The sequence below is a fragment of the Wolbachia pipientis genome, from assembly GCF_001752665.1.
GTDB lineage: Bacteria > Pseudomonadota > Alphaproteobacteria > Rickettsiales > Anaplasmataceae > Wolbachia > Wolbachia pipientis_A.
In genome coordinates, this window is sequence record NZ_MJMG01000001.1 from 1 (window position 1) to 57,671 (window position 57,671).

At 31.9% G+C, this 57,671-nt stretch carries 55 protein-coding genes, 4 tRNA genes, 1 other RNA gene and 4 pseudogenes (1 of these 64 running past the window's edge); 24 read left to right on the top strand and 40 right to left on the bottom strand.

Features of this window, described 5'->3' with window-relative positions; translation table 11 throughout:
• Positions 1-145: 145 nt before the first annotated feature.
• The 6 genes from BIY23_RS00005 to BIY23_RS00030 form a co-directional block, all read right to left on the bottom strand.
• Positions 146-217 (bottom strand) — tRNA-Gly (locus BIY23_RS00005).
• 6 nt (positions 218-223) lie between these two features.
• A tRNA-Tyr gene (locus BIY23_RS00010) sits at positions 224-307 on the bottom strand.
• A gap of 172 nt (positions 308-479) precedes the next feature.
• Positions 480-552 (bottom strand) — tRNA-Thr (locus BIY23_RS00015).
• Positions 553-666: 114 nt separating this feature from the next.
• Complete coding sequence (locus tag BIY23_RS00020; RefSeq protein ID WP_070064538.1) at positions 667-1,596, bottom strand: aspartate carbamoyltransferase catalytic subunit; 930 nt, start codon at positions 1,594-1,596, stop codon at positions 667-669.
• Positions 1,597-1,601: 5 nt separating this feature from the next.
• Positions 1,602-1,931: a DNA-directed RNA polymerase subunit omega gene (gene rpoZ, locus BIY23_RS00025; RefSeq protein ID WP_070064539.1), complete on the bottom strand. Its 330-nt coding sequence runs from the start codon at positions 1,929-1,931 to the stop codon at positions 1,602-1,604.
• A gap of 38 nt (positions 1,932-1,969) precedes the next feature.
• The gene (locus tag BIY23_RS00030) at positions 1,970-2,236 is read right to left on the bottom strand and encodes a helix-turn-helix domain-containing protein (RefSeq protein ID WP_070064540.1); all 267 of its coding nucleotides are present in this window, start codon (positions 2,234-2,236) and stop codon (positions 1,970-1,972) included.
• 294 nt (positions 2,237-2,530) lie between these two features.
• Between BIY23_RS00030 and purE the strand changes: the two genes are divergently transcribed.
• A complete protein-coding gene (gene purE, locus BIY23_RS00035) occupies positions 2,531-3,013 on the top strand; it encodes a 5-(carboxyamino)imidazole ribonucleotide mutase (protein WP_070064541.1) in 483 nt (160 codons plus the stop codon).
• Here purE and BIY23_RS00040 read toward each other — a convergent pair.
• Entirely contained in the window at positions 3,010-4,464 is a 1,455-nt protein-coding gene (locus BIY23_RS00040) for a hypothetical protein (RefSeq protein ID WP_070064542.1), read from the bottom strand. The two genes, purE and BIY23_RS00040, sit on opposite strands and share 4 nt — an antisense overlap.
• 76 nt (positions 4,465-4,540) lie before the next feature.
• Positions 4,541-5,590, bottom strand: coding sequence for a 5-(carboxyamino)imidazole ribonucleotide synthase (locus BIY23_RS00045; RefSeq protein ID WP_070064543.1), 1,050 nt, complete (start codon positions 5,588-5,590; stop codon positions 4,541-4,543).
• Between the two features lie 57 nt (positions 5,591-5,647).
• On the opposite strand from BIY23_RS00045, the gene apaG reads away from it, so the two are divergent.
• A complete protein-coding gene (gene apaG / locus BIY23_RS00050) occupies positions 5,648-6,052 on the top strand; it encodes a Co2+/Mg2+ efflux protein ApaG (RefSeq protein WP_070064544.1) in 405 nt (134 codons plus the stop codon).
• Here the strand turns inward: apaG and gltX are convergent.
• The 4 genes from gltX to BIY23_RS00065 form a co-directional block, all read right to left on the bottom strand.
• The gene (gene gltX, locus BIY23_RS00055) at positions 6,039-7,394 is read right to left on the bottom strand and encodes a glutamate--tRNA ligase (protein ID WP_070064545.1); all 1,356 of its coding nucleotides are present in this window, start codon (positions 7,392-7,394) and stop codon (positions 6,039-6,041) included. The genes apaG and gltX overlap by 14 nt on opposite strands.
• Before the next feature lie 77 nt (positions 7,395-7,471).
• The gene (locus BIY23_RS05345; protein ID WP_261722474.1) at positions 7,472-7,603 is read right to left on the bottom strand and encodes a hypothetical protein; all 132 of its coding nucleotides are present in this window, start codon (positions 7,601-7,603) and stop codon (positions 7,472-7,474) included.
• A 355-nt stretch (positions 7,604-7,958) separates the two neighbouring features.
• Positions 7,959-8,225 (bottom strand): RpnC/YadD family protein, encoded by a 267-nt coding sequence (locus tag BIY23_RS00060; protein WP_070064546.1) that lies wholly within the window; start codon positions 8,223-8,225, stop codon positions 7,959-7,961.
• 29 nt (positions 8,226-8,254) lie between these two features.
• Positions 8,255-8,977: a hypothetical protein gene (locus tag BIY23_RS00065; RefSeq protein WP_070064547.1), complete on the bottom strand. Its 723-nt coding sequence runs from the start codon at positions 8,975-8,977 to the stop codon at positions 8,255-8,257.
• A gap of 183 nt (positions 8,978-9,160) precedes the next feature.
• Here BIY23_RS00065 and BIY23_RS00070 point away from each other — a divergent pair, with 183 nt between their 5' ends.
• A complete protein-coding gene (locus BIY23_RS00070; protein WP_070064548.1) occupies positions 9,161-10,258 on the top strand; it encodes an ankyrin repeat domain-containing protein in 1,098 nt (365 codons plus the stop codon).
• An 88-nt stretch (positions 10,259-10,346) separates the two neighbouring features.
• Here BIY23_RS00070 and dnaK read toward each other — a convergent pair whose 3' ends face one another.
• Positions 10,347-12,269, bottom strand: coding sequence for a molecular chaperone DnaK (gene dnaK, locus BIY23_RS00075; RefSeq protein ID WP_070064549.1), 1,923 nt, complete (start codon positions 12,267-12,269; stop codon positions 10,347-10,349).
• A gap of 54 nt (positions 12,270-12,323) precedes the next feature.
• Positions 12,324-14,144, bottom strand: a complete 1,821-nt coding sequence (locus BIY23_RS00080; RefSeq protein WP_070064550.1) for an Rne/Rng family ribonuclease — start codon at positions 14,142-14,144, stop codon at positions 12,324-12,326.
• Positions 14,145-14,274: 130 nt separating this feature from the next.
• Here BIY23_RS00080 and rpmG point away from each other — a divergent pair, with 130 nt between their 5' ends.
• Positions 14,275-14,475 carry a 50S ribosomal protein L33 gene (gene rpmG, locus BIY23_RS00085; RefSeq protein ID WP_070064828.1) on the top strand — a complete coding sequence of 67 codons (201 nt, stop codon included), beginning with the start codon at positions 14,275-14,277 and terminating at the stop codon, positions 14,473-14,475.
• 234 nt (positions 14,476-14,709) lie between these two features.
• Here rpmG and BIY23_RS00090 read toward each other — a convergent pair whose 3' ends face one another.
• The 7 genes from BIY23_RS00090 to BIY23_RS00120 form a co-directional block, all read right to left on the bottom strand.
• Positions 14,710-17,880: an ankyrin repeat domain-containing protein gene (locus BIY23_RS00090; RefSeq protein ID WP_070064551.1), complete on the bottom strand. Its 3,171-nt coding sequence runs from the start codon at positions 17,878-17,880 to the stop codon at positions 14,710-14,712.
• A gap of 174 nt (positions 17,881-18,054) precedes the next feature.
• The gene (locus tag BIY23_RS00095; protein ID WP_070064552.1) at positions 18,055-18,771 is read right to left on the bottom strand and encodes a lysophospholipid acyltransferase family protein; all 717 of its coding nucleotides are present in this window, start codon (positions 18,769-18,771) and stop codon (positions 18,055-18,057) included.
• 2 nt (positions 18,772-18,773) lie between these two features.
• Positions 18,774-19,751 carry a tyrosine-type recombinase/integrase gene (locus BIY23_RS00100; RefSeq protein ID WP_070064553.1) on the bottom strand — a complete coding sequence of 326 codons (978 nt, stop codon included), beginning with the start codon at positions 19,749-19,751 and terminating at the stop codon, positions 18,774-18,776.
• Complete coding sequence (locus BIY23_RS00105; RefSeq protein WP_081326493.1) at positions 19,729-19,911, bottom strand: hypothetical protein; 183 nt, start codon at positions 19,909-19,911, stop codon at positions 19,729-19,731. The genes BIY23_RS00100 and BIY23_RS00105 overlap by 23 nt, the downstream gene beginning before the upstream one ends.
• Before the next feature lie 111 nt (positions 19,912-20,022).
• A complete protein-coding gene (gene ftsH, locus BIY23_RS00110) occupies positions 20,023-21,855 on the bottom strand; it encodes an ATP-dependent zinc metalloprotease FtsH (protein WP_070064555.1) in 1,833 nt (610 codons plus the stop codon).
• Positions 21,839-23,164 (bottom strand): tRNA lysidine(34) synthetase TilS, encoded by a 1,326-nt coding sequence (tilS, locus tag BIY23_RS00115; RefSeq protein ID WP_390903692.1) that lies wholly within the window; start codon positions 23,162-23,164, stop codon positions 21,839-21,841. The genes ftsH and tilS overlap by 17 nt, the downstream gene beginning before the upstream one ends.
• Before the next feature lie 103 nt (positions 23,165-23,267).
• Complete coding sequence (locus tag BIY23_RS00120) at positions 23,268-23,834, bottom strand: OmpA family protein (RefSeq protein ID WP_261722475.1); 567 nt, start codon at positions 23,832-23,834, stop codon at positions 23,268-23,270.
• A 185-nt stretch (positions 23,835-24,019) separates the two neighbouring features.
• Here BIY23_RS00120 and BIY23_RS00125 point away from each other — a divergent pair, with 185 nt between their 5' ends.
• The 4 genes from BIY23_RS00125 to BIY23_RS00140 all read left to right on the top strand — a co-directional run bounded on the left by BIY23_RS00125 (position 24,020) and on the right by BIY23_RS00140 (position 28,109).
• Complete coding sequence (locus BIY23_RS00125; RefSeq protein WP_070064557.1) at positions 24,020-25,396, top strand: gluzincin family metallopeptidase; 1,377 nt, start codon at positions 24,020-24,022, stop codon at positions 25,394-25,396.
• Positions 25,393-26,466: a rod shape-determining protein gene (locus tag BIY23_RS00130; protein WP_070064558.1), complete on the top strand. Its 1,074-nt coding sequence runs from the start codon at positions 25,393-25,395 to the stop codon at positions 26,464-26,466. Before BIY23_RS00125 ends, BIY23_RS00130 begins: the two co-directional genes overlap by 4 nt.
• A gap of 16 nt (positions 26,467-26,482) precedes the next feature.
• A complete protein-coding gene (locus BIY23_RS00135) occupies positions 26,483-27,493 on the top strand; it encodes an NAD(P)/FAD-dependent oxidoreductase (protein ID WP_070064830.1) in 1,011 nt (336 codons plus the stop codon).
• A 244-nt stretch (positions 27,494-27,737) separates the two neighbouring features.
• Positions 27,738-28,109, top strand: a complete 372-nt coding sequence (locus BIY23_RS00140; protein ID WP_070064559.1) for a hypothetical protein — start codon at positions 27,738-27,740, stop codon at positions 28,107-28,109.
• Here BIY23_RS00140 and BIY23_RS00145 read toward each other — a convergent pair.
• Positions 28,089-28,610 (bottom strand): Na+/H+ antiporter subunit E, encoded by a 522-nt coding sequence (locus tag BIY23_RS00145; protein ID WP_070064560.1) that lies wholly within the window; start codon positions 28,608-28,610, stop codon positions 28,089-28,091. The two genes, BIY23_RS00140 and BIY23_RS00145, sit on opposite strands and share 21 nt — an antisense overlap.
• A gap of 45 nt (positions 28,611-28,655) precedes the next feature.
• Between BIY23_RS00145 and smpB the strand changes: the two genes are divergently transcribed.
• From smpB to ygfZ, 4 genes are all read left to right on the top strand, one after another.
• Entirely contained in the window at positions 28,656-29,105 is a 450-nt protein-coding gene (gene smpB / locus BIY23_RS00150) for an SsrA-binding protein SmpB (RefSeq protein WP_070064561.1), read from the top strand.
• Between the two features lie 9 nt (positions 29,106-29,114).
• Positions 29,115-29,906 carry a prolipoprotein diacylglyceryl transferase gene (gene lgt / locus BIY23_RS00155; RefSeq protein ID WP_070064562.1) on the top strand — a complete coding sequence of 264 codons (792 nt, stop codon included), beginning with the start codon at positions 29,115-29,117 and terminating at the stop codon, positions 29,904-29,906.
• Between the two features lie 151 nt (positions 29,907-30,057).
• Positions 30,058-30,786, top strand: a complete 729-nt coding sequence (lepB, locus tag BIY23_RS00160) for a signal peptidase I (protein WP_070064831.1) — start codon at positions 30,058-30,060, stop codon at positions 30,784-30,786.
• Positions 30,783-31,601, top strand: a complete 819-nt coding sequence (gene ygfZ / locus BIY23_RS00165; protein ID WP_070064563.1) for a CAF17-like 4Fe-4S cluster assembly/insertion protein YgfZ — start codon at positions 30,783-30,785, stop codon at positions 31,599-31,601. The genes lepB and ygfZ overlap by 4 nt, the downstream gene beginning before the upstream one ends.
• A gap of 7 nt (positions 31,602-31,608) precedes the next feature.
• Here ygfZ and ileS read toward each other — a convergent pair whose 3' ends face one another.
• The 3 genes and pseudogenes from ileS to BIY23_RS05355 form a co-directional block, all read right to left on the bottom strand.
• The gene (ileS, locus tag BIY23_RS00170; protein ID WP_070064564.1) at positions 31,609-34,788 is read right to left on the bottom strand and encodes an isoleucine--tRNA ligase; all 3,180 of its coding nucleotides are present in this window, start codon (positions 34,786-34,788) and stop codon (positions 31,609-31,611) included.
• Between the two features lie 340 nt (positions 34,789-35,128).
• A pseudogene (locus BIY23_RS05350) lies at positions 35,129-35,670 on the bottom strand (transposase family protein); the annotation flags it as partial.
• A gap of 41 nt (positions 35,671-35,711) precedes the next feature.
• A pseudogene (locus BIY23_RS05355) lies at positions 35,712-36,084 on the bottom strand (transposase family protein); the annotation flags it as partial.
• Positions 36,085-36,408: 324 nt separating this feature from the next.
• Here BIY23_RS05355 and carA point away from each other — a divergent pair.
• The 5 genes and pseudogenes from carA (at position 36,409) to BIY23_RS04800 (ending at position 41,414) form a co-directional block, all read left to right on the top strand.
• Positions 36,409-37,445: pseudogene (gene carA, locus BIY23_RS00180) on the top strand (glutamine-hydrolyzing carbamoyl-phosphate synthase small subunit).
• Positions 37,446-37,467: 22 nt separating this feature from the next.
• On the top strand, positions 37,468-38,454 hold the full coding sequence (gene asd / locus BIY23_RS00185; RefSeq protein ID WP_070064566.1) for an aspartate-semialdehyde dehydrogenase: 987 nt from the start codon (positions 37,468-37,470) through the stop codon (positions 38,452-38,454).
• 4 nt (positions 38,455-38,458) lie between these two features.
• Positions 38,459-39,751: an aspartate kinase gene (locus BIY23_RS00190; RefSeq protein ID WP_070064567.1), complete on the top strand. Its 1,293-nt coding sequence runs from the start codon at positions 38,459-38,461 to the stop codon at positions 39,749-39,751.
• On the top strand, positions 39,751-40,629 hold the full coding sequence (gene dapA, locus BIY23_RS00195) for a 4-hydroxy-tetrahydrodipicolinate synthase (protein WP_081326495.1): 879 nt from the start codon (positions 39,751-39,753) through the stop codon (positions 40,627-40,629). Before BIY23_RS00190 ends, dapA begins: the two co-directional genes overlap by 1 nt.
• A gap of 128 nt (positions 40,630-40,757) precedes the next feature.
• Positions 40,758-41,414 (top strand): annotated as a pseudogene (locus tag BIY23_RS04800) (transposase).
• 248 nt (positions 41,415-41,662) lie between these two features.
• Here BIY23_RS04800 and BIY23_RS00205 read toward each other — a convergent pair.
• The 4 genes from BIY23_RS00205 to BIY23_RS05160 form a co-directional block, all read right to left on the bottom strand.
• Positions 41,663-42,901 (bottom strand): citrate synthase, encoded by a 1,239-nt coding sequence (locus BIY23_RS00205; RefSeq protein ID WP_070064569.1) that lies wholly within the window; start codon positions 42,899-42,901, stop codon positions 41,663-41,665.
• A gap of 23 nt (positions 42,902-42,924) precedes the next feature.
• Positions 42,925-43,197, bottom strand: coding sequence for a 30S ribosomal protein S20 (gene rpsT / locus BIY23_RS00210; RefSeq protein ID WP_070064570.1), 273 nt, complete (start codon positions 43,195-43,197; stop codon positions 42,925-42,927).
• A 295-nt stretch (positions 43,198-43,492) separates the two neighbouring features.
• Positions 43,493-43,966 carry a hypothetical protein gene (locus tag BIY23_RS00215; RefSeq protein WP_148115190.1) on the bottom strand — a complete coding sequence of 158 codons (474 nt, stop codon included), beginning with the start codon at positions 43,964-43,966 and terminating at the stop codon, positions 43,493-43,495.
• Positions 43,967-43,982: 16 nt separating this feature from the next.
• Positions 43,983-44,144: a hypothetical protein gene (locus tag BIY23_RS05160; RefSeq protein ID WP_186820118.1), complete on the bottom strand. Its 162-nt coding sequence runs from the start codon at positions 44,142-44,144 to the stop codon at positions 43,983-43,985.
• 257 nt (positions 44,145-44,401) lie between these two features.
• Between BIY23_RS05160 and argS the strand changes: the two genes are divergently transcribed.
• Entirely contained in the window at positions 44,402-46,102 is a 1,701-nt protein-coding gene (gene argS, locus BIY23_RS00220; RefSeq protein WP_070064833.1) for an arginine--tRNA ligase, read from the top strand.
• A 15-nt stretch (positions 46,103-46,117) separates the two neighbouring features.
• Here the strand turns inward: argS and mdh are convergent, their stop codons facing one another.
• From mdh to BIY23_RS00250, 6 genes are read right to left on the bottom strand one after another with little or no spacing between them, the layout of a single operon-like run.
• Entirely contained in the window at positions 46,118-47,059 is a 942-nt protein-coding gene (gene mdh / locus BIY23_RS00225; protein ID WP_070064572.1) for a malate dehydrogenase, read from the bottom strand.
• Between the two features lie 11 nt (positions 47,060-47,070).
• Entirely contained in the window at positions 47,071-47,616 is a 546-nt protein-coding gene (locus BIY23_RS00230) for an NADH-quinone oxidoreductase subunit C (RefSeq protein WP_070064573.1), read from the bottom strand.
• On the bottom strand, positions 47,588-48,115 hold the full coding sequence (locus BIY23_RS00235; protein ID WP_070064574.1) for a NuoB/complex I 20 kDa subunit family protein: 528 nt from the start codon (positions 48,113-48,115) through the stop codon (positions 47,588-47,590). Before BIY23_RS00235 ends, BIY23_RS00230 begins: the two co-directional genes overlap by 29 nt.
• A complete protein-coding gene (ndhC, locus tag BIY23_RS00240) occupies positions 48,103-48,459 on the bottom strand; it encodes an NADH-quinone oxidoreductase subunit A (RefSeq protein ID WP_070064575.1) in 357 nt (118 codons plus the stop codon). Before ndhC ends, BIY23_RS00235 begins: the two co-directional genes overlap by 13 nt.
• Positions 48,452-48,820: an HIT domain-containing protein gene (locus tag BIY23_RS00245; RefSeq protein WP_070064576.1), complete on the bottom strand. Its 369-nt coding sequence runs from the start codon at positions 48,818-48,820 to the stop codon at positions 48,452-48,454. The genes ndhC and BIY23_RS00245 overlap by 8 nt, the downstream gene beginning before the upstream one ends.
• A 5-nt stretch (positions 48,821-48,825) precedes the next feature.
• The gene (locus BIY23_RS00250; protein WP_070064577.1) at positions 48,826-49,614 is read right to left on the bottom strand and encodes a hypothetical protein; all 789 of its coding nucleotides are present in this window, start codon (positions 49,612-49,614) and stop codon (positions 48,826-48,828) included.
• A 186-nt stretch (positions 49,615-49,800) separates the two neighbouring features.
• On the opposite strand from BIY23_RS00250, the gene BIY23_RS00255 reads away from it, so the two are divergent.
• Positions 49,801-49,872 (top strand) — tRNA-Asn (locus BIY23_RS00255).
• A gap of 15 nt (positions 49,873-49,887) precedes the next feature.
• Entirely contained in the window at positions 49,888-51,387 is a 1,500-nt protein-coding gene (gpmI, locus tag BIY23_RS00260) for a 2,3-bisphosphoglycerate-independent phosphoglycerate mutase (protein WP_070064578.1), read from the top strand.
• Here the strand turns inward: gpmI and BIY23_RS00265 are convergent.
• Genes BIY23_RS00265 through BIY23_RS00280 form a run of 4 tightly spaced genes read right to left on the bottom strand, consistent with a single transcriptional unit; the run spans position 51,367 to position 55,452 of the window.
• Positions 51,367-52,356 carry a COX15/CtaA family protein gene (locus BIY23_RS00265; protein WP_070064579.1) on the bottom strand — a complete coding sequence of 330 codons (990 nt, stop codon included), beginning with the start codon at positions 52,354-52,356 and terminating at the stop codon, positions 51,367-51,369. The two genes, gpmI and BIY23_RS00265, sit on opposite strands and share 21 nt — an antisense overlap.
• A gap of 18 nt (positions 52,357-52,374) precedes the next feature.
• Positions 52,375-53,571, bottom strand: a complete 1,197-nt coding sequence (locus tag BIY23_RS00270; protein WP_070064580.1) for a P-loop NTPase fold protein — start codon at positions 53,569-53,571, stop codon at positions 52,375-52,377.
• Positions 53,572-53,587: 16 nt separating this feature from the next.
• Positions 53,588-54,895, bottom strand: a complete 1,308-nt coding sequence (locus BIY23_RS00275) for a bifunctional folylpolyglutamate synthase/dihydrofolate synthase (protein WP_070064581.1) — start codon at positions 54,893-54,895, stop codon at positions 53,588-53,590.
• Positions 54,892-55,452 (bottom strand): MlaC/ttg2D family ABC transporter substrate-binding protein, encoded by a 561-nt coding sequence (locus BIY23_RS00280; RefSeq protein ID WP_070064582.1) that lies wholly within the window; start codon positions 55,450-55,452, stop codon positions 54,892-54,894. Before BIY23_RS00280 ends, BIY23_RS00275 begins: the two co-directional genes overlap by 4 nt.
• A 100-nt stretch (positions 55,453-55,552) precedes the next feature.
• Here BIY23_RS00280 and ssrS point away from each other — a divergent pair.
• The 3 genes from ssrS (at position 55,553) to BIY23_RS00295 (ending at position 56,970) form a co-directional block, all read left to right on the top strand.
• Positions 55,553-55,714: non-coding RNA, 6S RNA (gene ssrS / locus BIY23_RS00285), on the top strand.
• Positions 55,715-55,733: 19 nt separating this feature from the next.
• On the top strand, positions 55,734-56,195 hold the full coding sequence (locus BIY23_RS00290; RefSeq protein ID WP_070064583.1) for a type II toxin-antitoxin system RatA family toxin: 462 nt from the start codon (positions 55,734-55,736) through the stop codon (positions 56,193-56,195).
• A 52-nt stretch (positions 56,196-56,247) separates the two neighbouring features.
• Positions 56,248-56,970: a thioredoxin domain-containing protein gene (locus BIY23_RS00295; protein ID WP_070064834.1), complete on the top strand. Its 723-nt coding sequence runs from the start codon at positions 56,248-56,250 to the stop codon at positions 56,968-56,970.
• Between the two features lie 65 nt (positions 56,971-57,035).
• On the opposite strand, the gene BIY23_RS00300 is transcribed toward BIY23_RS00295, so the two are convergent.
• The gene (locus tag BIY23_RS00300) at positions 57,036-57,293 is read right to left on the bottom strand and encodes a DUF2671 domain-containing protein (RefSeq protein ID WP_070064584.1); all 258 of its coding nucleotides are present in this window, start codon (positions 57,291-57,293) and stop codon (positions 57,036-57,038) included.
• Positions 57,294-57,436: 143 nt separating this feature from the next.
• Here BIY23_RS00300 and BIY23_RS00305 point away from each other — a divergent pair, with 143 nt between their 5' ends.
• Positions 57,437-57,671 carry the start of an O-methyltransferase gene (locus tag BIY23_RS00305; protein WP_070064585.1) on the top strand. 410 nt of this gene lie beyond the right edge of the window, so 235 of the gene's 645 nt are visible here — the first part of the coding sequence; its start codon is at positions 57,437-57,439; its stop codon lies off the right edge, out of view.

Sequence of the window (57,671 nt, forward strand, 5' to 3'; positions counted from 1 at the left end):
AATGTCGTCTTCCCATGATCTACATGCCCTATCGTCCCTACATTCACATGCGGCTTCCCAAATGCTGTTGTCATTTTTCGCCCAAAAATAAATAATAATAAGAACTATATTAACTCTAATTTTGTTACAATACAACAAAAAAAAGAGCGGATAGTGGGATTCGAACCCACTCCACTAGCTTGGAAGGCTAGAGCTCTGCCAATTAAGCTATACCCGCAACACGTGGAGGAGGTAGGATTCGAACCTACGTACGCAAAATGCGGGCAGATTTACAGTCTGCTACCTTTAGCCACTCGGTCACTCCTCCATTTTTCTTACTTAATACTAAATACCTAGATTCACAAAATCAAGTAATTAATCCAGGAATTTTCACATATTAAATAATAGATTTCTTTCGTAATCAGACCAATAAACTTTTTCAGTATTATAAATTCAGTATTAAACATTTCGAAAAAGGTCTATTCTTGTTGAAGCAGATGTGCCGTTACCAAGACTCGAACTTGGGACCTCGTCATTACCAATGACGTACTCTACCACCTGAGCTATAACGGCTGTATTCAAATAATACATATAAAATAAGATAAAAGGCTAGTAAAAGCTTTTTTATAACTTATAACCTTACCATGAATTATAACAGAATGCTGAGATTTGCTTATAAATAATTTTCTACATTAAAAATGCACCAGAATAGTAATGAAATATTGCTTTACGTACCGCTATCCCAGAACTTGCTTGTTGTAGAATAATCTTATCAGTTATATCACTACTTATCTCTGTCCCTCTATTAACTGGCCCTGGATGCATAATAATAACATCTGGCTTTGCATGTAAAATTTTCTTTGAATCAAGTCCATATAAATGGAAGTATTCCTTTGTAGAAGGTATAAAATAGCCATGATTCATACGTTCTTTCTGTAATCTTAATAGCATAATAACATCAGCATCATTGATACCTTCACTTAATGAATAATGAATCGACGCTATTTCAGAAAAATGCTTACATACGAGAGTTGTTGGCGCAATCAAGCTTATTTTAGCACCCAGCATACTTAATAATCTAATATTTGACCTAGCAACCCTACTATGTAAAATGTCACCACATATTACAACTTTAAGTCCATTTATACGTTTTTTGTGATTTTTTATTACTAGATAATCTGCAAGGGCTTGCGTAGGATGTTCATTCTGTCCATCACCTGCATTAATTACTGAATGTTTGACATATTTTGCTAAGTCACTGACTATGCCACTATTCTGGTGTCTGATTATCATAAAATTGCTTTCCATTGCGTCTAATGTTTTAATCATATCCTTTAAATCTTCTCCCTTATTTATGGAGGAAGATTGTATAGGTAGAGTTAATACATTTGCACCTAAGCTTTTTGCAGCTATTTCAAAAGATGCTAGTGTACGTGTTGAGTTTTCAAAAAACAGGTTAATTATTGTTTTACCTTGTAATACACTGCTATTTTTCTCATTAGTATACCTATTAGCCAATATAATTATATTTTCTATGTCATTGACAGTAAGGTCGGAAATTTTTAGCAGATTCTTTCTGTATCCCTTATTGCATTGTAAGTTGTTCTGCCAAACCACACGCTTCAGATAATATCATTCTTAGTTTTAGGTTGAGCCCCAAAGTTCGATTGTTGTAATAGCTTTTCTAACTTATACTCGTTATGACTATAATGACCGAGATTGCCTTGCATATATTCCTTGCACCTTCCAACCAATAGATTAAATAAATCATTGGCAGATACTTTCTTGTCCGCTATTTCATATAAAGCAACAATAGTACTTTTATGATTTTTAGATCTGGCTACTTGACCGGATCCTATACTTAAGTCATGCGCCCTTTGACTTGCTAACAATACCAACTTAAAGCGATTACTGATTTGTTCTATACACTTTTCAACGATAAATTCAGTCATGCCATCACCTAGTAAACCTTACTTTTACATGATAAAAGTCATGATGTCAATTCATTCTGATTGTGTTCCCCTATCGTTATAGTGACATGATAATCTAATTTTGTAAGAAATACTAATAACCTTTCTAATGAAAAACCTTCTATTTTCCCATTGTTAATTTGAGAAACTTTAGGTTGATCAATACCTAGCTTTTCAGCAGCATCCGTTTGTTTTAAATGTTTTTTTTCTATAGTGTCTTTCATTATACCAAGTAATTTCCTCTTTATTTCTAAACTATTAGAGTTGTTTAGTGATATTGTCGTCATAACTTCTCCTTATTTTATCAAGATTATTTAACATTTTATACATATTACCTAACAAAGTAAAAATAATTATTAATATAATATTCTTTAAAAGAATACAATAATCAATAACAAAATTTACTATATTTTAACATTTTTATAAATTTTTATTTACTAAATTTTTAATAACTTTAGCATGTATTTTATATAAAAAAATTGTTTTCAGCAAGAATAAGTTTCGTTTTGTTATATATAAATTATTTATATTTTAAAACTGAAAAAGCATGTAAAAATAAATAATATTAATGTTTTATTCTCATGATAAATAAAGATATTGCAGTAATTATGGGCAGTGAATCAGATTATAGCACTATGATTTATGCTGCTAATATGTTAAAAGTACTTGAAATTTCATATGATATGTTTATTATATCAGCACATCGAACACCTGATAGACTATTTAACTTTGCTAGGTCTGCACAAGCTAATGGTTTCAAAGTTGTCATAGCTGGTGCAGGAGGTGCAGCACATTTACCTGGCATGGTTGCATCTTTAACTTACTTACCTGTTATAGGTGTTCCAATACAAAGTAAGCAGTTAAATGGCTTAGATAGTTTACTCTCAATAGTGCAAATGCCAAAGGGTGTACCAGTTGCAACGATGTCTATAGGAGAAAGTGGTGCATATAATGCTGCGATTGCTGCAGCATCAATTTTATCAATTTCTGATAATAATATTGCTAATAAACTAAAAAGATGGAGAGATCAACAAACAATAGAAGTAGCAGAGAAACCAGCTTAGTAGATAATTCTATCAGCACAATTTTGGATTGATTGACAAATATTTTCCATAATACTTGGCTTTTCTATTGTTGGTGCTGTTATATATGTTGAATTTGGTTTCCGTGTCTGGTACATTAGCTCTTCGCGAGTATATTTTTCTGCAATATTTGACTTATATTTTTCTGTTATTAAAGCTGCTAATTCAGGAAGTATTACAGCAATATTTTTTTGGCTACTAGCAGCACCAACACCTTCAATTGTGATAACATAATTTTCTTTATTGAGTGCATTATCTTTCAATAGCTTATTTATTTCTCTTTGAATCGCTATTTCCTGACGCTCAATGTATGGATTATTGCTTATAAGTAAAATACTAAAGTTTTTTTGATCGGCAAACTCTTTTTGGAAAATCTTTTTAATTAAAAATTCCCCTGCACTACGTCCAGTACTAACAGTATCAACCCTTCTTTTTTTATCTTTATGAGATGCATCTATGATAATAACTTTTTTATTGATAAGCTTGTTTGCTAAATCTTGAGCCATTATAGCTTCTGTAATTTTTTTACCACCTATGTCCTTGTAATTTAAGTAAGTTCTTCCTGGATAGAGACCTAAAGGACATTCCTGACTTTGTTCATATTTTATAAACTTTTTCTCATTAAGTGTAACTTTGTTATCAGATGCTAGTTTTAGCATATACTCTTTACCATCGTGAGTATCTCTTGGTGTGAGGTTTAAAATATCTACATCTGGTTTTTCCTTTTGCAATTCACCCTTTGTAACAGTATCGAGACCATCAATTTCAACCCATAGCGGTCTGTCACCTGTCAGTATTATAGTATCATGTTTTATTTTGACTTTTTCTGCAAGTTCATTATAATATATAATACGTTTTATTAAGCCTTTTCTAGATGCTCCAGTAATCCATGCTTCATCATATGCTTGTTTTTTATGAAGAACTTCATTTAGCATATTAAATGCTTCTGCTGCTTTTATGTATTCATTTGTGTGCTGATTTTGATTTATAGAGCTTTCTGCTGTTAACTCATAACGTTCTTGTCCTATTTCTCGTTTAAAAAGATTTTGTGTGACATATAATATCCAAGCCTTAATATCTTGGACACCCATGTTTTCTACTTCTTCTTTAAATAAGTTTTTGCGTAATAATGCAGGATTGTATCTGTTCTTATCGACTCCTGCTGCATTTAAGCTCTTTACTACCGAGCGGAATACCATTTCAGGATGTCCTGTTTTATCAAATGATGATATATCATGCCATAATTTATCTGCATTGAAATAGCCAGATAAATAGAAAACATTCAGTAAGGCTTCTTGTTGAGGCTTATTCAAAGAAAGTTCATTGGAGGCTAATTCAAATTTCGAAGGTTTTAAGGAATACCTTATAAAAGGGTATGATACACTGATTATAATAAACAGAGGTAAAGTAAGTAAAAGATTTTTTCTGCACATGGGTAACATAATTTTTTTTAAAAATGCCTTTTTAAAATGGTAGCATAATATTTTTTAAGCAGCAATCAGTACTTAGTTAGAGCATAATATTTACATGTCCCATTTTACGGTTATCCCTAGCTTCTTTTTTGCCATATATAGTCAGATTAGCTTTTTTATGATTTAAATATTTATGAGCGTTACGTATATCATTGCCTATAATATTTTTTGTCATACATGGATAACGTAATACTACTTCCTGCATCGGCAATCCACATATTATCCTAACAAGCTGTTCAAATTGACTAATATTACAAGCATCTAAACTCCAATGACAAGAATTATGAGGTCTTGGAGCAATTTCATTTACAAGAAGTTCCTTATTCTTAGTAACAAAAAATTCAATAGCTAAAATTCCTACTATATCAAGTGCATGTACTATTTTTGTTGCGGTTCGTTGAATTTGTTCAGCCAAATTACTGTCTATTTGAGCTGGTACAGTTGAAGTATATAATATTCCATTAATATGGTAATTTTCTGCTACAGGAAAAAATTCTATCTTATGCTCTCTGTCTCTTGCAACAACTATTGAAACTTCCTTTAATAACTCAACACTAGACTCAAGAATATATTCTGTATTCCAGCTTAAAATAGAATTTAAAGAGTGAATTTGGTCTATTGAGGTGATTAAATATTGTCCTTTGCCATCGTAACCCATTTCTGTGGTTTTAAGCCTCATTGGAAAACTAAAGGTTTTACTTTTCTCAAGCAACTCATCATAATTTTTTATACTTGTATAATAAACAGTTTTTATATCTAAATTTTTAATAAAATCTTTTTCTCTAAGTCTGTTTTGTGAAACATATAGTGCAGTTCTTCCTGGACAGAAATCTATCTGACTTAAAATTTCGTGACATGGAACATTTTCAGAATCTATAGTGACAAAATCTACACTTTTTGTAAAAGTTTCTAAAGCATCATCATCAGAAAACTGTGCTATTGTGACATTATCGGTTATGCAACATGCAGGATCATCTTTAGAGTTAGCAAATATATATGTTCTATATCCGAGTTTCGCTGCAGCAATGGCTATCATCTTACCCAACTGTCCACCGCCAATTATTCCTATTGTTTTTAAGTAGTACATCTTGAAAAGTTTATAATCAGATATATAATAAATATATAACAAGTTAAAGTTTTTCCAGTGACTATAGAGTATACATTAACTACTAATTTTGTCAAAGTGACAGTACTACCAGTTTATGTAGAGGAACATTCCATTCCTTACGAAAATTGCTATGTGTGGATGTATAATGTTAAAATACAGAATCAGAGTCAATCTACTATACAATTATTGAGTCGCTATTGGCAGATAATAGATTATACAGGAAGAGTTAATGAAATTAATGGTATTGGGGTTACTGGAGAACAGCCTGTAATAAAGTCTGGCGAAACATTTAGGTATACAAGTGGAACCTATTTAAGTACTCCATCAGGAATAATGCAAGGTAGATATGAATTTCTTAATGAAGACAATACACAACTATTTAATGTTATAATACCAACTTTTTCCCTAGACAGTCCATACTATACTGTTAAACCGCATTAACAGCTTTATTTAATCTAGTAATAATATTTTCTTTGCCTATAAAAACTAGCAATTTTGCAAGTTCTGGTCCACTTTCTTTCCCTGTTAGGATTAAACGCAATTGTCTAAACAACTCTTTTGTTTTTATATCAGTTTTTTGTTTAATTGCATTCACCCATTTTTGTAGTGTATTTTGATCGAAATTATCTTGTGGAAATGTATATGATGCAATTTGTATTAATTCCTTATTAGTAGGGATACAGTCTAAATTAGTAGTAATACATTCTAAATCAGATTGGCATATATGCCACCACTCAATAACGTCAGAAAATTTTCCTATGTTATTCCTTATAAAAGACCAAAATTCTGAAGAATGTATACCTTCCTTACTTAAACGCTCTGCTACCACTTCAAATGGCATTTTTTGTAAAACTTTACTGTTTGATTTGTAAACCTCATCTATATTAAATTGTAAAGATGCGGAACTAAACTTTGTGATTCCGAATGAATTAATTAACGCTTGCATATCAATATATGACTCTACTTGTTCTGAAGTGCCAAGCTTTGTTAGATAACTATCGAGTGCTATTGGCTCAATACCACTTTCTTTTATAAACTTTACATCTAACCCACCAACTCGTTTTGATATTTTACTATCTGCAAAATGCAGAAGAGGCAGATGTGCAAAAACTGGAATTTTTGCTTTTAAAGCTTTGATCAATTGTATTTGTATAGCAGTATTAGTTATATGATCTTCCCCTCGTATAATATGTGTTATATTAAAATCAATATCATCAACAACAGAAGGTAACATATATGTATAATTTCCATCTTCTCTTTTAATTACAGGATCACTTATGCTATTTATTTTCATATCTATTTTTCCCTTAATCTCATCATTCCATTTGATAGGTTCATCTTGATTTAACATAAACCTAAAATGCGGCTTACGTCCTTCCTGCATATATTGGCTTTTTTTTTCCTTAGTTAACAAAAGAGCTTCCCTATCATATGTAGGTGGCAACCCTTGTTTTAACTGTAATTTTCTTTTTATTTCTAGTTCTTCTTTAGTTTCGTAACATTCGTAAATGTACCCATCTTTAATTAATTGTAATAATACGTCGTCATATAGATTAAAGCGCTCTGATTGCTTAAATTGCATATCCCAATCTATGCCAACCCATCTTAAATCCTCTATAATACTTTCTATATATTTAATATCTGAACGTTGGATATCGGTATCATCAAAGCGTAAAAAAAACTTCCCATTCTTGCTGCGTGTATATAGCCAACAGATTAAAGCTGTACGAATATTACCTACATGTAGATAGCCCGTTGGGCTTGGAGCAAATCTTGTCAACATTTATCTTCACACTTATTTACATATATACTTTTAACTACCTAGTTTTCTCTTTAAAAGAGTTATGAGCAAAAATATAATTAACAGAAGGTAATACTAGGAATTACACTTATTACAGACAATATAATACAAATCCTTCCAACTTTAGTACTACTAGAAAATTCTTTAAGTTCCTGCATTTTTATTTTTAAATTATCAGATAACTCATGCATGATTTATTATATATTAAGTCTCAATGGTATAACCATAACATAATAAGCTGTAATGTTCAATAATAAACCTTAAATTCTCTTTTTAACCTTTTTCTCCTTTGCTAAAACTTATTTTATGCTATTTTCACAAATATCTCGCAGTATTCTTGTAGGGTTTTATTTCCCAGGTAGTGTGCACTTATGGAACCAGGAAGATACAATAGACCCATTGCGAAACAGAAAATTATTGTAAAAGCGTAAAAAATGTACCTTTTTGATAAAATTTTTCTTGTTTTAAAGGCTATCCAATTTAATAGTTTTTTGGACCCCATAGAAATCTTCTAAGCATTAATTTCGCAAAAGGTCTATTGTTTGCTCAATTTTCTAACAAGCTTTTAATTTTTTTAATGGTCAAACTTGTACTTTTAACTATTGTTTCGATAGGAATTTTTGCCTTAAGCATATTTTGTGCAATTTCGATTTTTTCTAATTTCCTTCCTTCTACTCTCCCTTCAACCCTTCCTTCAGCCCTTTCTTTTGCAGTGATATCATCAAGTTTTTGTTCTAAAATAGCCTGTTCATCACGAATCCTTTTTACCTCACGATCATATGTTCTGCACTCTTCATCAGACCAATAATACATATCTAATTCCTTATATGCATCTTTTTCTACTATAAGGGTAAGGGTATATCATCAACTGAGGTATGTTCTTGTATGTCAATTCCTTCTCCAAAACCAGTACCTGGGTTGTCAGGTAATGCGTACCACAATGTATACAGCGTTGAGCATATAGATACGAAAGCAGCTAACATATAACTTACCGCACCCAAGTTGAAAGTATATATAACATTTGCGCTTAAAACAATAGGTACATCTTGAGTTTTCCTTATGTTATAAAAGTAAAATCCTAATGCAATTAACACGAAATTTAGCACATCAAAATAAAGTGAACTTTTATCGTCTTTATTAAAATCACAGTAGCAAGTTATAGGTTGCAATACTAGAATGAGCAAGATTGTTGAAATAGCATCAGCTCTTTTACCGCATAATCTTAAGACTGTTAATATTGTTATTAAGTCAATCACTAAACTTGCTATCTTGCCTATTATTTCTAACATTAATTCTTTTTTTGCTTTTTCTGTTAATTTATTATCTTTTCCTTCAATAAGCTCTTTTATCTCTAGAATAGTGTTTAAAACAGATAAACTAGCTAATGGAACCTTGATAATTTCTTTTGTGAATTTGCGTGAGATTAAGATCCAAACAGCATATGTATTAATAAAATCACAATCAAATTTCAGCAAAAAATCACATGCTAATGCTACAGATTTATTTGCAACGCTAACCCCCTTTCTACGCTTACTTTTATGTAATTCCTGTATAAGGTGTAGCATATTACTTCCCTATTAATTATACTCATATGTTATCACATTATTTAATCTTAATAAAGTATTAAATATTTACTAAGTTTTAGAGAGAATATCGATCAACTCTTTGCTGTACAGAGTCAGTATATTATCTAAAATTTCATAATCTAATGATACAGTGACCATTATTATAAATGACAGGAGCTGCTGATGTTTGAAAATTCCAGTAAATATACAAGTAATATTGAATTACATTCTGCCGTTAAAAAAAATAATTCAGAAAGAATTAGTGAGCTTATAAAAAATGGGTGTGATATAAATGTAAAGGATCCCGATAGTAGTGACAACACTGCTCTACATATAGCTAGTGCAACAGGTAATTTGCCTATTGTAAAGCTCCTGATTAAGGAAGGGAAAGCTGATATTAACGTACAAAATAATTACAAAGACACTCCTTTAATCTTAGCCATTCAGAACAAGCACTTCGACGTAGCACAACATTTGGTAAAAAAAGACGCTGACATTAATGCGGCAAACCAGTATGGTAATACCCCTATATCTTATGCTATACGGGGTATGGAACATGCTATCCGGAGTATAGAACTTAAAGATAAAGTCTATATATCTGACTACTCAAATATAATTAAACATATGCTTGGAAAACAAGTCACTGAAAATAAATTTGATTTTTTTGCAGATATAGGTACAGTTATGTGTTGTGATAACGAACATGTAAGTTATTATATATATCAAGATTGGAATTTGACTGACAAACAATATCAAGGAATCACATATGATAATTTTTCATGCCCAACCATGCATAGGAATGTTCAAGATTCATTAAAAAAATCAAATTTAACTACACTTGAGCAAGATAAAATAATTGCACTAGCCATTAATGAGAATGGAACAGTAAAAAAAGCATACTTATGCAATGAATATGGCAAACCACGTACTCAAGATGAACAGGAGGTGATAAATTCACTTGTTAATAAACAACCGCTATATATTTTTTCAAATAGATCTGTAGACAGTACAGCTGAAAATGACGTTGTGAGTAATGGTGATGATGCCCCCCCTGATAATAATACCGTTCAATCGTCTACTGATGATAGTACTAGCAGTAATGATGGTATAATTATAGGGATAGTTTGTGCCTTTGTAGGTCTAATATCATTTTTATTATTTTGGTGGCATGATAGCGAACATAATTACCAGGAAACTACTACTGGGGTTGAAAGTCACAATTTATCTTTTTCCACTGACTTAGAAAACCAACACTCACATAACGACATATCTCTTATGTAGTGGGAATCTATCATGTGTTACTGCATAAACCCTAATTGCAAACCCCCTCATCTAAGTGACAACAGAAACAAAACTTGTGACGCTGTATTCATTTTTTCCCTTCATCTTGTTTATCCACATCTTGATAATCAGAGTCTACAACTTTCTCTTCCGCATTTGAAGAAGTAGAAGAAGACGCAGCACTTTGCTGAGATGCATTATACATTGCTTGCCCAAGCTTCATTGATAATTGAGATAAATTGTCAACTTTCTGCTGTATAGAATTGGTATCATTAATATCATTTGATTTATTAGCTTCTTTTAAGTCATTAACTGCATTTTCTATAGCAGATTTGTCTTCAGGAGAAACTTTATCACCATATTCTCTTAATGATTTTTCAGTAGAATGCACTAAACTATCAGCATTATTCTTCACTTCTATAAATTTCTTACGTTTTTCATCTTCTTGTGCTTTTTCTTCAGCTTCTCTTACCATACGCTTAATTTCCTCATCAGATAAGCCTCCTGAGGACTGAATGCGTATACTTTGCTCTTTTCCAGTAGCTTTATCTCTTGCAGAAACATGTACTATTCCATTTGCATCTATATCAAATGTAACTTCAATCTGTGGCATTCCACGAGGAGATGGTGGTATACCTTCTAAGCTAAACTGACCTAACAATTTATTATCAGCTGCCATTTTTCTTTCCCCTTGATATACTTTAATTGTTACAGCTGTTTGACTATCCTCTGCAGTTGAAAATACTTGAGATTTTTTAGTAGGAATTGTAGTATTGCGCTCAATAAGCGGAGTTAGTATTCCCCCTAAAGTTTCAATACCAAGAGAAAGTGGAGTAACATCTAGCAATAATACATCTCTTACATCGCCTTGTATTATACCTGCTTGTATTGCAGCACCAATTGCTACAACCTCGTCAGGATTAACTCCTCTATGTGGATCCTTGCTAAAGAATTCCTTAACTTTTTCTATTACTTTTGGCATACGTGTCATACCACCAACCAAAACAACTTCGCCTATTTGATTAGAAGATAACCCAGCATCATCAAGAGCTTTTTTACAAGGAATCATCGTACGCTCTATTAAATAATTTACTAAACTTTCAAGTTTTGCCCTTGTTAATTTCATGTTTAAATGTTTTGGACCACTTGCATCAGCTGTAATGAAAGGTAGATTGATTTCAGTTTCCATTGCACTAGATAGCTCAATTTTAGCCTTTTCAGCAGCCTCTTTGATACGTTGCATTGCCATAGGATCATTTTTTAAATCAATACCGCTGCTTTTTTTGAATTCATCAAGTAAATAATTAACTATAGTATTATCAAAATCTTCGCCACCAAGATATGTATCACCATTAGTAGATTTTACCTCAAAAACCCCGTCACCAATTTCAAGTATTGAAACATCAAATGTACCACCTCCCAGGTCATAAACTACTATTGTATGTCCATGCTGCTTATCAAGTCCATAAGCAAGCGCTGCAGCAGTAGGTTCATTAATTATTCTTAATACATTTAATCCAGCAATCTTTCCAGCATCCTTAGTTGCTTGGCGTTGTGAGTCATTAAAATAGGCAGGCACAGTAATTACAGCATCAGTTACTTCTTCTCCAAAGTAAGCTTCTGCTGCCTCTTTTAAATTCTGTAATATAAATGCACCTATCTGACTAGGAGAATATTCTTTTGTAACATTATTATTATCAACCGTTCTAACCCATGCATCACCATTTTTTGCTGCAAATACTTGATAAGGTACATTTAAATTTTTTACATCAGGATCATCATATCTGCGTCCTATCAATCTTTTAGTGGCAAAAAACGTATTACGTGCATTAGTTGTAGCTTGCCTTTTCGCAGGAGCACCAACTAATCTCTCCCCAGACGAAGTAAACGCAACTGTAGATGGGGTAGTTCTTGCTCCTTCCTTATTTTCTATAACTTTAGCATCCTTACCTTGCATTATTGCAACACAAGAATTCGTTGTACCTAGATCTATGCCTACTGTTCTTCCCATAAGAATACTCCCTTTTTTATATATGCATTATATTNTAATGAATCAAATACAAGATCACTTTTTGAATTTTAAAAAGCGTGAAAGCCACTTAGTTAACCAAAAGTTACTAACCTTTTTATCACTATACATATTTTCATCATTATACATATTTTCATCATTTTCGCTCTTCTTGAGCTGATATCCAAGATTTTTCAACGGCTCAGTATAATTATTAAAATGAACATCATCGCCATATTTTAAGACAAACTTATCTATATCTAAATTGTTATCTATATTGACATTTAATCTAATATTAAATTCACTTTCTATTGCCGTAACTGCATTACGTTTACAGTTAAAAATATGTGCTATAATTATTCCATTTGCTAGTAAATCAAAAGATTTATCTCTATTTTTATTTGCAACATGTTGTAAATCCCTGAGTATAGAAGTAGCAATTACTTCGCTGGATTTTATTCTACCAATCCCATTACAATAGAAGCATTCAGTAGTATTAATTTCTTGTATATTTGGTTTGATTCTTTGCCTAGAAAGCACCATTAAACCAAAATCATTTATGTAACTAAACTGAACTTTAGCCCTATCATTCTTAAATGCCTGTCTTACAGAAGATTCAACAGTTCTACAATACTGGTACCTTAACATATCAATAAAATCTATTACTATTAATCCTGATAAACCCCTAAGGTTTACCTGTCGTGCTATTTCAGAAACTGCTTCCATATTAGTCCTGTAAGCAGTTTCTTCTATGTTATCTTCTCCTGTCATTTTGCCTGAATTTACATCTATTGAAACAAATGCTTCAGTTAAAGTGATGATCAAAGACCCACCAGATGCTAATTTTACTCTGTTGCTGTAAAGTTCAGCTATCTGATCTTCAGCTGCATAATATGTAAATATTGGGATAGAACCTCTATATAACCTGGAACGTACTCTGCTACCCCTTAATACATTTCTGGTATATCTTCTAACTGATTCAAAAGCTTCTTTACCTGATACTACAATTTCAACGTTATCACTGCAAAAATCACGTATAGATCGCATAATGATATCTGCTTCATTATAAATTAATAAAGGAACATTGGTAGATGAAGCATTTTTTTGAATATCTTGCCACAAAGAGTATAAATAGTCATAATCTTGCTGTATTTCTTTTTTACTTTTGTCTGCACCTACAGTTCTAATTATCAAACCCAACCTCTTTGGTAAATTTAGTGAATTTAATATTTCTTTTAACTGTTTTCTGACATTATTGTCTTCTATCCTACGTGAAATACCACCTTTACTAAGAGCACTAGGCATTAGTACACAATACCTACCTACAAGTGTTATATAAGTTGTAAATGATGCACCTTTATTACCACGCTCTTCTTTAGTAAGTTGAACTAGTACTTTCTGGTTTACTGAAATTACATCTTGCAATTTATATTTTTTATATATAGGTACTGTTCTTGCAAAAATATTATCAGGCTTATTACTGTTTTTAGCAGGTAATTTGGCATTGTTTTTTTCAAAATCTATGTTAGCATCAGAATCATTATTTTCTTTATCATTACTTTCTTCTGCGTTACTTTCGATTAAATAATTTGCGGATAAAGTTTCTTTCTCTGTGTCTGAGATATTAAAGTAATCTAACGATATTTCTGCAAATGGTAAAAAGCCTTGCTTATTTTTACCATATTCAATAAATACCGCTTGTAAGGATGGCTCTATACGCTTGACATAAGCAACATATATATTGCCTCTCAGTTGCTTTTTTTCTTTAAATTCTTGTTCAAATTCTACAACCTTATTATTCACAGATAAGGCAACCCTAACTTCACCAGAACAGATAGAACTTTCTATTAATAATAACTTTTTATCACTACTTACCACTTAAACACCGATTATTTTAAAACTGCCTATTGTAATAAGTTATTTAATACGTTATTTCTTGTCAAGATTTATAGCGATTGACTTTGGTATTGTACTAAGTATACAATTAAATTTATTTATTAATGTAGGTATGGCTAAGAAAAATGTTTCGCTACTTGTAAAACTGGTCAGTACTGCAACAAAGAAAACAGCAACTGGTGAAGAAAAATTAACGGGTTGTTTTTACATAAAAAAGCGTAACCCAAAAAAGCTTACCAAAAAACTGGAATTTAAAAAGTATGATCCAGTTGTTAGGAAACATGTTCTATTTAAAGAAGAAAAATTGAAATAGTTTTTTTATAGTAGATATCTAGTTGCTTTACTGTTGTTTTGTTTTTTGTATGCCAAACTAGTGTGATTTGCACTACGTACTGCCTATTCCAGGCTTACACTGTTAATATAATTGTATATAAGCTTGAGAAGACCAAGCTATTTTGCCTTGCCGCCTCATGTTTGGTCTTCATTATGTTACTTATATAAATTGCAAATGGTATTTCGTAATATTGTAAATTATGTGTAGCATGTATTAAGACAGCAAATCACAATAAAACAGCCAGAAGTTAATATAATTACTCATATTATCTATATTTGCATCACTGTCTGCTATCTTATTTGTAATATTATCAGGTTCTATGTATAATTCAGGGAAAAAAGCGGTGCAGTCTTTGTCTCCAGCCATGTTTTCACAATTTTTTCGTCCAACTTCTCTTCCAATATAGTTAGATATAAATTCAGGGTCTTCATTATTTAGTGTAGCAATTTCAATTGTAGCGAAATATCTTTGTAATACATGACCCAATTCATGACTCATGAGTTCATCCATAAAAGGACCTTTGCTACATAATATATTATTGTGATATTGCAGACCCGCTACCTCTAGATCACTGCTCAGGCCAACACTTCTCGGATTAACTATGAACGGTCCAGTAATTAAAGCGTGATGTGTAGTAAAGTCAACTTGATTATTAAATATATATACCTTAATATTGTTAGAGAGTTCATCATAACAGAACAATTTGTTATATTCCGTCCATTCTCTATCATTAAAATCTATGCATGTTTTCCCGTGAGTATCTTTAATACACAGTTTCTTATCACAAATTTCAACAAGTTCCTTCTTATCATGAAAATCAATGCAAGTTTTCTGCTTGTAATAGCTAATACCAAATTTTGCTTTGAATGCTTCATAAGCACTTTGTATATCTGCTTCTACTTGTTTTTTGTCTTCACTTGTTAGTTCATCATAATTTACAATATAATCTATGTCTTTATACTGGAACTTAAATTGATTAGGTAATACATCCTCTATTTTTATTTGTCCAGTAAAGTCTTTTGATTCAGTGCTTGTATACAATTCATTACCATGATAAAGCACATCATTATAGCTTGCTATTGTCCCTGCAGGCAATCTTGGTATTGAAACAATTTCTTCACCTTTGTCATTATAAAAGTGAATTAAATTGTTTTTACCTTCATCTATCTGATAGCTCTTTATAGGATTTTCACAAACAAGATCATTACTACAATCGTAATAATCTTGACTCATTTCTACTACTTTTGCTGGATTGCCATCTAGATATTTGTGTAAATATTGAGAGATTAATTGTGGATAAGTATGTCCAGCATTGTTTTCTTTATTCATATCAGCGCCTTCTTGAACTAGGTATTTAACTATATCCACAATACCTTTTTCTCGATCAAGAAGCATATTGTACTGATTTAAACCAAATTGGGTTTTATGAATAATAGCTGAACTTAATGAATCAAATAATGCTTCTTTTTTTGATTCATGAATATTAACATTATTCTTAATTAGGTATTTCATGGTCTTGGCCACGATATCTTGTTCTGTGTATATTTTGTCTATAATGAACTTGTAACTATCATTATTACCAGTTATCACTTCATTTTGCTGAATGGTCAAATTTAATAAATCATGAATAATCGTGCGTGCAAATATATCTACATTTTTATCTGTTGTATTAACAGTAGAATTTTTTTCAACTATCCCTTTCATTGCATCTAAGGCATCTAAGATTTTTTTGCTATTATGAATTGAGTCTCTTGCTACGTCAGCCTGGTTTAGATTGTTAGAGCCATAGTTTTGTATTACGATATTTTGTATATAAGCTATATTTAGTAACAATTTAGCTATAAATGTAGCATTATCTGATGAATTTTGATCAAAATGTTTTTCAATGCATTCTGAGCAGTCTTTCTTAATCAGATCTGCGAAAATACTACCCGCCCTAGTCATATAATTAGGTGGTGCGCCAATTACATCATTAAGTATATACAGTATACTTTCTCCTTGCTTGGCAATGAACTTATAATCCAAGTCTGCTATCATTTTATTCTTTTGATTAGCAATGTCTAATAGAGCTTTAACGGCTAAGTGTAGAGGAGTATCTTTATTTATGTCTACTGCGTTAATGTCAGCATCTTTTGTGATTAAACGCTCTACTATATTTTTATGGCCATGCATAACAGCTAGGTGCAGTGGGGTGTGTCCATAACAATTTTCAATATGAACATTTGCACCTTTTGTAATAAGATCGTCCACCATGTTTACATGTCCATGTCTTGCTGCTAAATGTAAAGAAGTATATCCATTATTAGATTTTATATCTATACCAGTATTATTATGTGTTGTTAACAGTTGTGAAATATCCAAATTGTCAGCTTTGGCGTGAGCTGTAGAGTGTAAAGGAGTATACCCAATCTGATTTTGTACATTAATGTCAGCACCTTGCTCAATTAGGTATCTTGCTATCTCTAGTTTGCCATAGTAAGCAGCCAAATGCAACAGGGTAGCATTGTACTGAAGTTGTGTATCGATATCAACACCACTTGTGATTAAATTTTGAAATCCTGCTTTAAATTTATCTAGGTCGTTATGAATTATAGCCTGTACAAGTGAATTAGCAGATTCTTTTATGTTAGTATCAGTATGTACATATTGATCTTCAGCTCTATTCGTTAAGTCTATAATTATCTCATTAAATGTACTAGATAACTTATCAACTTTGTTATAGTGGCATGCTTTTTCCACTTTCCCTTTATTAAAGGATAATGCAATTACTGTATTTTTTTCAAATTCATCCGGAGATAGTTTTTTTAATGATTCGTGAATCCTTTTAACTTTGTTGTCATAGTATTCTTGAGGAAAGTCACTATTTACTACTGGATATATATAATATTTTACATGTTCTTTATCAAGAGAAATAACTTTATCTACATCTACTTTATTTTCAGTTACTTGTTTTCCAAGCATATATTTAATTATATCTGAGTATTTATTTGCATTCTCTGCATCTGCATGTTTCTCATATAGTGCTACAGCGTAAGATATAGGGGTATTGCCATTCTGGTTTGCCGCATTAATGTCAGCGTCTTTTTCTACCAAATGTTGTGCTACGTCGAAGTGCTTGTTATTAATGGCTAAGATTAAAGGAGTGTCTTTGTAACTATTTTGTACGTTAATATCAGCTTTCCCTTCCTCAATCAGGAGCTTTACAATAGGCAAATTACCTGTTGCACTAGCTATATGTAGAGCAGTGTTGTCACTACTACTGGGATCCTTTGCATTTATATCACACCCATTTTTTATAAGCTCACTAATTCTTTCTGATTTATTTTTTTTAACAGCTGAATGTAATTCAATATTACTTGTATCTTTACTGGAATTTTCAGACATTAATAGCTCCTACCATTTATAATAATGGTCACTATATCATTAGATTATTAATTTTCAGGTACCAACAACAACAAGCTCTATATAATAGACCTTTTGTCATAATTTTCTGTTTCGAAAAAGGTCTAGAGTTTATCATACGTACATTTTAACAGCAGTGCATACTTCTTTAGTGTGTTAGCTTTTTAAAGCTAAGCGGCTACTTCTTTCTTCAATAGTTTTCTCTAAAGTGACTAAAAAAGTTTTTTTATCTAATCCAGGATATATTGGGGGTAATATTTCAATTATTGCCTTTCCAGGTTTTCTGCGTAAGCTTAAGATATTTTTTGGCCAGAATAGACCAGTATTTAGAGCTACAGGCACTACAGGCACAGATAATGCACTATATAGGGCAACCACACCTGATTGATATTTGCCATGTTGGCCTTGCTTTATAGCTGCTCTTGTGCCTTCAGGAAAGATTATTATGTTCCTATTTCCTTTAATGCAAGTTTGTGCTAATTTTATTATATTTCGTACAGAACCTATACCATCTGAACGGTCAATAAAAATCATTTTTAATGCCATTAAGTGACAGCCAATAAATGGTATCAATTTTATTTCTCGTTTTAATACAAAAGCTGCTCCTCTAAATAGAATAATAAAAATAAATGTTTCAAGAGGAGATTGGTGTTTAGAAGCAATTATACAGGGTTGCTGTGGAATGTTTCCAAGACCTTTCACTTCATATTTAACGCCACATAATAAAGAGAGCATAAATAAAGTAATCTTTATTGCGTATACTAGGCATAATGTGATTATCCATGGAGGAAATAAAATTATAGGAAGACCGATTAATGTATATAGCACTTCCCATATTACAAGAAAGAAGTTAAATAATATGTTTAGTACCACAATTAGTTAATTATCTGAGTGATAGGATGTGAATTAATTAGTGTACGTTTCAATTTTTCATTGGCAACATGAGTATATATTTGTGTTGTAGAAAGATTAGTATGGCCAAGTACTTTTTGTATTAACACAATATTTGCGCCACTATCTAATAGATGAGTAGCAAAGGAGTGCCTGAATACATGCGGAGAAATCCTTTTATCATCTATATTACATTGTCTTGCTAAATTTTTTAGTAGCTGCCCAACTCTCTGTCTAGTAATTGGCTTATTGGGTTTATCACCAGGGAACAACCATTCGGAGTTTTTACTACTAGTAATAAAACTGTTGCGTACTGATAAATAGCTTTTCAGGCTATCTACTGCTTGCTTGTTAAAAAGAATCTGCCTTTCTATACCACCTTTTCCTTTTATTATTATATAACATTCTTTATCATCATAATTTATTAATTTTAGCACTTCATGCAATTTTATATTAATTAATTCAGAAATACGTATACCAGAAGAGTAAAGTATGTCAAGAATTAGACATAACCTTTTATTACTTGCTTCTTTATCTGATAATTTTCTTGCCATATCAACTATGGATATTATTTCATTTACGCTTAAATACTTAGGTAAAGGGCGTGAAGTTTTAGGATTCTTTAATTCGATATTATCAGCTGACGCTGGATTAGAATTTATTATTCCATCGTTAAATAAACATTTATAGAAGTTTTTTATAGAAGAAATTTTTCTGGATATAGAACTATTTTTATAATGTTTATGGCTTCGTAAAAATTCCACGTAATTTTTCAAATCAGTTTTGTTTGCGTCTATTAAAGTAGTATTACTTTTTAGTAAAAACTCATTAAACTGATATAAATCTGACCTATAACTTTCTACTAAAAATCGCGTAGAAGACCTTTCAGAAATTAATGCATCTAAAAAATATGTTATGTAAAAATTTTCTTTTTTATGTTCATTCATCCGTGCATTTGTCATTGTTAACTCCTAGAATTATTTCTTTAATTTTAATTTGGTTAGGGATGTTAGTATCTGTACCTTTTACAAAGAAATATAAGATAAACAGAGCAACTACTGATATAGTAAACATTACAGAAAGTTTTTTTAACCTTTTCTTTAAAATTAATTTTGTTTTCATAATAATATAGCCCGAATTAATACAAGCAAAAGAAATTTATATATAACTTTAAAATGTACGAAATAAAAATAATGTAATATTAAATTGTACAAGTCTTTACTTACAAGTTTACTAATCGAAAGATGATTTTTTAGCGATTCGTTTTTTTTCTTCCTTATTTTTGACTATTTTTGCACCATTTAATAGATCTCGAATTTCATCTCCGCTCAGAGTTTCAAATTCCAAGAGATTTTTAGCAATAAGATCAAGATTTTTACGATTTTTGATTAAAATATCTTTTGCTTTGTCATAACATAAAGAGATAATTTCTTTTACTTCTTGATCTATAAGCTTAAGTGTTTCCTCAGAAATTACCTGAGACTCATACATGCTCTGTTTATAATAATGGTATACCAGCCCTACTTTATCGCTCATCCCCCATTCTGTAACCATAGAACGTGATAACTTAGATGCATACTCTATATCCGAACGTGCACCACTAGTAACTTTATCATAACCGAAAACTAATTCTTCTGAAACTCTTCCACCCATTGCAACAGTTATATCTGCTATCATTTTTTCTCTTGTATGGGAGACTCTATCTGTTTCTGGAAGTCTCATAACTAAGCCTAGAGCCATACCTCTTGGAATAATTGTTGCTTTATGTATAGGATCAGACGCAACCATATTAATAGCAACTATAGCATGGCCTGCTTCATGATATGCTGTAAGTTTTTTCTCCTCTTCTGTCATTGCCAAAGAAGGTCTTTCTATGCCCATCATCATTTTGTCACGTGCATATTCAAAATCATCCATAGTGACAATTTTTTTATTCCTTCTAGCAGCAATTAGTGCTGACTCATTGACTAAATTTGCCAGTTCAGCACCAGAAAACCCAGGTGTTCCTCTTGCAATTATCCTAATATTTACATCAGGAGCCATCGATACATTTTTTGCGTGTGTATTCAATATTTTTTCACGCCCATTTATGTCAGGCAGTGATATAGCTATTTGACGGTCAAAACGACCCGGTCTAAGCAGTGCTTTATCTAAAACATCAACACGATTAGTGGCTGCAATTATTACAACACCTTCGTTGGATTCAAAACCATCCATTTCAACCAACAATTGATTTAATGTTTGTTCTCTCTCGTCATGACCACCACCAACAATGTTGATGCCACGTTGTCTTCCTACAGCATCGATCTCATCTATAAAAATTATACAAGGTGCATTTTTCTTGCCCTGATCAAACATATCACGCACACGACTTGCACCAACACCAACAAACATTTCAACAAATTCAGAACCAGAAATACTGAAGAATGGAACATTAGCTTCACATGCAATTGCACGAGCAAGAAGAGTTTTACCAGTGCCAGGAGACCCTACTAGAAGACAGCCCTTAGGTATCTTACCACCAAGTACTTGGAACTTTTGTCTATGCTTAAGAAACTCAACAATTTCTATTAATTCTTCTTTTGCTTCATCTATACCAGCAACATCATCAAATGTTACTTTCTTCTTATCTGTCATCAATCTGGCTTTTGATTTACCAAAACTTATAGTTCTGTTACCTCCTATCTGCGTTTGTTTAAAAACAAATAACAATAAACCAAGAAATATAAATGATGGAATCCATGAAATCAGTAGACTACCGATTATATTGAGAACAGATTCTCCTGTTGAAAAAGAAAATTTAACCTTTTTATTATGTAAATTTTTGATTACGTCATAGTATATTATCCCTTTTGAGTTGAAGTTAGACCCATCCCTTAGTCTGCCTTCAATACTCTGATTTTTTATAACAATTTCTTCTATATTATTATTCTCGAGATTATTTAAGAATTCTGAAAAAGATATTGTTTGCCCTTTACCTAGGTCCCCAGCAAATTGGATATAGCCTGCTACAATAAGCATAAAAACTACAAACCATATTAATAAGCCTTCAAAAAACTTTTTCATAGCAATTTTTTTTTATTAATCTTATCAAGTTCTCCTTTATAATGCTACTAATAACACATATAATTTTGCTATCATTATTACATCTATTTCTACTTGTAATATGAGTATATGGGTAAGCAACTATTTCTTCGTCTCTTATTATAACTGGTAAGGAATAAAAAACGTCGTTACAACACTGAAAATTTTTTAAAAATAATGGAATTGCATCTGTTTTCTTTAGCGGTTTAATAATCACTGAACATGGTTGATTCCAAAGTATTGTACATTTAAATCTATTATCCCATAGTACTGCTTCACTGCAAGGTAATTTCATCGATATTTCTTTTATGCTTGATGGTTCTTTGATGACTAAAATATTTTCTTTATATTTTCTAATTTTGCATGATGAAAGGGTACAATTAATATCTTGAATTTTTGTATTATTGAATATTGATATGAAGTTACTATATCTAGGCTTATAATATTTATTGCCAATTACCATAATAGAGTACAAAAAAACTCTCATAGCTATTTCTTCTGGCAATTGATAAAATGCATCAAGTTTTATTTCTATATATCCAAGTTCATGTATATTAACATAGTTATCAAATGCAAGATATGTATAATACATCAGAGCTTTTATGATTCTTTTCATATGCAAAGTTGTTAAACATATTCTTTGTATAAGCATTTCTTTATTATCAGTTACCTTAAGTAAATTACGGTATAGAGTACGTCTGTATTTTAAATCTTGATTGCTCTTATCCTCAATCCATTGAAGTTTATAAAACTTTGCATATTGTTCTATATCACTACGGTTAAAATCTAGCAATGGTCTCAGTATACAAATATCATTAAAATATGATTTATAATCCATGGATGACAATCCATCTATACCACTACCACGTTCTAGTCTTAGTAAAAATGTTTCAGCTTGATCATTTTTATTATGCGCAACAAACAAGTATTTAATACTATTACTTTTACACCATTCCGTTAATAATTTATATCGCGCTTTTCTCGCCTGAGATTGTATATTTCCTGTAATATTTTCTTTTTTCCAATTTAATACAAACGATTCTGCTGCTCCAAGTTGTTTCACATAACTTGAAACACACAATGCCTCATCTTTGGACTCTGGACGCAATCCGTGATCAACGGTTAATGCAATAGAAATATTTCGCCGCATTAAATTAATCATTAAGTGTATTAAAGTAACACTATCTACTCCACCAGATACTGCAACTGCAACCTTATCGCAACAAAGAGCAAAAGTGCCGAGTCTATTACAAAAACACGACTCCATTGCTTCTATTCTTTCCTTTTTCATGTAAACAACAAAAGAAAATCTTACATATTTTTCTATTCTCTACGTCTCTTGAGGTTAATAAAAAAAGAAGCTAAAACCCAGACTCAACTCTGGGTTAAAAATATTATTCCATAAAGAATGAAAATTCCACTCTACGATTTTTAGCATGCTCCTTTTCATACTTAGAATGCCCAGGTTTAGCATGATCTGGAACGTTCACTAAAGGTTCTGTTTCACCTTTAGAAGCTGTTCTTATCCTTTTGTCTAAATAAGGTGCGCAATTAATCATAAACATTTTTGCAGCTTCTGCTCTTTTAGCACCCAAAGCAAGATTATAATCATGAGGGCCACGATTATCAGTATGACCTGTCAAAAGAATGCGAGCATCTGGATTGTCTTGTAATATTTCTACTATATCGAGCAACATATCCGCACTTGCTTCGCTAATATTAGACTGATCGTAACCAAAGAAAATTCTTTCATGATTTAACTGCTTCATAAGGTCATTAGCTTGTGTACCTATGTGTTTAACATTTGGTTGCATTGTAATAACATTTACTTCTTTCATATGTATTGGTTTTTTCTTTGCCTTAGCCTTAGAATTCTTCATTTCTGAAACAGAATAAGGACCTGAGCCAACACCAGCAATCATTAAGCACAAACAGAACATTGTGATTAACCTATTCAACATTACTAAACCTCCATAATTAATTAATACTTTACTGCGATCTTATAATCCACCTATATTTTTATATAGTCAAGATAAAATGTTATATATCCTGATAGTTAATTTTTTGATAACGTGCTAGTCTTTTACATGTAAAACAGTAAAATTAGTAAATATGTCTTTAACTCTTTTTATTAAGGTAGAAATAAATGAGCTCAAATAAATTTTTAGAAAAAGTATTATCTCAAGTAAATAATATTAACAATACACTTAAAGTACTTGAACAAAGTAAATTAAATCTAGAAAGTAAAATTGAGCAAGTGGTGCTGCTTGAAGAAATAAAATATGAAATCATTACCCATGATTTAGTCAAAGAGTCATTAATGGCTACTGTAAATAAAGGGAATAACTGGCAAATAGCATTAATAGAGAGGTTACATAAAGCGAATAGCATTTTACCCCTTGATCTAGTAAAGTCTTTATCTAAGGCTAAAATTGAGTGTTTAAGTTTATGGAAATTAGCCTATTGTGAAGCTAGTAATTTCAAAAAATTAAAAAAGCATTTTATTGAGCTGGTTAAACTCATCTGTGATGTTGCTTCTATAAGGGCAGAGCATTTTAGATGTTCAAATTACGATACAATGTTGGAAGGTGGAATAAAAGAAAAAGATATAAAAGAAATATTTCCTCAAATAGGAAATTTTTTTAACAAAAATATTGATAAGATTATTGACAAGCAAAATAAAAAAAGGGTTCCTGCTTTAAAAAATTTTACCATTGAAAAGCAAATTGAACTTGGTTTGGTTTGTTTACAACATATAGGAATAAGCAATGATGAAATTACTATGTCACCATTAGATTATGATGAATTTAATCCTTGCTACAGTTTGTTTTCGCTTTTACGATGTAGTAGTGATATCATTTACCAAAAACATTCATTGAAAAACCTAGTTAATACTGAAGTGATACAAGAAGTTCAGGGATTATGCATGGAGAAAATATTAGGAACATCAATAGAGTTTGTTGAGTTTATTCATCCGCATATACAGACCATAACACAGACACGATCTGGTAGCATCAAGAATCTGTATTCGCTGTTTAATAAAGTAAATTTTTCACCTTGTTTAAAGAAAGCAGATGAATTTACTTTGTTGGCTCATATTATGCTGAGAACGAAACTAGAACAAGATATGGTAGATGGCAAACTGGATGTTAAGGATTTACATGACGCTTGGTTGGATGGCATGAAACATTATCGGATTCCAGTGCATGCTAAAAATGAATTAGAGACTTATTTACAAGATGAATATTGGGTGCGTGGCGTAATAGGTTATTTCCCAATGAAGATGGTAGCTTTAATTGCTGCAGTACAAATCTTTTCTTTTATAAAAGCGAGTCACTGTGAATATTTAGATTCTGTAAAAGAGGGAAATTTTAGTTTACTTATAAACTGGTTTGCTAAAAATATATACAGTACAAAATGTGATATTTTTGGAATGTTGAAAAATGTAACAGGAAAGAATCTAGACATTGAGCACTATACTCAACATCTAACAGAAAAATATAATTTAATGGATTGTGTATGAAATTCATTCGTAACTTAATCAAAAAACCATTCAAAATTTTTATTATCAAGCATCTACTTGCCAGTGATATTGCCATAGATTTGGGAACCGCAAATACTTTAGTGTATCAAAAAAATAGAGGTATTATACTAGATGAACCATCTGTTGTCGCTAGAGTGAAAGAAAAAGGAAGTTACGTTCCATATGCTTTTGGCAAAAAAGCAAAAATGATGCTTGGTAAAACACCAGGAGAAATAGAGGCTATCAGGCCCTTGAAAGATGGAGTTATTGCAGATTTTAAGAGTGCGGAAGAGATGATCAAGCACTTTATACGTAGTGCTAATACAAGATTTACAGTTAATAAGCCTAATATCATTATATGTGTTCCGTCAGGTTCTACACCTGTTGAGAGACGCGCTATACAAGATGCAGCAGAAAGCGCAGGGGCTAATGAAGTTTTTCTTATCGAGGAACCAATGGCTGCTGCAATTGGTGCTGGATTACCAGTAACGGAAGCTGAAGGTTCAATGATCGTTGATATAGGTGGTGGTACAACGGAAGTTGCTGTTATTTCTTTGGGTGGAATTGTGTATTCACGTTCTGCAAGAATAGGTGGTGATGTCATGGATGAAGCAGTACGATCATATATTCGTGAGAACCACAAATTATTAATAGGTGAAATGACTGCTGAAAAAATCAAAAAAAGTATAGGTTCAGCATATCTTTCAGAAGAAAATAAAAATAGTTTAATGATTAAGGGGAGAGATTTAGTAAACGGTATGCCAAAGGAAATGCTTTTGTCTGCATATCAGGTTGCAGAAAGCTTAGCAGAATCCGTAAATCAAATAATTTCTGCTATTAAAATGGCTTTAGAGAGTACTCCTCCTGAGCTTTCTTCTGATATAGTAGACAAAGGAATAGTTTTATCAGGTGGAGGTGGGTTATTGCGTGACTTAGACAAAATTATAAGCGATATAACTAAGTTGCCAGTGCGTGTTGCAGATAATCCATTATGCTGCGTTGCATTAGGTAGTGGCAAAGTGCTTGAGAACATGGATAGCTTCGGGCATATTTTATTCAAACAGGACTAAGAACCATATTATGGATATGGAAACAGATATAGTAGTAATAGGTGCTGGGCCTGTCGGAATTTTTACTGCTTTCCAAGCTGGAATGCTTGATATGAGATGTCACATAGTAGATGTTTTAAGTCAAGCTGGAGGGCAGTGTATAACTCTTTATCCTGAAAAACCAATATATGACATACCGGGTTATCCAATCATTAGCGCACAAGAGCTAATTAAGCAACTATTTATACAAGCTTCACCATTTGATCCTGTATATCATTTTGACCAAAAAGTTAAACAAATTTCTTCTTATACTGATAAGAGGTTTATTATCCTAACTAGCAAAGGTACAGAAATAAAATGCAAAGCTGTTGTGATTGCTGCAGGAAATGGAATATTTGAGCCTAATCGTCCACCTTTAAACAATATATTAGAATATGAAAATAAATCTGTGTTCTATAGCATAAATCAGGTTTCCTATTTCAAGAACAGGGTTATAGTTATTGCTGGCGGTGGTGATTCTGCAGCTGATTGGACAGTGGAGCTTTCTCCAATTGCAAAAAAAATTTATTTAATACATAGAAGAAAAGAATTTCGTTGTGCTCCAGAAACTCGGAACAAGATAGAAATATTAATAGCCTCAGGAAAAGTCGAGTTGATTACACCGTATCAACTCGATGACTTGGTTGGAGAGAATGGAAGACTTAATGCAGTGGTAGTCAAAGACATTATTACGAATGAAAAAAGAAAAATATTTACAGATTTTCTCTTGCCATTTTTTGGGTTATCAATGAATATTGGTTCATTAAAAGGTTGGGAAATAGAGTTAGAACATGGACGTATAATCGTTAATGCTGCAACATTACAGACTAGCAAAGAGAGGATATACGCTATTGGTGATATTGCAACTTATCCTGGTAAACTCAAGTTAATATTGAGTGGTTTTGCTGAAAGTGCTATGGCATGCCATGACATCTATAAGGTAATCTATAATTCTCCGATTAATTTTCAATATTCAACACTTAAGGGAATTCATAGGAAAAATAAATAACTGGATTGATGTACAGATTTGTGGATTCAGATTGTATACTGAAACTTTTCACGTTTGACTTTATATGCCTTTATACTAAATGATGTCTTCTATACAATAGCAGTTTAGGTATGATTATACTATTTAAGATAATTATATCATTAAAATGATATTTAGTTTCATAGAAAATCTATAGTTTTAAGCGTTATTATTTATTTAATAAAGTAAAAGTATAATATCCTCACTTGCTGATGTGGAGAATTAAATGAAAAATAACGCAAAAATAAATATTGTTAACTGGGAAGTAATAAAAAATTGCGAATATACTGAAAATTACTTATCAAAAATTACAACGTTATATGTGATAAAAATATATAAACCTGAAATTAGAACTATTTTAGTAAGAATCGGCATAACAAGTGAAAACATCTTTCTAAATAAAGCCATCGTTATTGATATAATGGAAGATATCTTTCCATATAAGTTTAATAGTAAAAAAAAGAGCAATATATCTAGATTAAAAGATTTGTATACTTACTTATGTTCTATAGTTAATAAAAGTATTCCAGGAGAAATGCTAGAAAGCTTAACAAATGAATATAAAGACTCTGTAAATTTATTGAAGGCGATGACTTAATACTTTACTTTCCATTGCTGAGATGCCCTTTTCAAGATCTTTATCTATTAGGCATATAGTAAATAAATACGTTTTTCTTCTATTCTCAACATTAATAGTTAAAGTCCCGGGAGTAATTGTTACTGAGTTAGCAAACAAAGCAGCACTTTTGTCATGATGTTTTTTAGATTTTCTTAAAAGTATAACAGGTGTAAGTTTAAGGTCGAATTGTAGTGTCTTTTTTGTAACGTAAATACTAGATAATATAATTTGACACATTAACCACGGTATATAGCTTACAAAGAGTGAATACAATGATAATTTATTTGAAATAATATTATGCAGTGATCTTTCTGCGTCTACTAACCTTTTGAAAACAAATAGCGTAAATATGGATGAAAATAATCCTGACGCAACAAAGAAGGAATCAAAATACCCTGAAAGAACATTCCACAGAATCAACAAAACTATAAAAAATGTAAAGAAAGATTTTATCGCTTGTCTACAATATAAGCTCTGCATATAGTAGAGTATATACAAAAATTTAAATAAATATAAATAAAAAGTATGGAAATAATTGTAGAAAATAGAAAAGCAAAGTTTGAGTATTTTATTTTAGAAGAATTTGAAGCTGGTTTGGTTTTACTAGGTAGCGAAGTAAAATCTTTAAGAGAAAGGAAGGCAAATATTTCCGATGCTTACGTAATAGAAAGAAATATGGAAATGTGGTTACATAACATGCATATTTCGGAATATAAGTCTGCAACACGTACGAATCATAGACCTAAAAGGGATCGCAAATTACTTTTACACAAAAAGGAAATAAATAAATTGATTGGTCAAATAAAAACTACTGGTATAACTGTTATACCACTTTCTGTTTATTTCAATAATAAGGGATTAGCAAAAACTAAAATTGCTATAGTAAAGGGGAAAAAATTATATGACAAGAGAGCAACAATCAAGCAGCGAGAATGGGATCGTGAAAAAAGAAGGATATCCAAAAATAACTTTTAAAATTGAGTAATGATTCTAGATCCAGTTATTTTTAGCATTGGGCCCATTTCAATACATTGGTATTCCTTAGCCTATGTTTTAGGTATATTGTTTGTATACTGGTACTTGCATAAATTAGATTACGCAAAAATATTTACAAAAGACTTGTACGATTCACTTTTAACTGCTGCGATTATAGGTGTTATTCTCGGAGGAAGATTAGGATATATATTAATATACAATCTAGCTCTTTATATTAGTAACCCTATTTGCATATTTAAAACTTGGGAAGGTGGTATGTCATTCCATGGTGGGCTAATAGGAACAGTATGTGCAATAATAATTGTCTGTAAAATATACAAAATGTCTATATTATACGTTTTAGATTTAATCGCCTGCGGAGCACCAGCAGGTATTTTTCTAGGACGTGTAAGTAATTTTATAAATGGAGAACTGTTCGGTAGAGTAACGAATGTGCCATGGGGTATGGTTTTTCCGGAAAGTGAAGATAATCTTTTACGTCATCCAGTTCAATTATATGAAGCATTTTTTGAAGGCTTACTACTTTTTGTCATTATTAATTTAATCTTCTTTTTTACTAACATCAGATTCTACAGAGGTATGTTAACTGGTATAGCAGTTACTTGGTATGGAGTAGCACGTTTCTTGATAGAATTTTTCCGCGAACCTGATTATCACATAGGCTATTTATGGTTTAATTTAACCATGGGACAATTGCTCTCTATACCTATGTTAATAATAGGTGGATTTATATCTTTAAGAGTATCATGTTTGAAATTTGATATAAAGTCTGCTATATAATGTAAAGCCATTCAAAATTGAAAGATATATGCATAATTCCAATAAATTAAGATCTCTAAAAAAGAGTTCTATTATATCAAATTTGTTTTCTTCGCGATTAAATGTGCAAAAGTGGAAATCAGAGAACAATAGACCCACAAAAAAGATTCCTATCGTACTAGAAACAAAAAAGACTCCTATCGTACTAGAACTGTTTTTCTTATTATTGATTGCATTGTCAATACGTACCTTTATATTTGAGCCGTTTCATATACCTTCAGGTTCTATGAAAAGTACTCTACTAGAAGGTGATTATATTTTTACCACTAAATACACATACGGTTATAGTAAATACTCTTTTCCTTTCGCACCAAATATTTTCCGCGGTAGAATTTTCCATACTTTACCGCAACAAGGAGATGTAGTAGTTTTTAGACCTGTAAAACACATAAGTGTTAGATATGTTAAACGTGTGATAGGACTACCTGGAGATACAATACAAATTATAGATGGAAATTTACATATTAATAATCAGAAAATAGAGCGAAAGAGAATAGGTGATTTTATTGACTATGAATCTGGTAATAGTATACCTAGGTATATAGAAACATTTCCTAACGGAAATAAGCATGAAATTCTAGTAGATTATGCTAATTACAACAGTGTTGCATATAACACTCCAGTTTTTTATGTGCCTGATGATCATCTTTTTGTTATGGGAGATAATAGAAATAATTCTTTAGATAGTAGATATACTAATGTTGGTTTCATTCCAATGGAAAATATAATTGGCCGTGTTAGCATAGTTGGCTTATCATTTAAGTTAAAAAAGTTTAGTTGGTCACCATTCAGGTTACCAGTAGCTTTAAGGTTAAATAGAATAATACATAAAGTTATATGAGTTATATACCACTACCTAATAGGGGTGTAATAATGTTATACGGTTTAGATACAGAAGGTTTTTTACAAAGCATCATAACAAATGACATAAACAAATTGAATGATCAAAAAGCCATTTATTCTTTATTACTTAATCCTCAAGGCAAGTATTTATATGATTTTTTTCTAGTTAAATATGAAAAATATATTTTTTTAGAATGTGAATCTATCTATTTGAATCAAATCGTTGAAAAATTAAATCTACTTAAAACTTACCTTAAAGTGAAAATTAAAAATGTTAGCAAATTATATAAGGTAGGTGTTTTTATGGATTCAAATACAGAATACCAAGAGATTATTTTCCGGGATCCAAGACATACCTCCTTAGGAGAAAGAATGATATATAAAAATGAGGTGGAGGCATCCATGGGAGATCTTACCGAATACGAATTAAATAGGATAAAAAATCTTGTTCCAGATGGGGCAAAAGATATGGTACAAAATTCATCCTTCCCTCTTCAATACTTGATTGATCGTATAAATGGCATAGATTTCAACAAAGGGTGTTATATAGGGCAAGAGGTTGTAAACCGTATGAAGAGACAACAAGTGTTGAGAAGAAGACTATATCTTGTTAATGGACATGATATTCTTCCTGGCGTTGGTACTAAGATAATTAATAATAATGGAGAAGAAGTGGGTGAAATGCGCTCTAGTATAAACAATATAGGCCTAGCACTATTATATACTGAAAAAAGTCATATAAATTTATATGCTAATAAAACTGCAATATCAGTTGCATACTCCACAAGCAATGAATTCCTAACATTAGGTTAGGCAAGCCCTACTTGCTGTAATTTAAGCAATCAGGTAGGGTTTTTTTGATATATATAGAAACATTTTCATAAGTACTGCTGTAATAATCATTCAACTTATCATTATTTGTTCTGTATTCAATAGATCGTGATAACGTTTGTTCCTTTATGTACTGAGTCCATTCATCAATTGCATTTTTAATTTTTTCATCTTCAGTCTCAATTATAACTTGTATTCGATCAGATATGTGAAGATCTCCTTGTTTTCTAGTTTCTTGAATAAGTCTTACCATATCTCTTGCAACACCCTCCAATATTAATTCGTCTGTTAGAAAAGTATCAAGCACTACAACACCTCTATTATTATCAAATACAGAGGAATATTTGCTGTTTGCCTTTAATAATAATGCGTACTCACCATGTTGTATAATGATTTCGTTTCCTAAAATGATCTTATCTTCCTCTTGTTTCCAATTTTCTTGTTCTACATGTCTTATTAAATTCTTAATTTGATCTGGCATTTTTTTTCCCAATACTGGAAGGTTCAATTTCAATTTAAATGAAGCAATTTCTTTTAAATCATTTATAAATTCCAGATTTTTTACATTGAGTTCATCTTTTATAACTTCTTGATATTCACCCATAAGGAAATAACAAGAAGACTTATGATGAATCTTCATATTACTGAGCGGCTGTCTTACACGTATGTTGTAAACATTCCTAATAGATAATGCAGAATTACATATCTCTCTTACAAGATCCATTTCGGTTATTAACTCTTTATCAAATTCTTCTAATTCAGGAAAAACAGCTAGATGGACTGATGGTTCACGGTACTTCAAACCTTGCCAAATGCTTTCTGTTATTAACGGTAATAAAGGAGCGATAGCCCTCAATATATAGTAAAAAACTGTATATAGGACATTATAAGCATCAACTTTATTTTGGTCTATATTGCTCTGCCAAAAACGATCACGATTGCGACGTATATACCAATTATTCAATGCATCAAAAAAGTTTACTAAAATCTCACACGCACCTTGAGAATTATAACTATCCATAAATACACGTATTTTCTCTACTGCTTCAAAACATTTAGCGATCATATAACGGTCTATTGTATGGTTATAGTTTTTACAGATTTCAGCTTTGATACCATCTACATTTGCATACATAGTAAAAAAACGGTAACTATTCCAAATAGGCTTAATCACATTTTTAAGTACATCACGTATTAAATTGCCTTCCTTATCAAGAAGTAAATTACCACCACAAACTATGGAATCGGAAAGCATTAAAAATCTCAGTGCATCAGAACCGTATCTATCAAAAACTTCCATAGGATCTGCATAATTATTTAAACGTTTGGATAATTTTTGTCCTTCTATATCCAAAACTACACCATGACATATGCAATTTTTAAACGGTTCTTTATCGAACAGAGCAGTAGATAATACAAATAGAGTGTAAAACCACCCACGAGTTTGTGCTATATATTCAGTAATAAAGTCAGCAGGAAAATTATTTTCAAACCATATTTTATTTTCAAATGGATAATGAACTTGTGCAAATGGCATTGAACCAGACTCAAACCAGCAATCAAATACATCGGGAACACGACGCATAACTGATTTTCCTGTTGGATCATCTGGATTAGGCCTTATCAAAGTATCTATAAATGGTCTGTGTAAATCTTCTACTTTTATCTTAAAATCTCTTTCTAACTCCTCTATTGAACCATATACATCTATTCTAGGATATTTAGGATTATCTGATTTCCATATTGGTATAGGTGTACCCCAAAATCTGTTACGTGAAATAGACCAATCATGTGCTCCTTCGAGCCATCTTCCAAATTGTCCATTTTTAATATGATTGGGAATCCAGTTAACCCTTTTATTCAGTTCAATCATCCTCTCTTTAAATTTTGCAACTGCAACATACCAAGAAGACATTGTACGGTAGATTAGAGGAGTATCTGTCCTCCAACAATGTGGGTAACTATGTGTGTATTGTTCAGTATAAAACCAATTCCCTAGCTCTTTTAATTTTTGTATAATAATATTATTAGTCTCAAAAACATTAATACCAGCTAAATCTGGTACTTCAGCAGTAAACTTCCCACTATTATCGATAGGACAAATTGAAGGAATGTTATTGCTTTGACAAAGATCAAAATCTTCCTCACCAAAGCCTGGAGCAGTATGAACAATTCCCGTGCCGTCTTCTTCTGTAACATAATCAGCAGATAGAATATGAAACGCGTTTTTTGTACCTTTAAAATAATCAAATAATGGCTTATAACGTAAGCCGACAAGATCACTAGCTTTTAATTCAACACTCTTTAATTCCATATTATCAAGTTTTTCTTTGTAATTATTGATAAATTTATCAAAATAACTTGCAGAGAAAATGTAAACTTGATTGTCATTAACTGGCACTGCATAATATTTAATATTCTTACCTATTGCTAGAGCTAAGTTACTAGGCAGAGTCCAAGGAGTAGTTGTCCATGCAAGTAATTTACATACACTATCTTGAAATTGTTTTGGCTTATCTAGCAATTCAAATGCAACAGTCACAGCTTTGCTTACTTTTTCTCTATATGCATTATCTAGCCTTGTTTCAAAATTAGATAACGGAGTTTCACATGCCCAACTGTAAGGCATAACACGTACTGATTCATATACCAGACCTTTATTATACAACTGTTTAAATGCCCATATAACGGATTCCATAAATGACTTATCCATAGTTTTATAATCATTATGAAAATCCACCCATCTTGCCTGTCTGTTTATATATTTTTCCCACTCTGAAGCAAACTTCATTACGGAAGAACGACAATGATTGTTAAATTTTTCTATACCAAATTTTTCTATCTCATTTCTACCTGATATTTTCAGCTCTTTTTCAGCACCCATCTCAGCAGGTAATCCATGACAATCCCAACCAAATCTTCTTTCAACACGTTCTCCTAGCATTGTATGATATCTAGCAAATGCATCTTTTATAAATCCAGTTAATAAATGACCATAATGTGGTAAGCCATTTGCAAATGGAGGCCCATCATAAAATACAAAACAATTATCTTGAGAACGTTTTTCTATTGACTGCTCAAAAATTTTATTTTTCCCCCAAAACTCTATGATTTCTTTTTCAATTAAGGAGAAGTTAGGATTATTTGGTGCGTCTGGATAATATTTCATTTTACTTTTACTGCATGAACTGGTTCTTTATAAGATAAATTATATACAAGAGCCAACCCACTTTAGAAGTTATTATATATAATGTAAAGAGTTTATACTTAACTACTTGCTTCTCGATATTTTCTTAATTTTAATGTTTATCTCTTTATCCCTGTTCAACGGCGAAGCTCTTCTGTTAATAATTAATTGACTGCTCCGCATCTCATTAAAATCCTCCTATTCCATAACTTATAGAGAAACCATTTTCCTATGTCGTCAAGGATTTGAAAGGAACTCTGTTAATAAACTAATAGGTTGCAATATAAATATAAAAAGTTTAATGTTATGTTGTGTAATAGACATTATGTTCTTTCTGCTCTGGCGTTAAAGGTTTCTTACGATACCTTTTATAAGGCATAACAACTTTACTCTGTAACTCTTGCCATCCTTGATATCCAGAATCTGCATACTTTATACTATTTTTAGGTAAAAACTTCTCTTGCTTCTTGATACGAAAGTCATGTGTGCTTCCTGCATATGACTTGGATACTTTTTCCATTTTTTTCCATAAGAATCTCAGTTTTTACTGTGTGCGCTTTCTTTTTTCCAGAGAGAATAACTCTTCTTTTTCTTCTTCCAATTCTTTGGACGTTGTATAGGTTGCTCTGTAACATCTGCCAAGATTTCCATCTGGTTCTATTTTTTGTAATGTTGATCTTCTTTACTAATAATTTTCTGTAGTAATCTACATATATTAGATTCATGTCAGATATCCAAAAAACACGTGTATTATATATGTTCTATAATAAACATAAAACCTTATCTTCTAATATGTGATCTTCTTCCATGACTTTTCTTATTCTTTTTAACTTTCTTCCACTCATGCCTGACTTCTTCTACTAAATTCTTTGATACCTACNAAGTCATGTGTGCTTCCTGCATATGACTTGGATACTTTTTCCATTTTTTTCCATAAGAATCTCAGTTTTTACTGTGTGCGCTTTCTTTTTTCCAGAGAGAATAACTCTTCTTTTTCTTCTTCCAATTCTTTGGACGTTGTATAGGTTGCTCTGTAACATCTGCTAAGATTTTCATCTAGTTCTATTTTTTGTAATGTTGATCTTCTTTACTAATAACGGTTCTATTTTCTGTAGTAATCTACATATATTAGATTCATGTCAGATATCCAAGAAATACGTGTGTTATGTATGTTCTATAATAAACATAAAACCTTATCTTCTAACATGTGATCTTCTTCCATGACTTTTCTTAATTTTTTTCAACCTTCTCCCACTCAGGACTGACTTCTTCTACTAAATTCTTTGATACCTACTCCTGTTAATTGCTTGAATATTCTTGTCCTGTTTTTGAGCTTTTTATAGCTTATGCCCATTTCATATACACAAAACTACTTGTTTACACTTTCTTCCTTGCTTTCGCAATAGGTTTAATAGTGCATCTCCTATACTCATGAAAAACCTTAATATGTGTCAGCAACAATAAAAATGCTTTGCCTTCCTAAAATTCGTAGATTTGCTGCATCTGGCTGTTAAAAATTGATTTTATTTCACTTAAAAGTTATAATAGTTTTCCGTTTAGTAAATGGTACGTTATGTTAAGAGGTTCTGAAGCCCTATGGTGATGTATGACGCAATATTAGCTTTGCAGGATGGTAGGTGTTTTCCAGGTATAGCGATAGGCAAGAAAAGTAGATGTATAGGAGAAGTTTGTTTTACCACTAGTATGACAGGTTATCAGCATATTATAACAGATCCTTCTTTTGCTAATCAGATTATTACATTTACTTTTCCTCATATTGGTAATATTGGTATTAATAGTCAGGACAACGAAGGGGAAAAAATTTTTGCAAGTGGTATAGTTGTAAGGGCACTCTCTCCAATATCACATCCATCTTCTTATATCAGTATTAATGATTGGTTAGAAGAAAATGATATAGTGGGTATATCTGAAGTTGATACTAGGGCTCTAACTAGACATTTAAGGGATAATGGATCGCAAAATGGAATAATATGTTCATTAGATAAACTAGATTGTGCTCTTAAAGAATTAAAAAATTACAGATTTGAAGATGGAGTAGAAATAACTGATAAAGTAAGTTTAAATAACCAATTTAGTTGTGACTTTAATTTTAAATATAGTATAGCAATAATTGATTTTGGTATAAAAGCTGGCATAGCATTGCGTTTAATGGAATTAGGATGTGCAGTTGAATTAATTAAACCAGTTAAGGGTTTTGCTCAAAAAGTACTTAATATGAAACCTGATGGCATAGTACTTTCAAATGGCCCTGGTGATCCTGAGAAAATAGCTGATTATGTTCTTTCAGAGCTGAATATCATAATAAAATCTAGAATACCTATTTTTGGTGTATGTATGGGGCATCAATTGCTTGCTATAGCTTTGGGAGCAAAAACTATTAGGATGATTAGTGGACATCGCGGAAGTAATCATCCAGTGCGTGAAATTAGTAGTGGAAGAATAGAGATAACTAGTCAAAATCATGGTTTTGTTGTCGATTCAGAATCATTACCAAATAATATTGAGGTTTCACATATTTCACTATTTGATGATAGTATAGAAGGGTGGGTTCACCAGGTACAAGCGATGCACACTATTTGTTTAAACGTTTTATTGATAATATTGAACTGTACAAATGAGTTTTCTTAATTTAAGAAAAAGATGTCCATAAGTGTTGCGCTTTTAGCTGCTACTGGAATGGTTGGACAAAAAGTGATAGCACTTTTACAAAATTCTAGTCATTTTAAGATTACAGAATTAGCAGCATCAGAACGGTGCATAGGAAAAGAATATAATAAAGTTTGCGAGTGGCGTGAGCCACTTATTCCATTGCCTGTATATGTTGGAGCAATGAAATTAAAACCAGTCACTGAAGTGGTATCTGAATTTGTTATATCCTGCTTACCCTCAGATGTTGCAGAAGAAGTAGAATTCAAATTAAGTAGTGGAGGCAAAATTATATTCTCCAACGCTGCAGCATTCAGAATGCATAAGAATGTACCGTTACTCATCCCAGAAATAAATTTTTCACATTTAAGCTTGCTTAAACAGCAAAAAACTCTTGGTAAAATTATTACTAATCCAAATTGTGCAGCTGTGGGAGCAGCTCTTGCCTTGGCACCATTGATGTCATTAGGTACGATAGAACATGTCAGTATTATAACCTTGCAGTCAACCAGTGGAGCTGGTTATCCAGGAGTATCATCACTTGATCTTATAGGTAATGTTATTCCTTATATTGAAGATGAAGCAAGCAAAATCACAGAGGAAATCAAGAAAATCCTTGGTGGAGTTAATACTTATGCTGATTTTACTGTCACAACTAATGTTTTTCGTGTTCCTGTTTTATATGGTCATTTTATTACGTTACATGTAAAGTTTAAGCATAGTATTGCAACAAAAACCGCTATGGAAGAATACAATAATTGGAATGCTAAATTTGATGACTTATTTGTTTTTCACGAACGAGAAGATAGACCGCAACCTATACGTGATCTTACTCATGATGACATGCGTGTTCATATAGGTCATTTAAAGCATGGTGAGACAAATGACATTTTAAGTCTTGTAGTACTTAGTCATAATTTAGTCAGAGGTGCTGCAGGTGCTGTAATTGCCAATATGAACGCTTATTTACGCTTTATGTGATATTATGAAGCCAAGAAAAAGTATTGCAAAATTTGGTGGTACGAGTGTTAAGAATGCTTATGCTATTAATAAAATTGTAGAAATTTTAGTAAATAATTCCAGCATTCGTTTTGTAGTGATTAGTGCTATAGGAGATATTACAGATAAACTCATAGAGCTTTGTTGCTCTTCCACGGAACAAAAAGAACGAATTATTTCTGAGATTAAAGATATACATTTAAAAATTGCCCAGGATTTAATGTTACCACAAGAAGTCTGTATAAATATTAAGGATAATATATCTCAACTCTATTCTGAATCTTCTACTAATAGAATTCTTGCCATTGGCGAGTTGTTATCATCTGCAATAATCCATGCGTTTATATATCAGCAAAATATTCCTGTCACATTACTTGATGCAAGGGAATTTATTATCACAGATGAAAATTGTGTACCAAAAATTCTTGAAATCAAAAGGTTGTTATCTGAAAAAGTCAATAATATTCCTCAAGATCACATTATAATTACTCAAGGATTTATAGGGGCTACACAGGATGGTGAAACGACAACTTTAGGACGTGGTTGTAGTGATTATAGTGCAGCTTTAATTGCGGAAGGAATTGAGGCGGATAAGCTCTATATTTATACTGATGTTCCAGGGATCTTTACAATGGACCCTAATGTTGTAGAAAATGCACAACTTATATCAAATCTCAGTTTTCAAGAAATGGCCGAAATGGCAAATTTTGGTGCAAAAATTCTACATCCAGCAACACTTGCGCCTTGTATTCGTGCTAGTATTCCCGTAATAATCACTTCTACTTTTAATCCAGAGAAGGGTAGTACTTATATTGCAGATGATGATACACCTCTAGTGCGTGCTATCACTATGCGTAATTCTCAAATGTTAGTTACTATCAAAAGCTTAAAAATGTTAAATGCATCTGGTTTCCTATCAAATATTTTTAGTATTTTAGCGAAATATAAAATTAGCGTTGATCTTATTACTACCAGTGAAGTGAGCGTAGCATTAACTATAGACCAGAGTTCAAATGTTTTTGCTAATAAAGAGTTGGTCCAAGTATTAGAAAATTTTGCTGATATTACAATTGAATATGGTTTAACATTAATTGCAGTTATTGGTGTAAAGCTAATAGCACCTGGAATTGTGCACAAAATACTGAGCAAAATAGGTGATAGTTTTGTACATGTAATATGTTATGGTGCAAGTAGTTCAAGTATAGGAATATTAGTCCATGATAGAAATGCATACGAGATTGCTAAGGTTTTGCATAAAGAACTAATTGAAAAAAAGTAATGTGTTTATGGACTGCATGTATTACTCCTTTTGATCGTGAGGGAGATAATATTGATTATGAGAGTTTACGACGTTTATTAATAATACAGTCGGAAGCTAAAAATGGTCTGGTGTTGCTTGGTAGTACTGGTGAAGGGTTATCACTTATTGAATCTGAAAAGCGTACGTTAGTTGAATTTGTATGTGAATTAAGGTTAGATACAAAGATTATTGTTGGTGTGTCTGGGATTAACTTACGTCAGTCTCTGGAGTGGATTGATTTTTGCAAAGATCTGCCCATCCACGGATATCTAATAACTACTCCAGTTTATACAAAGCCTGGTATTGCCGGACAGACTTTATGGTTTGAAAAACTACTCGAGAAAGCACATGTTCCCGCTATGCTCTATAATGTTCCATCAAGAACAGGGATTAAACTTTATCATGAAACTGTTAGCAATTTGTCTAAACATAATAAGTTTTGGGCTATAAAGGATTCAAGTGGTACAATCAATACCGTGATAGAATACAAAGATGCCGCTTCGCATGTTGAATTATTTTGTGGAGATGATAACATGATGCCAGCTATGGCATCAATTGGAGCAACTGGCCTTGTTTCTGTTGCATCGAATCTATGGCCATATGCTACTTACGAATATGTTAAAAGGTGCCTTAATGGTGACAAATCATTGCAAAATACATGGTGGCATGCTTGTAAGGCTTTATTTACTGCTAGTAATCCAATACCAGTAAAAGTGCTGTTACGTGATTTAGGTCTTATAGAATATGACACTGTACGTTTGCCATTAAGCACAAATGATTTACCTTCTATAGCGGTATTAAGAAAAGCAAACCAAATAATACTTGAGTGGGAGATGAAGAATAAGGATATTAATTGAAATTATTTTGCAGAATTTTTTGTGCCATTTTGATTAGCAGCTATGCCATGAATAATAATATTTTGTAGAAAATCAGGTACTGATATAAGAACCTGTATGCGATCTAAAAGAAAAGGTAAGAAAAGAATATAAGTCCAAGCGATGTAAGTAAAGAGCAGTTCGCAATCATATTGCCAGAGCTTGAATTTTGTCAAAAGAAGACAAAACCAAGGAAGGTGAGATGTATTTTGTGGAGTGTTGTATGTTTTGAAAAGTGGTTGCCAATGGGGAATGTTACCGAAAGAATTTCCAAAGTTGTTATGATTACTTCAAGAAGTGGACAGAACACAAATAAAGTATTCTAGAGCTAGAAAAATAGTTGGCGAGGTTCGACGAAACAATAATCGGAAAGAAAAAACAAGCTTCTGCATAATTGATGCACAAAGTGTCAAAAACAGAGATACTGCTAAAGAGAAAGGGTATGAAAAAGGTAAAGCACCATATTGCAGTAGATACGCAAGGCATGCAATTTACGTGACAACAGACTGATCGGAGCGGTGCTATAGAAATGATGCAAGAGAAAACCTTTTTGAGATCAAGAGTTGATTCAGGGAGAGAATTTTGCAACTAAGATAAAAGAGATGATTAGTGCAACTGTTGAGACTGCATTCTTTTGTTGTGCTGCAACAAGATGAGTTGTGGAACGCTCTTTTGGACGATTGTGGGAAAACTGCGAGAAACAGCTCAACACTAGCCTGCAAATGGTTGTTTTGGCTTTTGCTGTTTTACTTCTCAAAAGATTATGAACAGGTTCTTAGATGCCAGCAGCATATAGTAAGGAAGAAGGTAATGGAAGCTTTGGGTGAAGGAAAAAGCAGAGAGATGGTAGCACAGAGTTTAAAATAGGAAAAACTACTTTTTTTGATCTATTCGAACTATTATGGAATACGCTATAAACTAATGATGGAGTTTAAAGAGGTAAGCCCTAACATATGGGTTAATCAGAGTGTGGAAATATAGACTATCAATCATTTTAGCTGGGTTAGTGATGTGGTTACTTACCTATATAAAGCTGTCTTGGCCTACAGATCCTAGTTTCTTGGTCGTGTATCATTTCATACCACTGAGCAACCCAGCCTGTGGTTCTAGCAAGTGCAAAAATTGGGGTAAACATTTGTAAAGGTATACCGACCGCGTTCATTATTATACCTGAATAAAAATCAACATTCGGATATAATTTTCTTTCAATGAAATATTCATCCTTAAGGGCAATTTCTTCAAGTTTTATTGCGATTTCTAGTAGCCTATTTTTTTGTGTAATTTTACTTAGAACTTGATTACAAGTTTGTTTTAGTATACGTGCACGTGGATCATAGTTCTTATAAACACGGTGTCCAAAACCCATCAATTTAAAAGGATCTTTATCATCTTTAGCTTTTGCAATAAATTTTTCTAAATCTCCACTTTTTTCTATTTCTTGTAACATATTTACTACTGCTTCATTAGCACCACCATGTGCCTTTCCCCAGAGTGCTGTTACACCTGCAGCAAGGCAAGCAAACAAGTTTGAACCTGTTGATCCTGATAGTCTCACGGCAGCTGTTGAGGCATTTTGCTCATGATCTGCATGAAGGATAAGTATTTTATCTATTGCATTTGTAAATAAGTTATAATTAATTTCATCACCGAACATCAAAGTGAGAAATTTTTGACTATAACTTGATTCATTATTTTTATTTTCGTTTATAAACTCTTTGCTATTTATATGCCTGTAGATCATTGCTACAATAGAAGGTATTTGTGCTATTGCAGAAATTCCGCAACTTAAATCTTTTATTGTATCTTTACCGTAATAAAATGCAGCTAAGCTTGCGAAACATGCAATAAGAATAGACATAGGATGAGCATCGTTAGGGAATGCTTTAATAACATTTGCAACTGATTCTGGTACCTTAGAAGATTTTTGCATTGTCGAAAGAAATTCTTCTCGTTGTTCTGGAACAGGCAATATACTATAGAGCAATAAATAAACAATTGAGATAAAATCATAATTTTCTGCTAGGTCATTAACATCATGTCCCCTATACCTGAGTATTCCTTGATTTCCATCAATAAATGTGATAGCAGAAGAGCATGATGCTGTTGAAGCAAACCCAGGATCATAAGTAAATAATCCTGTTATTCTGTATAATTCCTTAATATTTAATACTCCAGGACCAATAGTTCCACTTAATATAGGTAGCTCAACTTCCAACTCATTGCCTAGTAGCTTCAATACTGCTTTTTTATCCATAAATGGAATATAACCCTATTTAGTTAACAACCAGTTACTAACGCTTTTACTTTTGCATTTAACGTGCTTATTTTACGTGCAGCAGTATTTTTATGAATAACACCTTTATTCACACATTTGTGTAGATTAGATTCAGCATTTCTGAACGCTAATACAGCTTCTTCTTTGTTCCCAGAATTAATTACGCTGATTAACTTTTTTATAGCTGTACGAGCCTTGCTTTTACGCATCTTGTTTATTAAAGTACGTTTTGCTATTACCCTTATCATTTTTTTAGCGCTTTTGTGATTTGCCATATTAACCTTGAAACTATATTCTCCTTATTATAGGGATTTTGTGTTCGTTTGCAATAGCAGTTTTGTGTTGTTGCTAGGTATATGAATGCATATTATGCTGAGCAAGGCTCGAACGAAGGTAGGAAATGTCAAAAATATTTTTGTATGGTTTGAAGCATTTCATGAGACTACTAGATATCAATCTCATCATCTTGTGCTATTTAGAAAAGGGCTATACGGAGGGATTTATTAATACTCTTAATACACTTTACTTTCTATATCTAGTCTCTATTTGCTTATAATTATACTCTTTATGTTATCTTTGGTTATCCTGATATTCAACATGTTCGAAATGATTTGTTCCATTATGCTTGATACGTACTTCTTGATTGTTATAATCGTATCTTTTCCTATACGTACCTAATATGCTCTCATCAGGCTTATATGTATCCCTGATAACAAGTTCCTCTCCATTTTGCATGTAAAGGTAAATAATAATATTAAATAAAGAAGCTAAAATTTTACACTCTTCTATGATTATGTAATGTTCTGCTAAGGTAACATATTGTGAATATAATTTGTACAGGTTCTCATTTTCAAAAAAGAATTTATAATTTTTTATCAATTCTTTTCGCAATGCTTCTGTTGTGTCCGATAGAGACGCTTCTATGTCCAACGATACCTTATAATGAGATTCATATTCTGCCTTATTGGCTACTTTACCATATTTGAAAGCAAAATAATACAATTCTTCTGCAATTATGTTATCTAGCGTTTTTCCAGATTTCATATATTCTGCTATCTTTTTAATAGTTCTCTTTAATTTCATCTGGATCATTTGATTCAGGCTTTCTAATGCCACCTTCTTGAGCTATTAAGTTTCTAATATAATGTTTAAGCTTTTCCACTCTGTTGAGCTTTATGTTACGTATGTCGTCAATGTATCTACGTATTGCTTCATGTTGCATTTGTAATTCTAATATTGCATTCTCATGTGTGCTACGGTAATCTCCAGATTTTACGTTTTCTATTTGATGAATTTAGCATGACCATTGTTACCTTAAATGTAAGTTTACCAGTTAGATTTCTGGGTCAACAACGGTTCAAGAATTAAAGAGTGATATTATAAGTAAGTTTAATGTAATATTTGGCACATGTCTTAAGTTTTTTGTTGAATAATGCTAGTTTATGGTTTACACATATAACACTAAATCTTAAATTACTTATGAATATTTTTAAACAAATATTTAGTTTAATATATAATAAGCTTAATGAATTAAAGCAAAAAAACATTATAAATACAAAAATTGAGGATTTTATTGTAGGTCCTCCTGGTAATAAAATGCATGGTGATATTTACACAAACATTGCCATGGTAATTGCTCAATATGAAAAAAAGAACCCTATTATTATTGCAGAAATTTTAGCAAAAGAGTTTGAGCTTTTTAATGAAGTATCAAAAGTAGAAATAGCAGATCCTGGTTTTATCAATATTCATTTAAAATTAGAAGTGTGGCATAAAATTTTAGAACAGATAAATAAATTAAAAACTGAATTTGGTAATATAGATATAGGTTGCAACCAGTCAGTGAATGTGGAATTTGTATCTGCAAATCCAACTGGACCTATGCATATTGGTCACGCAAGAGGTGCTGTGTTTAGTGATGTTTTAGCAAACTTGTTAAAGAAAGCTGGCTATAAAGTTACAAAAGAATATTACATTAACGATGCTGGAGCACAAATAGATGTTCTTGTACAATCAGTGTATCTTAGATACAGAGAAGCTCTTGGTGAGGAAATTAGTATCAGTAAAGGCTTATATCCTGGTGAGTACTTAAAACCTATAGGAGTAGCATTAGCTAAACAGTATGGCGATTCACTTAGACCAGATAGTCCAATAATCAAAGATTATGCTCTAGAAAGCATTTTACAGATAATAAAAGAAGATCTGCGTATGCTTAAGGTAAGTCATGACGTTTTTACTTCAGAGCGTAATCTGCAAAGTAGTGGCAAAATTGAGGAAAGTATCAAAATATTATGTGATAAAGGTCTTATATATGAAGGATATCTTGAAAAACCAAAAGGTGCAAAAAATGACAATTGGACTGAAAGAAAACAGCTATTATTTCGTTCTACACAATTTGGTGATGATATTGACCGTGCATTAAAGAAAGAAGACGGAAGCTGGACTTATTTTGCATCGGATATTGCTTACCATTATGATAAGATATCACGTGGTTTTAACTACATGATAGTAGAGCTTGGTAGCGATCATGGCGGTTATGTAAAAAGGTTAAAGGCAATAGTGTCTGCATTAAGCAATGGGCAAGCAAAACTAGAAGTTAAACTTCATAACATAGTTAATTTTTTAGACAATGGTAAATTTGTGAAGATGTCTAAAAGATCAGGTGATATTTTAACTGTAAAAGATGTAATAGAAGAAGTTGGAAGTGATATTACACGCTTTATTATGCTTACACGTAAGAATGATATGGTGCTTGATTTTGATTTTACCAAAGTCAAAGAACAGTCAAAGGATAATCCTGTTTTTTATGTACAATACGCACATGCTCGTGCTCATTCATTAATGCGTAATGCTCCAAAAGATTTACCAAATCCATCTCTTGCACTTCTAAAGAGTAATGAAGAGCTATTTGTGATCAAAACTTTAGCAAAGTGGCCAGATGTAGTTGAAATTTCTGCAAGGCTTTGTGAGCCACATAGAATAACCTTCTATTTACTTGAAGTCTCAGAAGCATTTCATGTATTATGGGGATACGGTAAAAATGATTTAAATATGCGGTTTATATTGGAAGACAATTTAAGTCTGACAGCTGCAAGAATATTCCTAGTTCAAGCTGTAGCATACACAATTGCTTCAGGGCTATTTATTTTGAATATCAAGCCTATACAGGAAATGCGATAATTTAACATTTGCCTTCTATGTCTTTTGAGTAAGTTTTAATACTGCATCAACAGATTGATTGAACATCTGTTGCTCATCGTTATTCATTTTAATTTCAAGTATTTTTTCGATACCATTTTTGCCTATAATAGCAGGCACACCAATAAATAAACCCTTTACACCATATTCACCATCGAGATAAGCAGCACACGGTAGTATACGTCTTTTATTACATAAATATGATTCTAACATACATACAGCAGATGATGCTGGAGAATAATACGCAGATCCAGATTGAAGCAGATCAACTATTTCCTTTCCACCATTACGTGTACGTTTGATTATCTCATCTACAGTTTTTTGTGTAATCAAACCCGTATTGATCATATGTGTTAATGGTATACCAGCAATAGACGTATAGTGGACTAACGGAACCATTGTATCACCGTGTCCACCAAGCACAAAAGCGTGTACATCTTCAACTGAAACATCTAACGCATTAGCAAGAAAGTAACGAAAACGAGCAGAATCGAGTACTCCTGCCATACCAACAACCTTATTAGTAGGTAATCCAGAATATTTGTGTACTACTGAAACCATTGCATCTAGTGGATTAGTAACTACTATTACAAATGCATCAGAAGAATATTGTTTAATATTTTCAGCAACATTTTGCATTACTAAAGCATTTGTTTTGAGTAAATCATCTCTACTCATTCCTGGCTTTCTAGCCATACCAGCAGTAATGATAACTGCATCGGAGCCTTGTATATCCTTATAGTCATTTGTTCCTATAATATTTATGCTGAACCGATCTATAGGAGATGATTCTAAAATATCAAGTGCTTTACCGTGCGCAGCACCTTTATTAATATCGAATAAAATAATATCCCCAAGTCCCTTTAAAGCTATCATATGTGCTAGGGTTCCACCAATATTTCCTGCACCAATTAAAGATATTCTCTTTCTTTGTATCATATATATACCTTTTACTTTTTTTTACCTTCCCATGGCGATAAGCTATCAAAAACACGAAAATCCTGCGATAAATCTATAGGATTATAAACAACTTTTTTTTTCTTCTCATCATATTTAACTTCTTCATAGCCAGTTAAAGGAAAATCTTTTAATAATGGATGTCCTACAAATCCGTAATCAGTAAGTATTCTACGAAGATCAGGATGACCAGAAAATTCTATTCCATACATGTCAAATACTTCACGTTCAAACCATGAAGCTGTACTAAATATTTTTGTTACACTTGGCACTATTTCACCTTCATTCAGTGGTAACTTAATATGTATTCTAGCATTAAACACTACACTAAGTAAATTATATATGATTTCAAAACGCTTATCTTTATTAGGATAATCGACACCAAAAATATCGATTAATAATTCAAATCTACACTGCGTATCATCACGTAAAAAGAGTAAATACTTTTCAATATCACTTATAGCCGCATAAATTATAATAGTAGAATTATCTGTTTGAATATGCTTACATTTAAGCTTTTTCTGTATGTACTGATCCATTCTTAATTTTATTTTGTAAACACATCATGCCATATAACAATGCCTCAGCAGTAGGAGGACATCCTGGAACATATATATCAACAGGAACGATTCTATCACAACCACGCACTACCGAATAAGAGTAGTGATAATACCCACCATTGTTTGCACAACTTCCCATAGAGACTACATACTTTGGATCTGCCATTTGGTCATAAACTCTACGTAATGCTGCTGCCATTTTATTAGTCAATGTACCAGCAATAATCATAACGTCAGATTGCCTTGGACTTGCACGAAACATTATTCCATATCTATCGAGATCATAGCGGCTAGATGCAGTATGCATCATTTCTACTGCACAACATGCAAGGCCGAATGTCATTGGCCACAACGAACCGGACCTTGCCCAGTTTATTATATAATCAACTAACTGACCGAATTTTGTAACTAAGAACCCTTCTTTTTTATAGCGACCCCAGTCATCATTAGATAAAATTTGATTAGTTATGTCTCCCATTCTAACGCGCCTTTACACCATTCATAAATAAACCCTATAGTAAGGATTGTAAGAAATGTCATCATAGATAAAAATCCACTATAACCTATCTGAGGCAATGAAACTCCCCAAGGGAATAGAAAAATAATTTCTAAATCGAATATTATGAATAATATTGAGACTAAATAAAATTTTATGTCAAAACTTTTCCGTGCACTTGATAAAGGGTTAAAACCACATTCATACGCAGAAAGCTTTTCAGAATCTGATTTGCTTGGCATAAAAAACATTGGTAAGATACCTAAGACAATAGATATCACAGCTGCAATACATATAAAAACTACTATAGCAAGGTACTCACTCATAAGGATTTACGTGCTTTCCTAAATCTTTCCCACCCAGAATATGTACATGAAAATGATATACAACCTGCTCACCATGCTTGCCATGGTTAGTTACAAGCCTATAGCCTGTCTTTTCCAGACTATATTTATACGTCATTTCCCTGACAACCTTAAAAAATTTAACTATCTCTTCTGGTGAACCATTACCAATAAAGTCATCATACGATATATATTGCTTCTTTGGTATTACTAAGAGATGTACAGGTGCATCAGGATATTTATCATGAAACACCAACACATTTTCATCATCATACACCTTATCACACAACAACTCTCCTCTAAGGATTTTAGCAAAAGTATTGTTATTGTCATAATGCTCCATACTAATTAACCACAATCTCGACCACCACCTTCCTTCTTAGTGCCACCACTACATGCAGACGATGGCACTGATGTTGGCGTTAAATGATTGGACTGTGAGACATTCTGTAAGCCCATTGCAGAAATTTCATTTCCTTTTACCATTTTTCCCATGTCATTAACTTCATCTTTTGATTGTGGGAGTTTAACACATTCTCTAGAACTTAGGCTGTGTGGAGTAGTTATACGAAACTCTTCATCAGCTATTTTACCCTTATCTTTGTGTGCCTTGTACAGATTTTCACTCGTATTTCTTAATAACTCTACGTCTCTATATTTGCTCAACTCCCCACCAGCAGCACTTGCCACTGCTTTTATACTTTCATCAACCACTTCAGCAATTTTCCCAATAATAATTCTTTTCTTTTGCTCTTCTGTAGCAGTAGAATACTTATCTCCTACATCAGATTCAATGTCTTGTATATTAATATCGAAATAAACAACTCCTCCATTCTGATTAACAGTCAGAGAAACAATATCTTTTGTTAATCCTAATATTTCCGACTTTAATTCGTCTATCCGCTCATTACTTAACGCTGATATATCTCCTAAAAGAACCCTTGTTGCTCTTAATACAATAATCTTTCCATCCACTATGCGTAAATCTAGCCCAAGACCACTACTGCGCTCTAATACCCCCAATTCACGTGTAGGCTCCTCATCATCACTAAAACCAATACTCCTTTTAATCAATGAAAAAACACTACCAACCTTGGTTAAGATAGAGCCTTTTCTTCCCAAATCACTTCCTGCCATTATATACCCCCAAGACGCTTATTGCTTGTTATAGAATAAATAAATTCCATTTTATAATAATAATTATAAATCTATATTCTATAAGTTTCAACTATTATTTTTACATAAATGTTTTAAATATCAATGTATATTCATAGTTTTTAATTTACAATAAATATACATTATGATAAAATTTACGCAACTTATTCCTCGGTAGCTCAGTGGTAGAGCAGTTGGCTGTTAACCAATTGGTCGCTGGTTCGAATCCGGCCCGGGGAGCATTTTCTTTGTGATATGAGCACTAAATCGGTTATTTTATGTATATTAGATGGCTGGGGTAATGGAACAGATAACCAATATAATGCTATTAGTAATGTAAACCCACCTTGTTGGCAATACATTTCATCTAATTATCCTAAATGTAGTTTGTCTGCATCTGGTAATGATGTTGGGTTGCCTGATGGACAAATGGGTAACTCAGAAGTTGGTCACATGAGTATAGGTAGTGGAAGAGTAGTAACACAGAGTCTACAACGTATTAACCAGGAAATTGACACAATAGAAAATAATAAAAATTTAAAAGATTTTATAGATCAAGTAAAAAGCAGAGATGGTACGTGTCATGTAATGGGTTTAATCTCTGACGGTGGAGTGCATTCACATCAAAAACATATTACAATTATAATAAATAAACTAATACAACAAGGAGTAAATGTAGCTATTCATGCATTTTTAGATGGTAGAGATACATTGCCACAATCAGGAAGAGAGTGCATCAAGAAATTTCAAAATGAAATAATGAATAATAATATTGTTACTGTATCTGGACGTTACTATGCCATGGATCGTGATAATAAATGGGAAAGAACGATCGAAGCTTATAATGCTATAGCTTTTGCACAGGCACCTAGATATGATGATACATTATCATTAATTGATAGTAATTATAGCAATAATATTACAGATGAATTCATTAAACCTGCAGTAATTAATGGTTATAATGGAATTAAACCAGAAGATGGCATATTATTAGCCAATTTCCGTGCAGATCGTATGTTACAGTTAGCAGGTGTATTGCTTGGCAAGACTAATAATGATAACGTGGCAAAATTTTCTTCAATTCTAGGTATGATGCAGTATAGTATAGACCTAAACATTCCTTATATTTTTTCTCCTATTTATTGTACTAATACTTTAGGTCAGGTTATATCGGATAATGGGCTAAAACAATTACGCATTGCTGAAACTGAAAAATATGCCCACGTAACTTTTTTCTTTAATTGTGGAAGGGAAAAACCTTTCCCTGGTGAAGAACGAATACTGATTCCTTCACCAAAAATTAAGACTTATGACATGCAGCCAGAAATGTCGGCTTTTAAAGTGACAGAAGAACTTATAAAGAAAATTCATTCTAAAGAATTCACTTTAATAGTTGCAAACTATGCTAACCCTGATATGATAGGACATACAGGTAATATAAAAGCAGCTGAACAGGCTGTTACAGTTGTTGATCATTGCCTATTAAAAGTGTTACAAGCTGTTAAAGAAACAGGCGACACCATACTCATTGTAACTGCAGACCATGGTAATGTTGAGTGCATGTTTGATAAGAAAAGCAACACATTACACACAGCACATACTTTAAATAGAGTACCGTTTATTATCTGTACTGATTTGAGTCTTACGTTAGAAGATGGCAAACTTTCTGATATCGCTCCTACAATATTACAGTTACTTGGGATCAAGAAACCTGCTGAAATTACTGGAAGCTCATTAATTTCTGGCTTTTTTTAAGTAGCATAAAAAATATAAATTAGCTCCAAATAAAACAAATGAGAAGACTTGATGAAGAATAGCTATAATTATTGGCCTTTGAAGTAATAGAGTTATTATTCCTAAAATTATTTGAATAATGAAAAAAAATAATAACGGTTTTGTTCTCGGGTTTCTTACTACCAATATAATTGTTAAAATCAATATTAGTAATGCTAATATTCTATGTAAAAACTGTATAGTGACTTTATTCTCAAAAAAGTTTAGCCAAATAGGCTGTATAAAAAATAAGCCATCAGGAATAATTTTTCCATCCATTAACGGAAAAGTGTTATAAATTAAACCAGCATTTAAGCCTGCTACAAATGCTCCAAAGATTATTTGTAGAACAAGAAGGATTAAAATGTTGCTTATACAACGTATGCCATTATTAGTTATTTTGTGTTTTGTTTCTGGAGCTCTTATACGATAATCGTAGAATTGATATAACAATAGTGCAAATATTATTAATGCTAATAACAAATGAAACGCTAGTCTATAGTGACTGACATGTGGCAGAGTCTCTAATCCACTTTTAACCATATACCATCCAGCAAAAGCTTGCAATACTCCAAGTAAAAGCACTACAAACAATTTCACTAAAACTTTACTAGCAATTTGTCTTTTAAAGATAAAATATACAAGAGGCAAAATAAAGATTAGTCCTGTAATTCTTGCAACTAGCCTATGCACATATTCTATTAAGTAGATAATTTGGAATTCCTTCATGCTTATATCGTAATTATATACCTTATATTCTGGTGTAGCTTCGTATTTTATTTTTTCTTTCACCCATGCTTGTTTGTTAAATGGTGGTAATATTCCAATTATAGGTTTCCATTCAGTAATTGATAATCCTGCACCAGTAAGTCTAGTTAATCCTCCAATTCCTACCATCAGAATTATCATAAAGCAACAGATAAAAAGCCATATTTCTTGGGTGTTTTTCATTTGCTAAATTTTATTAATCTAAGCCAATATACGCCTTATAACTTGCAATTCATTGTTTTGCAATGCGGTTTCTAAAGAATTTTTAAGATTTTTCCATTCTTTGCTATCTTGATAATTTGGTATCAAGGAGTTTTCTATTTGTTGTAGTATTTTATTTTGCGAAGGTATGGTTAATTCTTCATACATATCATTGTTTATAAACTGCAGTATTACTAAAAATGAAAGCAGATTTGGATATAATAATTTTTCCTTTTCATGAATTAATTGTATTTTTTTTACGCAGTATTCGATTGCTTTTAACGACAAGGAAAAATTTATTGCGTAAAATATAAAGCTATTTACAATTAACTCCTTGTTTTTTTTAGTTAATTTTACATCTCTAAATAGTTTTTTTATAAATCTGTATATTGGTTGTTTAGGAAGATGCAACGTAAAATCCATAAAAGATTTTATGCCAAAATTTGCTCCAAGTATCTTATTTATAGCATTCTGTACGTTATTTATGTCCTTACTTACAGTAATAATAAAAACCAGCCCCTCTATGTTAAGAATATATTTTATAGATTCTAAAAAATCTACTATAAACTCAGAGCGGCACATATTTAAATTATCTACCATTATAAAAATATTTTTGCCATTTCTAATTTTATCAACTATCTTTGCAAGTTGCTTCCTAAAATCTTGAATATTTTCCTTTCTTCTTTTGATAACATTCAATTCCTTTAAGATATAACTGATATCTTTCCGGTCAGCTTCCTTAGTTGTGTTGAGTAATACAGAAAACATAGAAAGTGGAGATTTACTAATTATTTTCTCAAGAGTATTTAAAGAGAATAACTCTTGATCCATATTCAAAAATTGATTAATAATACTTCTCTTTATTTTGTATGACGTAAATAGAGTTTCGAAAAGGAAATGTAAAAAGGAAGCTAATGGTTTATCCAACGCACTTATATCCCATGCATCATAATATGCAGCAACTTCATTCTGTTGTTTTAAAGCTTTAACCCATTCCTTTAGAAAAAAAGTCTGACCCCATCCGCTATATCCTTCTAAAGACATTATAGTGAATGAATTATTAACTGTTTTTATTACAGAATTGAATTTATCTGCAAATTGCTGGTAACCAAGACAGTCATATTCCCAAGCTTTTTCTTCAACTGGTTTCTCCTTTTTATAGAATGGTATTAATGAGATAAGTTTCTGTAAGCACATACCATTTTAATATTCTTTAGGACATTTGAGCTGAGGTTCCATTTTCAATTGCAAGATCTCTAGCTAAAAATAATGACCCACAAATCAATATAGTCTTTACATTTTGGTTGGTAATTTTTAATATATGGTTTGATATGGAATCGCTTATTGATTCACACGCAAAGGCATTTATTCCTATTTTATTTGCTATTTCCTTAATTAAAACTGCATTATTTGCATTAAGCTCTGACTGCACACAAACTGCACATAACAATTTAATATATGATTTAAAGTGATGTAAAAATTGTTCTACATCTCTATTGCGAGTAAGACCGAAAATCATATAAATACCATCAGGAAAATTATCCGTAACCCATTCAGACAATATCCTTGCGCCATCATTGTTATGTGCACCATCTAAAAAAAGTTTCCAGTCATTTGGTAATAGTGAAATCAATTTTCCTGTTTTTATCTGTTCCAGCCGTGCAGGCCAGTAAGTATGCTGTAACCCTCTAGCAATATCTCCTTCATGAATATTAAATCCATATTTCCCGCTTAAAATACTGCAAGCTGCGATGGCATTACCAGCATTTGTTATTTGATGATTACCTGTAAGAGAAGGAAGCGGAAATTCAATTGATTGTACAGATGATTGAAAAATCATTTTATTGTTTTCTTTATAGCAATTCCATTCTAGTCCGTTCCTATATAGAGGAGCTTTTTTAAGCGCTGCATGAAATCCTAAAATATCCATTACAGAATTTTCCTGTGCTGCTATAACACAAGGGATACTATTTTTCATTATTCCAGCTTTTTCTCCTGCTATAATTTCTACAGTCGGGCCAAGATATTCTGTATGGTCTAGAGCAATGGATGTGATTATTGTTAAAATTGGGTTCTCTATAACATTCGTTGCGTCAAGCCTTCCGCCCATGCCAACTTCTATCAGTGTAATATCAGCCTTATTACGCGCAAACGCTAAAAAAGCCGTGATAGTTGCTGCTTCAAATAAAGTTGTCGGCTGATCGTTGATTGCTATACGGCATTCTTCTAATAAGTTGTATAATTCATTATCACTTATATGCTTACCTGCAATAACTATCCTTTCATTAAAATATATTAAATGTGGAGAAGTATATGCGTGAACCCTATATCCTGCTGCTTGCATTATATATCTTATAAAAGCTAATGTTGACCCCTTACCATTAGTTCCAGAAATATGCACTATTGGAGGCATGTCCCTTTCAGGATTACCTAGCTTTCGCATGGAATTTTCTACCCTATCCATGGCATTGCCATCTAATGGGCAGCTTATCAATTTAGGCCAGTGTGGCATGTATATCATAGATTATTATTACATTTTAGCTCTTTTATAACCTGTTCTATACCATATGTATCAATCCTTTTATTAAACTGAGCACGTTGATTAATCAAGACACTTATACCACTTACTGTGATATCACTGATCAAGAAAGAATTATCTTTTTTTGTTACTTGAAAATCTATATTTGTAAATTCTTCATTATCACTATGAGAAAATCTAGTATTTATAATGCAAACTCTATCATCAACCTTCTTTGTGCCCATTACACTCATTTCACTGCTTTGTATATAATCATATAAAATTTTAGTGCATAATCGTACAAAATATGCTTCATATTCTCTCAAAAAGTCTTCTCTTGTAGCATCTTGACTCAGCACCCAATGTTTACCGATAATAAAACGAGATATCTTTTTAAGATCAAGGTTGTTTCTGATAATTGACTGTAACATTTGACTTTTTCTGCCTACAGTGGAAACCATTTGGTTCTTTAATGCATATATAAAATCCTTATGACTTCTACAGTCAGCATAGGCACTCGTAGCTAGAAACATTATGATAAAAATTTTAATAACGTTCATACTACTGATTTTTTACACGAGAACATTAAATAATAGTTAATATGATAATCAGTTACAATATATTTGTAGACACAACATCTTCGAGATAATTATAATATACATGGGTCTATGCTATGCGTTTTAAGTTAAGTTAAATTTCTTGAGCGATAACATTGTATAAAGGGAATTGCCTCTGTTAATTTCATTGGAATTAATATGTGATGCCCACCTTAACTTAAGGTCTCAGGAATCTGCTAAGATTAACGGTAGCTATGGATCCACCATAATTGTTTTAAACAAATATGCTTTATCAGTATAGAACAGAAGATATATTTCTTTGTTCACTACAGGAAGCATTTCAACTGGTTATTGATGTTGAAAAATATCCTCATTTTATTCCTTGGTGTAAGGTAGTGCATATAAAGGAAAAAACGGAAAATCAGATGATTGTAGATCTGTTAGCAGTTTTTTACGGAATTAAAGGTCAATATACCTCTGAAGTAATTTCAATCCCACCTAACAAATCAAACTTGGCATTAGTAAAAGTTACATCATCACATGGGATATTTAAATATCTATATAATGAATGGCAATTTATATATCTAGATGAATATCAGACTATAGTAAAGTTTTATATAGAATTTAAGTTTAAATCTAATATATTCTCTATGATGTTAAATCAAGTATATAAGCGTGCACAAAGTAAAATAATTACTGCATTTAAAAATAGAGCTGAAAAAATTGCTCAGCAAAAGTTATCTTGACATCACTTTACATCTAATACATATATTTATTACTGTAATCAATCTGTGGTTTATGTTTTTTAGGGCTTTACTTTTATCGCTTTTTATCTATACAACTTTATACGCTCACCAAGAAAAAATCACACAAGAAACAGAAATAATATCCAAAGAAAGCAACACAACAGAAGAAATAACACAAAAGGAGTTATTATCACTTTTACCAGATGATAAATTTTTAGGAGATCCAAACGCACCAGTTATTATGATAGGATATGTCTCACCCACTTGTTATCATTGTGCTCTTTTCTATAAAAATGAGCTTGCTCAGATTAAAAAAAAGTATATTGACACTGGTAAACTATTATATGTACTCAGAATTTTTCCTACTGATAGATTCGGGTTTAAGGCTACACTGTTAAGTTATTGCTATACAAAAACTGAAAATTATTTCAATTTTATTCGAGCTATTTTTGATGCACTTGTTTCATGGAATTACTATAATAATTCAGATGAGTTAGCTTTGTTAAAGAAGATTGCAGCACTAAGTAATTTAAAAGAAGATATGTTTAATAAGTGTATTAATGATAAAGCCATAGAAGATAAAGTTTTAAACAATAAGTTACTTGCAATAAATAAACTTGGTGTCGAAAACAGTCCAACGTTCTTTATTAAGATTAACAACAATAATTTCCCTACAGGGCTGCGTGAATGTAAACATGAAGGACATAAAAAACTGGAGTATTTTTCCAGTATAATAGACAAACTATATGCACAAGCCACAACACCAGCATCCTAACCACAGAAAGCACCACCGATAAAGCACAGCAGTGCAGTCTTCATCTCAGTTAAATCGCAAGATGGTTATTTCTGTTTCTTACGTTGAAGTTCTCTTCTCTTGCTATCCCATGTGTAATAATACATAGCTATTCTATTTTCTATTAAGACTATTGTGCCATCATAGAAGTGAACCATATCCATAACTTTTCTTTGAGCTTCGTTGAAAAACTCCAACCATTTCTCACGATAAGCAGGATTATTCAATATAGCAACCCCTTCATTTTTATTTTGAGACTTTTTGTTCAGTGTTTCAACTTCACCTTCACTTGTAGTATAAGACATACACCCCCTCTGTAATAATACTCCCCTAAAGTTAACCACTAACTATGATAGAATATATAATAATTTATGTCACTTAAAATTTTACATTATAAAATAATAATTTAAAGTTAATAAGGTCATTATATTTTAATTTAATCTATTTTATGCGTGATGCAACTAATGTAAAGCTCCTGTATATAAGGAACCTTTTTGCAAAAAATTATGAAAAAATAAAAGAAAGCTGTGTTTTTGGAGAAAAGCAGTATATTCAGATTAGTCCTGAAGAAGGGAAATTATTAAGTCTATTCATAAAAATTAATGGAATAAAAAGGATAGTAGAAGTTGGTACTCTATACGGTTATTCATCAATTTGTATGGCCAAAGCTTTACCAGAAGACG

What these genes read in the sequence shown, in the direction of transcription:
- BIY23_RS05160 (WP_186820118.1), bottom strand. Translation starts at nt 44,144, where the DNA reads ATGCAACATGAAGCAATACGTAGATACATTGACGACATACGTAACATA.
- BIY23_RS00215 (WP_148115190.1), bottom strand. Translation starts at nt 43,966, where the DNA reads ATGAAATCTGGAAAAACGCTAGATAACATAATTGCAGAAGAATTGTAT.
- BIY23_RS00120 (WP_261722475.1), bottom strand. Translation starts at nt 23,834, where the DNA reads ATGTTGAATAGGTTAATCACAATGTTCTGTTTGTGCTTAATGATTGCT.
- BIY23_RS00125 (WP_070064557.1), top strand. Translation starts at nt 24,020, where the DNA reads ATGAGCTCAAATAAATTTTTAGAAAAAGTATTATCTCAAGTAAATAAT.
- BIY23_RS00295 (WP_070064834.1), top strand. Translation starts at nt 56,248, where the DNA reads ATGTTTTTTAGGGCTTTACTTTTATCGCTTTTTATCTATACAACTTTA.
- BIY23_RS00030 (WP_070064540.1), bottom strand. Translation starts at nt 2,236, where the DNA reads ATGACGACAATATCACTAAACAACTCTAATAGTTTAGAAATAAAGAGG.
- BIY23_RS00145 (WP_070064560.1), bottom strand. Translation starts at nt 28,610, where the DNA reads ATGCAGAGCTTATATTGTAGACAAGCGATAAAATCTTTCTTTACATTT.
- dapA (WP_081326495.1), top strand. Translation starts at nt 39,751, where the DNA reads ATGTGTTTATGGACTGCATGTATTACTCCTTTTGATCGTGAGGGAGAT.
- BIY23_RS00130 (WP_070064558.1), top strand. Translation starts at nt 25,393, where the DNA reads ATGAAATTCATTCGTAACTTAATCAAAAAACCATTCAAAATTTTTATT.
- BIY23_RS00280 (WP_070064582.1), bottom strand. Translation starts at nt 55,452, where the DNA reads ATGAACGTTATTAAAATTTTTATCATAATGTTTCTAGCTACGAGTGCC.
- BIY23_RS00105 (WP_081326493.1), bottom strand. Translation starts at nt 19,911, where the DNA reads ATGAAAACAAAATTAATTTTAAAGAAAAGGTTAAAAAAACTTTCTGTA.
- BIY23_RS00070 (WP_070064548.1), top strand. Translation starts at nt 9,161, where the DNA reads ATGTTTGAAAATTCCAGTAAATATACAAGTAATATTGAATTACATTCT.
- tilS (WP_390903692.1), bottom strand. Translation starts at nt 23,164, where the DNA reads ATGAAAAAGGAAAGAATAGAAGCAATGGAGTCGTGTTTTTGTAATAGA.
- mdh (WP_070064572.1), bottom strand. Translation starts at nt 47,059, where the DNA reads ATGATACAAAGAAAGAGAATATCTTTAATTGGTGCAGGAAATATTGGT.
- BIY23_RS00205 (WP_070064569.1), bottom strand. Translation starts at nt 42,901, where the DNA reads ATGGATAAAAAAGCAGTATTGAAGCTACTAGGCAATGAGTTGGAAGTT.
- BIY23_RS00190 (WP_070064567.1), top strand. Translation starts at nt 38,459, where the DNA reads ATGAAGCCAAGAAAAAGTATTGCAAAATTTGGTGGTACGAGTGTTAAG.
- rpsT (WP_070064570.1), bottom strand. Translation starts at nt 43,197, where the DNA reads ATGGCAAATCACAAAAGCGCTAAAAAAATGATAAGGGTAATAGCAAAA.
- rpmG (WP_070064828.1), top strand. Translation starts at nt 14,275, where the DNA reads ATGGCTAAGAAAAATGTTTCGCTACTTGTAAAACTGGTCAGTACTGCA.
- BIY23_RS00265 (WP_070064579.1), bottom strand. Translation starts at nt 52,356, where the DNA reads ATGAAAAACACCCAAGAAATATGGCTTTTTATCTGTTGCTTTATGATA.
- asd (WP_070064566.1), top strand. Translation starts at nt 37,468, where the DNA reads ATGTCCATAAGTGTTGCGCTTTTAGCTGCTACTGGAATGGTTGGACAA.
- lgt (WP_070064562.1), top strand. Translation starts at nt 29,115, where the DNA reads ATGATTCTAGATCCAGTTATTTTTAGCATTGGGCCCATTTCAATACAT.
- BIY23_RS00140 (WP_070064559.1), top strand. Translation starts at nt 27,738, where the DNA reads ATGAAAAATAACGCAAAAATAAATATTGTTAACTGGGAAGTAATAAAA.
- BIY23_RS05345 (WP_261722474.1), bottom strand. Translation starts at nt 7,603, where the DNA reads ATGCATGAGTTATCTGATAATTTAAAAATAAAAATGCAGGAACTTAAA.
- BIY23_RS00300 (WP_070064584.1), bottom strand. Translation starts at nt 57,293, where the DNA reads ATGTCTTATACTACAAGTGAAGGTGAAGTTGAAACACTGAACAAAAAG.
- ndhC (WP_070064575.1), bottom strand. Translation starts at nt 48,459, where the DNA reads ATGAGTGAGTACCTTGCTATAGTAGTTTTTATATGTATTGCAGCTGTG.
- BIY23_RS00040 (WP_070064542.1), bottom strand. Translation starts at nt 4,464, where the DNA reads ATGTGCAGAAAAAATCTTTTACTTACTTTACCTCTGTTTATTATAATC.
- purE (WP_070064541.1), top strand. Translation starts at nt 2,531, where the DNA reads ATGATAAATAAAGATATTGCAGTAATTATGGGCAGTGAATCAGATTAT.
- dnaK (WP_070064549.1), bottom strand. Translation starts at nt 12,269, where the DNA reads ATGGGAAGAACAGTAGGCATAGATCTAGGTACAACGAATTCTTGTGTT.
- gltX (WP_070064545.1), bottom strand. Translation starts at nt 7,394, where the DNA reads ATGTTGACAAGATTTGCTCCAAGCCCAACGGGCTATCTACATGTAGGT.
- BIY23_RS00250 (WP_070064577.1), bottom strand. Translation starts at nt 49,614, where the DNA reads ATGGCAGGAAGTGATTTGGGAAGAAAAGGCTCTATCTTAACCAAGGTT.
- BIY23_RS00290 (WP_070064583.1), top strand. Translation starts at nt 55,734, where the DNA reads ATGCTTTATCAGTATAGAACAGAAGATATATTTCTTTGTTCACTACAG.
- BIY23_RS00135 (WP_070064830.1), top strand. Translation starts at nt 26,483, where the DNA reads ATGGAAACAGATATAGTAGTAATAGGTGCTGGGCCTGTCGGAATTTTT.
- BIY23_RS00245 (WP_070064576.1), bottom strand. Translation starts at nt 48,820, where the DNA reads ATGGAGCATTATGACAATAACAATACTTTTGCTAAAATCCTTAGAGGA.
- rpoZ (WP_070064539.1), bottom strand. Translation starts at nt 1,931, where the DNA reads ATGACTGAATTTATCGTTGAAAAGTGTATAGAACAAATCAGTAATCGC.
- argS (WP_070064833.1), top strand. Translation starts at nt 44,402, where the DNA reads ATGAATATTTTTAAACAAATATTTAGTTTAATATATAATAAGCTTAAT.
- ygfZ (WP_070064563.1), top strand. Translation starts at nt 30,783, where the DNA reads ATGAGTTATATACCACTACCTAATAGGGGTGTAATAATGTTATACGGT.
- BIY23_RS00275 (WP_070064581.1), bottom strand. Translation starts at nt 54,895, where the DNA reads ATGATATACATGCCACACTGGCCTAAATTGATAAGCTGCCCATTAGAT.
- BIY23_RS00065 (WP_070064547.1), bottom strand. Translation starts at nt 8,977, where the DNA reads ATGCTACACCTTATACAGGAATTACATAAAAGTAAGCGTAGAAAGGGG.
- BIY23_RS00270 (WP_070064580.1), bottom strand. Translation starts at nt 53,571, where the DNA reads ATGTGCTTACAGAAACTTATCTCATTAATACCATTCTATAAAAAGGAG.
- gpmI (WP_070064578.1), top strand. Translation starts at nt 49,888, where the DNA reads ATGAGCACTAAATCGGTTATTTTATGTATATTAGATGGCTGGGGTAAT.
- smpB (WP_070064561.1), top strand. Translation starts at nt 28,656, where the DNA reads ATGGAAATAATTGTAGAAAATAGAAAAGCAAAGTTTGAGTATTTTATT.
- BIY23_RS00235 (WP_070064574.1), bottom strand. Translation starts at nt 48,115, where the DNA reads ATGGGAGACATAACTAATCAAATTTTATCTAATGATGACTGGGGTCGC.
- BIY23_RS00100 (WP_070064553.1), bottom strand. Translation starts at nt 19,751, where the DNA reads ATGACAAATGCACGGATGAATGAACATAAAAAAGAAAATTTTTACATA.
- BIY23_RS00230 (WP_070064573.1), bottom strand. Translation starts at nt 47,616, where the DNA reads ATGGATCAGTACATACAGAAAAAGCTTAAATGTAAGCATATTCAAACA.
- ftsH (WP_070064555.1), bottom strand. Translation starts at nt 21,855, where the DNA reads ATGAAAAAGTTTTTTGAAGGCTTATTAATATGGTTTGTAGTTTTTATG.
- BIY23_RS00090 (WP_070064551.1), bottom strand. Translation starts at nt 17,880, where the DNA reads ATGTCTGAAAATTCCAGTAAAGATACAAGTAATATTGAATTACATTCA.
- ileS (WP_070064564.1), bottom strand. Translation starts at nt 34,788, where the DNA reads ATGAAATATTATCCAGACGCACCAAATAATCCTAACTTCTCCTTAATT.
- BIY23_RS00045 (WP_070064543.1), bottom strand. Translation starts at nt 5,590, where the DNA reads ATGTACTACTTAAAAACAATAGGAATAATTGGCGGTGGACAGTTGGGT.
- BIY23_RS00060 (WP_070064546.1), bottom strand. Translation starts at nt 8,225, where the DNA reads ATGTATTATTGGTCTGATGAAGAGTGCAGAACATATGATCGTGAGGTA.